The organism is Deltaproteobacteria bacterium, assembly GCA_016709225.1.
In the GTDB taxonomy this organism is placed as follows: Bacteria; Myxococcota_A; Polyangia; order Nannocystales; family Nannocystaceae; genus Xiheibacterium; species Xiheibacterium phototrophicum.
In genome coordinates this window covers 57,672-115,342 of record JADJEE010000002.1, presented here as the reverse complement: position 1 = coordinate 115,342, position 57,671 = coordinate 57,672, and the positions used below count along the sequence as shown (strand labels likewise).

Genomic DNA, 57,671 nt, shown 5'->3' with positions numbered 1-57,671 from the left:
CTGCATTTCCCACTTGTTGTCGGCGATGTCGGTGGAGGACATGTGCGCTTCTCCTGTCGGGGCTCGACCGAGCGGCGAGCCGGCCGCCGTTGCTCGTGGCCCGATGCGGGCTCACGGGGCAGCACGGCACCGTAGCATGTCGGTTCGCCGGCGGACAAGCGCGGCGGCGCCGGTGCGGGCGCATGCTCGGCGGCCGCGTATGGTCGACGGCCGCGTATGGTCGACGGCTGCGCATGCTCGACGCCTGCACATGGGTCGATGGGCGCGCGCCGGCCTGGGCACCGGGCTGGGCGCCGGCCTGGGCACCGGCCTGGGCACCGGGCCAACGTGGTGTTAGGGCGTATCGAGGCCGTAGGCCGGGAGGATCTCGCCCGCCAGCGCCTGCAGCTGGGCGAGTGCCTTCAGATAGGTGACTTGCGCACTGAGCGCTGATGCCTGCGCCTTGTCGAGCTCGTCGAGTCGCAGCAGCACGTCGTAGTTCGTCGAGCGACCGACGTCGTAGCGGGCCTGCTCGGCGGCGAGGTTGTCCTTGGCGAGGTCGACCGAGATCTGCGCGACCTCCATCACCTTGCCGGCGGTGCGCAGTCCGTTCGCCGCTCGGATCACGCCGGTCGCGACGGTCTGCTTGGCGCGTTCGAGGTTCACCTGCGCCTTCTTGATCTGCAGCTTGGCGGCCTGATGCCGGCCCTTGGCGGTCCGGTTCTGCACGTCCCAGGTCAGCGTGAGCGAACCCTGCAGGGTCCAGTCGGCGAGCAGCCGGTTCTCGTCTTGGATCACGCGCTTCTTGTTGAAGAAGTTCTGGAACGCCTCGCCCCAGCTGCCTTCTCTGCCGGGGTCGCCGGTCTGTGCGGTGGCCGAGGTATCGGTGCTGCGGCCCTGGGGGGTGAAGCTGCCCGAGAAGTCGAGCTGTGGCAGTCGTTGGTTGGCGGCGACCAGCTCGTCGATGCGGCCGCTGGCGATCTGGATCTCGAGCTGCCGCACCTGCGGGTTCTGCTTGAGCGCGCGATCGATCTCGTCGGACAGGTTGACCGTGCGCGCCTTCACGAGCGGATCGGTCGCCGGTAGCACGCCGAAGGTGCCGCTGCCGTCGAACGACTCGCCCATCAGCGTGCGCAGCGTGAGGCTGCGGTCGAGCAGCGTGTTCTCGGCGGTGAGCACGTCGCTCTCGCGGGCGGCGAGCGCCTGCTCGACGGCCTTGGCGTCGACCGGCGAGGTGCGGCCGGCGGCCACCAGCGCCTTGGTGCGCTCGAGCTGCCGGGTCGCGAGCGCCACGCTGTTGCGCTTGTTCTGCAGGTCGCGGTGGGCGAACAGCACGTCCCAGTAGGCCGAGATCAGATCGCGCACGAGGTTCTGCGCGGTGAGGATCTGCGTGGCCTGGGCGGCGTTGACCGCCAACTTGGCCTTGTTGATGTCGGCGCGGTTGACCTTGAGCCCGGCGCCCTTGAGCAAGGGCTGCGTGAGCGTCAGGGTCGGCGTGATGCGGTAGGTCGACAGCGTCGTGGTTGCCGCGTTCGCGGCCAGGAAGTTGCCGGTCTTCTGATCTTGCTGCGAGCGGTTGATGTCGATCCTGAGCGAGACCGTGCCGCCGATCTCGAGCTTGCGCTGGAACCCGAGCGTGAGCCCGAGCGAGCGGTTGCCGGTCGCGAAGGTGATCTGCGAACCGCGCTGCGGGGTCTTGGCGACAGTGCCGTTCAGCGCGGCGCTGAGGAACACGTCGTAGGCACCCAGCGCGGTCATCACGTTGGCCTCGGAGATGCCGACGTCGATGGCGTTGCTGCGCAGATCGATGTTGGTCTGCAGCGCCCGCTGCAGCACGTCCGACAGCTGCAGCGTCTCGGCCGCGAACGGCGGCTCGTAGTCCGGCGGCAGGCCGGCGTCCACGGTCGGGAGGTCGACCGCGACGGGATCGGTCGGCGCCTCGCGTTCGGTGGCAGCGGCCGTCGGAGCCGGCGGCGGGGCCAGGGCGAGCAGGGTCGTGAGCAGCAGCAAGGGGAGCCTTTGGGTCGCGGGGAGCGGGGTAGGGCGGGGCGAAGTACCGCCTGATTGGCGCGTGCGGTCAAGCGAAGCTCGTCCGCGCGGGGGTAGACGGGCCGAGGCCCCTGCAGGTTTCGTCGAGCCGCTTTGGCGGGGGCCGAGCGGCCGTGGCGGCCAGGGCCCGCCCGTCGGACGGCGTGCGCCCGGCCGCGAAGGCCGCGGGCTGGCCGAAGGGTCGGCTCGCGCGCCCGTCGCGGCCGCTGGCCATGTAAGGTTGCCCCCCCATCCGCGTTTCCTGCCGCGAGGAGACCCCCTGCGGTGCAGCAAAGGGGCGCGGTCAGAGGTCCAGCTCTCGTCCCCGACGCCGTCGGAGACCACCCCCGGCCCCGCCAGAACGCCACCCAGGTGAACGACCACGTCGATGTCGATGAGTCCGCCGAGAAGGCCCTGGTCGAGCGCGCCCAGTCCGGTGACGCCGCCGCGGTGCGAGCGCTCTACGAGCGCTACGCCGCCAGCGTCCATCGCTACGCGATCGTACCGCTCGTGCACGATCGCACGCTCGCCGAGGATCTGCTCGCCGACACCTTCGTCCGCGCGATGGAGAACATCGGCCGGTTCCGCTGGCAGGGCAAGGGCGTGTTGCCCTGGCTCATCCGCATCGCGAAGAACCTCGCGCTCGATCACCTCCGCAAGTCCGGCCGCTTCGGTGGCTGGCCCGATGGCTTCGAGCAGTTCGTCGCCGACGAAGACGGCCCCAGCGGCGAGGCGATCGCGTCCGAGCGTCAGCTCACCATCCTCATGCGCGAGCGCATCGACGTGTGCCTCGAGGCGATCAACCCGCGCTACGGGAAGGTCCTGCGCCTGCGTCTGGTCGAGGGCACACCGCGTGATCGGGCGGCGGCCGAGATGGAGGTCTCGGTCGGCACGCTCGACGTGCTGCTCTTCCGCGCGTGCAAGGCGTTCCGCCGCGTCTATGTCGAGCGCTACGGCGAGACACCGACCCTCGAGTTCTAGGCAATCATGACCACGCAATCCTCCCATCACGGCCGTGACGAACTCGCGCTCGCCCGCATCGCGGCCGAGCTCGCGGCCCTCGGCGAACCCGAGCTCGACGCCGACACGGCCGAGCTCCGCGCAGCGGAGCCCGACGCGGCGGTGTCGACGTTGTTCGCGCTGGTGCACCCCCAGACCGCTGCGGTGACCCTCGACGATCTCGGCCGTGCCCGGGCGTGGCGTCGCATTGCGGCCGCGCGTGCGCGCCGTGACGCAGCCGCGGCGGTGCCGGTGGTCCACGGCCCCGCCAAGCTGTTGAGGGCGGCGTGGATCGTGGTGGCGGCGGCGGCGGCCATCATCTTGGTGCCCGTGCTGGCGCCGCAGGCCCGCGAGCGGCCCGACGAAGCCGAGCTCGAGGGGCTCGCGGCCGCGGGTGCCCAGGCCCGTGGTGCACTCGCGCGGCTGCCCGGCGGGCAGGACCGCGAGCGCGCGCAGCAGCTCGCGCGCGAGTACAATGCGCGCATGCACGGGGGCCAGCGATGACTGCGAGCAAGCGCAGCGGCCGCTCGCGCTTCGTCGCGTGGCTGCCGTGGATGCTGTGCCTGTCGGCGACCACGTCGGTGCTGGGCTGCGATCCCGACGATGCGGCCCATGCCCGCGCGGACGAAGCCCCCGACGATCGCCTCGCGACGCACCGCGTGGCGTCCGCTGCCGCGACGCCGGAGGGCTTGGCGTACCTCGAGGCCGTCGCCGCCGTGCACGACGACGCCGACGGTCAGTCGAGCGCCGAGGGCCGCGCCGCCGCGCTGCGTCGCGGGCTGGCGTTGCCGGTGCCGGCGGGCCTCGCCGAGGCCGAGGTGTTGCGCCTCGAGCTGGCCGCGCGTCTGGCCGAGACCTTGGCGTCGCATCCCGAAGGGGTGCCCGCGGCGATCGATCTGCTCGCGCCCATGGTGGCACCCGAGCGATCGCTGCCGCTCGATCGCGCCAGCGCGCGCGCGCTGGTCACCCTGGGTGATCTGGCGGTCGCCGCCGGCGACGACGCCCTCGCCGCGGGCAGCTACGCCCGCGCGATCCGTGTGATGTCCTCTCTACGCCAGGAGCTCGAGCGATGAGGTCGCCCCGCCGACATCCCTCCCGTGCGCCGGGTACGGCAGCGATCGTCCAAGCGCTCGTGCTGCCGCTGCTCGTGCTCGCCCTCGGCTGCGGCCCCCAGGCCGGCGGTGGTGGCACCGTCACGCCCGGCGGTGCCGGTGGCGGCGTCTCGTCGGATCCCGACGGTCGCGACGAAGGCCAGAGCGCCGGCGAGCTGAAGCAGCGCCTCGACGCGTTGCTCGATCGCGAGGAGCAGCTGGCACCGCAGGCGGCGACCGACGCCGGCAAGTGCGAGGACCTCTGCGAACTCGCGACCAGCATCTGTGCGGTCGAGGAGAAGCTCTGCGATCTCGCCGACGACCACCCCGACGACGACGCCTACCAGGGTCTGTGTCGCGAGGCTCGCAACGAGTGTCGCGAGGCCCAGGACTCGTGCGTGCGCTGCGTCGAGCGGCTCGGCGCACGTAGCACGCAGCCGCAGTGACGCGGCCGCGATGGCGTCGCCGCGCAGGCGAGCGAGCTAGTGACCCGAGAGCACCGCGGCGGGTTCCATCCGCGCGGCACGGCGCGCCGGCAAGAACGCGCCGAAGATGCAGAAGCTGACCGCGAAGCCGAGCGCCGCGAGCAGCAGCCACCACGGGAAGTCGAAGTACGTCGACGGCTTGTAGGGGAAGTCGGGCACGTACTCCTGCGAGACCCAGTCGAACACCAGGCTCGACAGCCACGCCAGTGCGACGCCGGCGAGGCCCGCGAGCGCGCCCAGGGTCGCGGCCTCGCCGAGGACGATGCGCGCGACGTCGCCGCGGCTGGCCCCGACCGCGCGCATGATGCCGATCTCGTGCTGACGCTCGTACACCAGCATGAAGAACACATGCATGATGTTGACCGCTGCGATGCCGACGATCACCGCGCTGACCAGCGCGAACACCAGCGTGAAGATCGCGATCAGCAGGGCGGCCTGCTCGGCGCCGGTGTCGGCGACGTCGAGGTTGAGGTCCTGCACGCCCTTGGCGACCGCGGCCACGTCGTCCTTGCCGGGCACCATCACGATCACCGAGTGGTAGCGCTGGGCGTCTTCGGGCTTGCCGAACTCGACGTTGAAGCGCTGCACGTAGCCAATCGGCATGGTCAGGCCCAGCGCGATCGCCTTCTCGGAGAAGCCGACCAGCTGGCCGCGCTCGTGCAGGACGTGGTCCTTGTTGCTCGCGCCGACCATCGACGAGCCGATCACGATGTCGAACGAGAATCCCAGCACGCTCTCGGGCACCAGCTTGGGAAAGCCGTGGGCGCGTCGCAGGGCGCCGTTGTAGAGCTCGACGATGTGTTTCGAGGCCAGGATCGGCACGAAGTGGCGGCACACCTGGGGGGTCCCCGCGAGCGCCTTGCCGTAGTCGTCGTTGGCGTTGCGGCGCTTGTAGGGCGTGCCCGGGGGGTAGCCGCAGTAGAGCTGCTCGCTGCCGCAGTCCTCGTCCTGCTTGCACGCCACCGGTGTCGTGGGCTCACCGCCGGCCGCGTCGAAATCGCGGAACTCGAAGCCGGATCCGACGTCGTGCTGCACCAACGCAGGGTTGATGCCGTCGGCGACCAGCTCCGTGCGCAGGTCGGCGCCCAGCAGCGCCTCGCCACCGGTGGCGATCGAGGGCACCGTCAGGCGCATCTTGGGGTAGACGATCTCGACCCCCGGCAGCGCCTCGATCTGCTTCACCTTGGCGTCGTCGATGATGTCGGTGCCGAGGGTGCTGCCACCCAGCGCCAGCGGACCGACCGCGATGTCGAGGCTCTTCGGCACGACCTCGAGCTGGTCGAGTGGGAAGATCTTGCCGAGCACGACCGCGCGCACGCCCTGCGCGAGGGCGATGAAGAACGTGAAGGTGGCGATGCCGACCACGATGCCGATCGAGGCCAACAGGAAGTGGTTGCGGCTGCGTCGCAGGTTCGCGAACACCATCCGCCACAGGCGTCGCGATCTCACGGGTTGGCCTCGCGATCGTCGGCCCGGGCGGGCGCGACAGGCTCGGCCGCGGGCACGGAGGGCTCGGGCGCGGGCGCGGTGGGCTCGGCTGCCGGCGTGGTGGGCTCGGGCGCGGGCGCGGAGGGCTCGGCCGCGGTGCGGCCGTCGTCGAACAGCTGGCCGTCCTCGACCCGCAGGTGTCGCTCGGTCGCCGCCGAGATCTTCGGATCGTGGGTGACGATCACCACCGTGATGCCGGCGTCGCGGTTGAGCTTGCGGAACAACCCGACGATCTGCGTGCCCATCTTGCTGTCGAGGTTGCCGGTGGGCTCGTCGCACAGCATGAGCTTGGGGCGGTGGAACAGCGCGCGGGCGATCGCCACCCGCTGCCGCTGTCCGCCGGAGAGCATGGTCGGCTTGCTGTCGCCGCGGGTGCCGAGCTCGACCTCGTCGAGCACCTCCTGCGCGCGGCGTCGGGCCGCGTCGTCGTCGACGGTACGATCGCCCCGCGCGAACAGGGCCGGCAGTGCGACGTTCTCGACCACCGTCAGGTGCGGCAGCAGGTAGAACGACTGGAACACGAAGCCGACGAAGCGGTTGCGGTAGTCCGACAGCTCGACGTCGCTGAGGCTCCGCAGCGAGCGGCCATCGACCTCGATCTCGCCGCCGTAGTCGCGGTCGAGGCCGCCGATCGCGTGCAGCAGGGTGGTCTTGCCCGAGCCCGACGGGCCGATGATCGAGACGAACTCGCCGTCGCCGATCTCGAACTCGACGTCGCGCAGGACCTCGTTGACCAGCTTGCCGGTCTTGTAGGCCTTGCGCATGCCGCGAACGCGGATCACGTGGGCGCGACGATAGCCGCGGTCGGCGAGCGCGGTCAATGTGGCGGGCGGGCCCTGATGGGGCGGCCACGTCACGCGTGCACGGCCTGGGGCTGCTACGCTGGTGGGCGATGGCACAGACCGCGACGATGCGGCGCTTCGAGGTCGCGCTCTCCGACGCCGATCGTGGCGTCTACGAGACCCTCGATCTGCGGGTCGCGCAGCATCCCTCGGAGAGCGAGCGGTACCTCGTCGCCCGTGTGCTCGCGCGGGCGCTCGAGCACGCCGACGGGGTCGAGTTCAGCCGTGGGCTCGCGGCCGGCGAGGAGCCGGCGCTGTGGCAGCACGATCTGCGAGGCGACCTGCAGGCGTGGATCGAGATCGGCAACCCGACCACCGAACGCCTCCACCGCGCGAGCAAGACCGGCGCGCGCGTGGTCATCTACACCTGGAAGGCGCCCGAGGAGCTCGCGCGCGCCATCGCCGACGCCAAGGTCCACCGCGCCGACGCGATCGCGATCCACGTGCTGGATCCTGCGCTGCTCGACGCCGTGGTCGCGACGCTCGATCGCAACAACCACTGGGCGCTGTCGATCTCGGGTGGCAGCCTCTACCTCGACGCCGGCGGCCGCTCGTTCGAGGGCGCGCTCCGGCGCGCGCTGCCCTAGTCGGCGTTCTGACCCATCACTATCGCTGTGTCGAGGTACCAGTACCTCGACGGCGCCGTCGCACGGGTGGTGAAAGCGGCAGGCGAAGCGGTGCGTTCGGTGCCGCGGATGCTCCGTGCACCCCAGCTCCCGTTGCTCGCGCTGGCGCTCGCCGCCTGCACGGGGCTCGGCAGCCCGTTGCGGGTCCACGACGAGCCACCGCCCCGGGCGATGGATGTGCCCGTGATTCCCGAGGCCCCGTCGTCGGCCGCCGGCGAGCGACCGCAACCGGCCGTGCGCGGCCCGTCGCAGTTGGTCGCCGGTGGCTTCCACGCGTGCGTGCGCCGCGAAGATCGCCGGGTCGCGTGCTGGGGCCTGGGCGACTTCGGTCAGCTCGGTGACGGTACGACGCAGGACCGCGCAAGTCCGGTCGAGGTGGTCGACCTCGTCGACGTCGAGCAGGTCGCGCTGGGGCTCGAGCACTCGTGCGCGCGGCTCGGCTCCGGCCAGGTGCGTTGCTGGGGGGCCAATCCCTTCGGCCAGCTCGGCGACGGCACCGACGACGAACACCCGACGCCGGTCGCCGTCGCCCGCGTGGACGATGCGATCGACCTGCAGCTGGGAGACTTCGAGGCCTGCGTTCTGACGGCGCGTGGCGACGTCGCGTGCTGGGGCGGCAACCAGGGCGGCATGCCGATCGCATTCCAGCCCGACTCCGCGTGGCGGGCGACGCCGCGGATCGAGCTGCGTGACGTGGCGGGCCGCCGGCTGGCGGTGACGCAGACGTACCGCTGTCTGTACGGTGGCGGCGATCCGCAGTGCTGGGGCGACGCGGCGTTCGATCCGTGCGCGGCGCCCGGGGGCCGCGACGATCCGAGCTGCCCGATCGCCGATCTGATCGATGTCGTCGACCTCGATCTCGACGCCGCCTTCGGGTGCGCGGTGATCGAGGACGGCGCGGTGCGGTGCTGGGGCAGCAACAGCTATGGCCAGACGCCGACCGGCGGCGCTGCGTGCTACCTCGACTATCCCGAGGCCGGCTGTCCGCGGCCGCTCGACGGTGTCGAGGCCGCGGTCCAGGTCGCGGTCGGGACCTGGCACGGCTGCGCGCTCGATCGCGACGGCGCCGTGACGTGCTGGGGTGCGAACAACTTCGGTCAGCTCGGCACCACGCTGGCACGGACGCAGGAGCAGCGCTGGGCCGATCTGCACGGCCCCACCCGCATCGAGCGCTGGCACGACGTCGTCGAGATCGCGGTCGGCCGCGGGTTCACCTGCGCACACACGCGCGACGGCGCCGTCGCGTGCCTCGGTGATCTCGCCGAGGGGCGTCGCCCGCGGCCATTGCTGGCGCCGCGGCCGATCGCACCGGCGCGCGGTTGATGCGGGCGCGCGCTCACCACGACAGCCGCAGGCCGACCGACGGCAGGATCGGGAGTGACACCACCGGCACCGCCTGGCTGTAGTCGTAGGCGTCGTTGCGGAACTCGGTGTTCTGGTGGTTGTAGACGTTCTGCACGTCGGCGTAGGCGTCGAGCTCGAGCTTGCGCCACACGAAGTGCTTGTCGACCCGCAGGTCGAGCTGGTGGAAGGTCGGCACGCGCGCGGCGTTGCGGCGGCCGCCGATGGCGATGTAGTCGCCGGTCGATGCGTCGTAGACCGCGCCCACGTGCGGCGTGTACGGATTGCCCGAGACCACGCGGAAGCGGGCGCCGACCTGCCAGCGCCGCGGCAGCCGGTACACCGCGATGAGCGTGAGGATGTGGGTCTGATCGAAGTCGAAGCGAAAGAAGCCCTCCTTCGGGTCGAACTTCCGCTCGCTGCGCGACAGCGTGTAGCTGGCCCAGCCGAACAACCGCCGCGTGAGATCCTTGCGCACGAACAGCTCGCCGCCATAGACCCGCGCGAGCCCGGTGCTCGAGAAGTTCTCGGGCCCGATCGCGCCGTCCCGGCGCCGTACCAGCTCGCCGCTGGGCGCCGCGAGGTCCCAGCCGTGCTTGTGGAAGCCACCGATCTCGACGCTCCACTTCTGCGGCAGCTCGACCCGCACTGCGGCGCTCGAGTGCAGCATGCGCTCCGGTCCGAGTCGCGGGTTGCCGAAGGTCGGGTTCCACTCCTGCACGTCGGGGATCTGCGAGTAGATGCCGACCCCACCGCGGATGCTCACCCGATCGCCAGCCCGCAGCACGAAGCGAAAGCGCGGATCGACGGCGGCGCGTCGGAACTGCAGGCCGTAGTAGGTCAGCCGCACGCTCGGCACCAGGGTCAGCCACGACGCCGCGTCGAGGTACAGCGTGCCGTACAGGCCCGGCTGCGCGTAGCGATTCTTGCTGTCGAGCGCCAGCCTCGTGGCCTGATCGCCGGTGCCGTTCTGCGGGATCGCGACCGACTCGGCGTCGATCTCGAACTGCCCCGCGGTGCCCTGGGTGCCGAGCTGCAGGCGCGCGCGGGGCCCCAGTCGCCGACCGATCTCCGCGCGACCCGAGAAGGTGTGCAACCCGAGCGAGAAGCGGAAGACGTCGCCGGCGCCGGCCTTGGCGAGGTCGTAGCGGTACGACGGCGTGAGCAGGATGTCCCAGCCGCCGGTGTGGTTCTCGTACGCCAGATCGACGCGGTGGAACAGCAGCGTGGTCTCGAAGCGGTTGCGGGCGTCGGCGCTGACGTCGTTGGGGTCGGCGGTGACCAGCTTGGTGCGATCGTCGGAGCCGAACACCCGCGCGGTCAGCTTGCCGGTGCCGACTGGGTACTCGAAGATGGCCTGGTAGTCGTAGTAGCGCGGCGCGACCGTGAGGCCGATGCCGGCGTCATCCGGCAGCACCGCGGGCAGGATCGCGTCGATGTAGCTGCGCCGCGCCGACACGATGTACGAGCCCTTGCCGATCGGGCCCTCGACCATCGCGCCGGCGTCGAACAGATCGGCGTCGACGTAGCCGTGGACGCCGTCGCGGCGACCCGCGCGGGTCTTCACGTCGATGATGCCGCCGGTGGCGTCGCCGTAGCGGGCGTCGAAGTTGCCGGGCAGAAAATCGATGTTGGTGATGATGTCGGCGTTGAAGACGCTGGTGAGGCCGCCGAAGTGGAACAGCTGCGGGATCTCGTGCTCGCCGAGGAACACCGCCGAGTCGCTGGGATCGCCGCCGCGGATCACCAACAGGCCGATGCCGAACGGCGCGCGCGCGATGCCGGGGAAGTTGGTGATGGCCTTGAGCGCGTCGCCCTGCGTACCGGGCAGGTTGCCGATCTCCTGCGCCGTGATGCTGCGGCGCACCACCTCCTGCCGGGACTCGCCCTCACTGCGCACGACGGTGCGGTAGGGGTTGTCGCTGGCGCGGACCAGGTAGGCATCGAGCGCGACCTGCTCGCCGGGCGCGACCGCGACGATCGACTCGAAGCGCTCGAAGCCTGGGGCGGTCGCGACGACCCGCAGCTTGCGCGCGGGCCGGGGGAGCGGCGGGATCGCGAAGCGGCCGCGGTCGTCGCTGCGCACCTCGAGCTGCCACGGCGGCATGGGCAGCTCACCGTAGGTCTGCTTGCGCACCACGCCCGGCTCGGCGTCGTCGGGCGCGGGGATCACCAGCACCGTCGCGGCGGGCAGCGGCACGCGGGTGCCGGCCTCGTGCACGACGCCCACCAGTGGCGCGTCGGCTCCGCTCGCCGGCAGCGGTTGCGTGGGCTCGGCGGGCGGCGTCTCGTCGTCGTGCGCGTCTGGGTTCGCCGATGCGTCGTCGGGTGTGGTGGGGGGCGGAGGCGTGAACGCGATGCGCTGGTGCAGCACGATCTCGACCGGTGCACCGTCGAGGGTCGCGGCACGGTAGCGCAGGCGACCGATGGCATCGACCGCGAGGGCATCGAGGGTCGGATGCAGCGGTTGCTCGACGGCGATCGAGTGCGGCACGCCATCGATGCCGATCACGAACGTGACGCCGACCTCGCCCTGCGGCGGATCGTCGGATGCGGCGAGCTCGGCGGGGTAGGTCACCTCGACGCCCTCGACGAGCTCGGGCGGCACGAGCCCCGCGGGCAGCCCCGCGGGCGTCTCGGGGGGCAGGGCGGCCGCGATCCGGGGCGCGAGCGCGAGCGCGAGCGCGAGGGTGAGCGAGCGGCCCATCGACGCGCGTATCGTAAGCGAGCGGTGAGCAGGCCTGGGGGGCAATGTCCCGGCTACGCTTGCGCCCCAGGCTGCCGCGACAGCAGGTGGCCGCCCTCGACGATCGTCGCGCGCTCGGGCGGCACTACCCGAGTGCGATGACTGCGATGCTCGGCCTGATGGTGCTGCTCTCCTCGACCCCTGCGATGCCTGTGGCGGGGGCGGCCACAGCCCCCGCCGACGCGCCGACCGAGTCGGCGACGCGGCCGCGCTGGCGAGGACTCGGGTTGACCATCAGCGGGGCCGCGCTCGGCACCGCGTGGTTCGGGCTCGCATTGACCGCAGCACTCTCGGACGCCGACATTGCGCGCGAGCAGGCCCGCGGCGAGTCGCCGCGGACCTGCATCGAGTTCTGCATGATCGGGCCGGCGTTCCACTGGGCCGGCACACCGCTGCTCATCACCGGTGCCGCGCTCATCGGCGGCGGCGCGCACCTACGGGGGCGGTGGCTCGCGCGCGAGGGCCGGGGCATCGGCCGCTCGCTGCACCGCGGCCGCGTGCTCGCGGGCACCGGCGGTGGCCTGCTGGCCGCCGGCGTGCTGGGGCTCGCGCTCGGCGTCTCGCTGCAGGGCCACCCGAACCTGGGACCGCAAGGTGGCCTCGCCGTGCGCGAGGTCGGCTGGTGGAGCGCGACGGTGTTCGGCATCGGTGGTGCTGCACTTGCGGGCCTCGGCCACGGCATCATCCGCGGTCATCGCGAGCGCGCATCGAGGGTGCAGCTGGGCGCCGCACCGATGCTGGGCGGAGGCGTGCGGGGCCTGTCGTTGTCGGGCCGCTTCTGATGCCGACGTGAGCGTTGCGCGGCCGCGCGGTCACATGTCGACGGTGATCTTGTCGGACAGCCGCAACACGTCCTGGGTGCGCTCGAGCGCCATGCGATCGGCCTGCAGCACCTCGCTCACCGAGGCGAAGGTGCGGCCCGAGTGTGGATCGACCACCGCCGGCGAGAAGCGCAGGTAAAACGGCCAGGTGTCGACGTTGGAGGCTCGGATGTGCTCGATGTCGAAGTTGCGCGAGGGACCACCGGCGGTGCGCGTGCGCAGCTGCACCCAACGCGGGTAGGGCACGTCCTGGCCCTGGATGCCGAGCTTGCAGCCGTCGGCGAAGTTGATGTGCTCGGTGTCCTTGGTGTGAAACGGCGGCTTCGCGGGCACCGGCACCAGCGCGGTGGCGTCGGAGCCGTCGCCGGGGACCTCCACGAGGATCGGGTCGGGTCGCGAGGTCGGGGCCCCGGGGCTGGTGACGCCGACGATGTCGAAGAACAACGCGCGATCGCGGGGTCGCACGTCACCGCCGCGGGCCCCGGTCGGCACGCGGCCCCAGTGCCAGCGCGCGATCTGCTTGTAGACGAGGTCGGCGCCCCACTGGTGGTCGTGGTAGCCGCCGTGGCCGGGCACGTTGGTCTGTGCGCGGCATACGACGTGCTTCTTGCCGCCGACGCGATCGCGCTGCACGAGGCAGTGGCTGATGAACACGGTGGGGTTCGGCATCACGCAGGCCCAGTGATGGCGCACGCCGCTCTGGTCGATGAGCACCGCGTCGGTCGGCTCGAAGCCCGGCGTGTTCTGCTCGAAGGTGGCCTCGAGGTCGATCTCGAGCCCGCGCGCGATCGCGCCGACGAGGGTCTTGCCGCGGTGCTTCACCCGCAGCGTGTAGCTGCCGTTGAAGTTCTGCACGAACGAGCAGTCCCCGAAGCGCAGCTGCACCGTCGGGTCGCCCGGGCGCGACACGTGCACGCGACTGGCGATGTCGGCCCGCGGCATGCGGCTGATGAGCAGCGCCACGTTCTTGCTGGCGTGGACGTCGACCACGTAGCTGACCACGCCCGCGTAGTGCCCGGGGTTGTCGCCGTACTTGGCGAAGTAGTCGACCTTGCGGTGGTGGTGCCGCTGGTGCGCCAGCAGCCGGTGCGGGTCCATCCCGTGCGGGTAGTGGAAGCTGGTGATGACGCGGAACGGTCGGCCCTCCACGTCGACGAGCTCGACCTCGAAGTACCACCACTCGTAGTGCTGCTGCGCCGGTGACAGCACCAACGGGGTCTGGGCATGACGGTGGGCGGATGTGAGCGGGTCGATCGTCCGGATCGCCATATGACTTCGTCTTAGCAGGGTCGGGGTCGAGGCGCCCGCCGACACGCACCACGTTTCGTCCCCGCCTCCCCGTGCGCTGGGTCGCAGTCCATCGGCGACGCGGTGCGTACGCTGGTGGCCATGCTCCGGCAACACAGGCCCTGGCCGCTCGCGCTCGTGCTCGTGCTCGGCGCGGGTGCTTGCGACATCTTCGGTGCGGCGGGTGATGACGCGCCGACCGACGGCGACGTCTGTCACGCCGACGACGAGTGCAGCTCGGGCGTGTGCACCACGGCGAACCTGTGCTCGCACTCGCTGTGCAAGTGCCCCAACGGCGCGTGTGCCGAGCACGGCTCGGTGGTCGACGATTGCCGCGACGACTGGGTGTGCGTCGATCGCGAGTCGATCTTCGATCCGGTCGTCGAGTTCTTCGACGGCACCCCCGCGAAGGACCAGGGCTACTGCCAGCGACCGTGCGCCGCCGACTGCCCCGATCACTACACCTGCGAGCCCACCGACGGATTCTGCAGGCCCGACACCGAGTGGACCCGACCCGAGCCGACGATTCGGTGGCGCGGGGTCGCCAGCGGCGAGGTCACGGGCAACATGAACAGCGCGACCGTCACGGTCGAACGTGGCGCGACGCTGATGCTCGAGGGCAGCGCGAGCTCACCGGTCGATGCGGCGATCACGGGCTTCACGTGGACCACCGTCTCCGACGCCGGCGACTATGTCTCGTCCGAGGGCGAACGCATCGAGCTCCAGGTGCCCGAGCAGGGTGGCTACCGTCGTGCGGAGCTCTCCGTCAGCGACGAGCGCCTGCGCGGTGCGATCGTGACGGTGGTGTTCGAGAGCTGCGCCCCGGCCGGAGCCGCGTGCGGCTACATGGGCTCGGGCTGCTGCACCAGCTGCGACGCCGACGGCGTCTCGTGCATGTGAGTGCCGCCTTGGCGCCCCGCGAGTCTCGCCTGGTGCGGCGGTGCGATCGCCAGCCCGGCCGTCGCGGCTGCGACACCGAGTGCGGGGCCAAGGCACCGCGCGTGCCCCCCCTGCGGCGACGGCTCACCACGGCGCGGGGACCGGCACCGATTCCCAGCACGCCGCGTCGAAGCCGAGCGACGCGCACGCGAACGACTCGCTGCACGACGCGACCGGGGCGAAGGCGAACTTGCCATCGGCGCACACGACCCGCAGCACGCCCTCGTCGACGCGCTCGACGATCTTCGGCGTACAGATCACCCCACGCGACTCGAGCAGCCGCTTGCCGAGCGCGTCGTCGTCGAGCGACTCGAGCCAGCCCCAGCGGGCGTACGCGACGATCAGCACGACACCGAGCAGGGCGAGCACGCCCGTGGCGAACCGAAGACGCATCGCGTCGGTGGAACGCGCCAGTGGGGCGGGGGCATTCCGATCACGCCGCGGCGGTGGCTGAGCATGGTGAAGGCAGGCCGCCCGAACCCGCGCACGGCGCAGGGGTGAGAACGGCTCCGCAGCCTCGCCCGGCGCCGAGTTGCGCAGCAGCCGGTTGCCGCCGGGCGCGTACACGTACCGCCGCGTGAAGTTGCCGCCGGACGCGGTGTGCCGCAGCCTGCTCCGGCACCCTCGGCAGATTCCGGCGGTGGTCAGCGTGTGCGACGAGGAAGTTCCGCCGCAGGGTTCACGTCGCCACGCTCGATCGGAATCTCCACAGTTCCGTGGAAGAAACCGCGGTCATCGGGTGCAAGTGGCAGTGCGCTTCGGGCTGCTTGACCGGCGGCGGCGCCTAATCCACGACGCTGCGCTCGCCGCATCACCCGGAGCTGGGCGAGCCGTCGAGGTCCGAAGGGGGGTGATGATCACCTTCGGTATCACATCGCCTTCTTCGAAGGAGAATGCGTCCGCTACGATGACGATCTGATCTCCGCTTTGCATTTCCACGAGAAGGCGTGCCGCCGTCTCGCTCTCGTCCAGCGAAACGGTGTTGATTGAGTGACTCCTCCCCCAAGGGAAGGCCCGCGGACAGCTCAGGTCGGAGACGTTCGTGCCTAGAATGGAACCGTGACGCCGACGGTCCCCATCGAAGTAGATCAAAGAGACGCGAACCACCCCCTCGGTCCACTGAAGTTGGACCGCCTGCAGTGTGGCGTCATGAAGGGCCGAGTAGTCCATCGCGTTCTTCTCCTACGGGAGTCGCAGCGGGAGATGAGCTTCGGGGGATTCAGGCGGCACCACACGGCCATCGAGGCCGATTCGTTCGCCAGCGGGGTTGTGCATTCACATCACCACGCTCAACCGGAATGTCCACAGTTCCGTGGACGAAATCGCGGTCATCGGCTGCAAGTGCGCGCGCGCGTGGGGCTGCTGACTCGCGTGGGCATACGCGGAGGGCTGCTCACTACTTGGTCTCGGGAACAGCGTCGTTGTCGCGCTCGGCCCAAGCAAGCGCGAGCACGACGAGCGTACTCGCGGTGGAGTTGGTTTCGAGCGTGAACCGCTTCAGACCGGAGAGGTCCACGCCGAGATGGCTCCACTTGGCGCGCTGCCGCTGCAGCAGGTCGTCGTCGTCGTCGTGTTCGGTCGCTGACCTCACCGTCTCCGCGGCGACGATGCCGAAGTTCATCGTCGCGATAAGAGCGAAGCAGTCCGAGAACGCGACCGTCGAGTGGTGCCCGTCTGGCCAGAGCATCGACAGCAGGACCTCGTCGGCGACTCCCGGCCGGCGGCGGGGAATCTCAATCGAGAGAACGACTGCGTCGTGCCACGGAAGGTCTTCGAAGCGGCGTGTCATGGAGAGAATCCCGGATCCCGATCGCTAGGCCGAGGGCTGTAGTGCTGTCCTCGCCCGTCGAGGTGGTAGTGGCTGTAGTTCGGCCCTTTCGTTCCCGGCGGCGTCGGAGGATCGATCCTGATTCGTTCGACGAATTTCCCGTCGACCACCTCGCCGTAGCTGCCGGCACGATGAGGGTTTTCCACGTAGCGTGCCGGAATCTGGTACTTGCCTCCAGCAGGCAGCGCCACGCCTTGAGGAGTGACTTGAATGGGTCCCTTGGGAAGCGCGGACGCAGCTGCATCGACTCCCCCCTCTGCGGCGGCAGGCCCGGGGAGCGCTCCTTGCGTTTGGGCGGGAGACACCGGTGCCGGCTCCGGCTTCCCCGGACCACTGAGGAACCCGCCCTTGCGCAACGCCGCGCCGATGAACGCCGCAAACACCTTGTCACCGGCCGGGCCGCCCTGCTGCACGATGGGGTTGATCAGCGGGTCCGTTGGGCCGCCGGGCCCTGGCCCGGCGTCGGGGCCGTACAGCGCCCGGGTCTCGTTGACGGCCTGGAGGTACGGCGAGTAGTTGCCGTAGGCGTCGGTGTTCGCAGGGCGCCCGGGCGCCTGCCCGGTACCCTGCGCAGGGAACAAGGGCTCGCCCGCTTCCTGCTTCGCCTTGATCGCCGCGTTGCGCTGTCTTCGCTCGCGCTGACGTGGCGTCTCCCGCGGGTTCGCCAGGGACTCGTAGATGCCCTCCCTGAAGTCGCGGTTCCTTCGCTCGACCTCGGCGCGGCCCTGCTGGATCTCCGCCGGGGTGAAGTCGCGGAACTCGACCTTCCCGCGGGGACCGATCTCGATGGCCCTGTCCTGCGCCAACTCTTCGGGGCGCAGGATGCGGATTTCTTGCGGCTGTTGCGGCGGCGCCATCCCGCTCGGGTCGCTCATCGTGACCGGGTTCGACCTCGCGTACTCGTAGAGGTTGATCCCCCCGGCCATCCCGATCGGATCCGCGGCCGTCCAGCGCCCCAACCACGCCGCGTAGTACCGGGCCCCGAGGTGATACAGCCCGGTCTCCTCGTCGCGCTCCTTGCCGATGTACCGGTACCGCTTCGCGCTCACCTCGACCGCGCCGTCATTCGCCGCGTAGCTCGTGGTCCCGAACGGATGAAACTCCTCGTACGAGATCACCGCCGCATCACCATCGAGCTCGAGCGAAGCCGAGTCGAGGTGATTGCCATGCTGGAACCGCGGCACGATCACGGGCGCCGCGACGGGCTCCCCGTCGTCGACCGTCAGCGTTTCGACCAAGCACAGCCGCCGCGTCCCATCGCCGACATGCAGCGTCTGCCGCTCGAGTTCCGGCGCGACGTCGTTCGCGGCCCGTTCGCGGTACAGCTCGAACTCCCCGAGGTAGACCCGCTCGCGCACGCGCGAGCCCGAGGCGTTGCGCTGCACCTTGCGCACCCGCGCTCCGCTGGCGTCGTACACGAACCACACCTCGCCGCCACCACCCAAGTCGCAGTGCTGCAGTCGGTCGGCGTGGTCCCACGCCATCGCGGCGAGGTGCGGCATGCCGGTCATGTTGCCATGCTCGTCGTAGCTGTACGAGTGCGAGAACGGCTCCGCAGCCTCGCCCGGCGCCGAGTTGCGCAGCAGCCGGTTGCCGCCGGGCGCGTACGCATACCGCCGCGTGAAGTTGCCACCCGCCGCGGTGTGCCGCAGCTCCACGATGTTCCCCACCGCGTCCCACGCGTACGTCTCCTCGTACCTCCGCAGCGCAGCTCGTCACGCTCGTCCGTCGTCAGCGGCCCTTGGCCGGCAGGCTGCTGGCCGGCATCGACCTCTGCTTGCTTCACCCACGCACGCACGGCCGTTTGCCCGAGGTCGAGATCTGCAGCGACTTGGGCGATGCTCTTGCCGCCGGCGTTCACCAGGCGAACGACCTCGGCCTTGAACTCCGCCGTGAACGAACGGCGCTTCCGTTTCTTTGGTTCGGACACCTCGACCTCGACTCTTCTTGGCATTGTGCCCTCATCTCGGCTGTCCACCAACTCGGGTCAGGGCCACTTCACCGGGCGCCCCGGCCTGAGTCGATCAAGTCGTCCTGGGCCTGTGTCAGCAGGTTCGCGAGCCAGGCCGCGGGAACCACGGTCTCACCGTACACACGCAAGGCGAGTGCGCCCGTGGCGTCGCGCTCGATTCGCCCGCGATGCTCCTCGCCCTCCCAGAGGTCGATGCAGAGTGCGTAACCCTTATCGGGGTCGTTGGTCAGGTCTGCGGTCCAAGCCATGGTTACCTCGGCGTGTAGCGTTCCAGGAGCCCGATGAAGCGGCCATCGCCGGTGAACTGCGCGCCAGCGCCGCTTGGCAGCCTAACATCCGTGACTTGACCGTGCACCTTGTGCACTCGGTGCGTCACCGTCATGCCCGGACTCGCGAATAGGTCGTCCAGGAACTGCCGTCCGAACGCAGTGTTCTGCGCCGCGTTGCCTCCGGCGCTTGTGAAGGCACTTCCTGGGCGACTCGCGTGGCTTTGAATCGCCTGTTCACTCGGACTCGCTCCACCGCGACCGACCTGCGTTGCGCTGGAGATGAACTGCGCACGTGTGGATGCCGACAGCGCGGGAAGTTCGATTGCTCCCCCCTCTGCGGCGATGGCTGGGGGAGCAGCTCCTCGCGTCGCCGCGACGACCTCGGCCGAATGGATGTCGGACGCGCGCTTCGGGCCGCTTGACCTCGTTGCCGGATGACGGATCAGCCCCCGCGTTGGCAGGCGAGTGCCGTCCCGCACATACTTGCGACGACGACGAGGCCGACGTCGTCGTACAGCTTGCCCGAACTGCTCCGGGCCAAGGCCACCAACTTCGCCGGTGAGGGTGAGGGTGATCCGCGAAGTGCGCTACAGATGGCGTCGGCAGGCGCGGAGCGGAACAGGCCATCTGTTGCCGCGAGCATGATGGAATCAGGCACTACGGTTGCCTCGAACCCGACCGGCGATGCCCGGTTGGACCCGAGGCGCGCCTTCTGCTGCGCGGCGGTCAAGTCCCTGCGCTCGGCGCTCGATACCAGCCACGCCTCGCTGTCTCCGACACTAGCCCCGACGACGACGCCTTCGTGAATCGAGGCGACGACGGCCGTAGCCTCCCCCGCGGCGGCATCGCGAGCCAGTTGTTCGTCGAGCTGACAGAGGAAACGACACCAACTCTGCGACGTCGGCGGGGCCCCAAAGGCGTCGGCCATGGCGGCCGCGAAACTCGCGATCACGAGTTGCGCGGCCCGGGCCCCGCCGGCGATACCGCCGGCACCATCGGCTACGACGAGGGCCGTCCCTGCGTCGTTCTCAATGACGAGCACCGCATCCTCCGGGTGGGCGCGGTCGGACGCAACCAGTGACGCCGTGAACATCGAAGCGTCACCACGGAGTCGACGGATGGTCGAACCTGTCGAGTGCCAGCTGGAACTCGGCCCGTCGCGCGACGAGGTCAACGAGCACGTTTCTGAAATCGTTCGTCCGGTCGTCCGCATCGGCGAGCAGGCGTGGGAGGTACTCCACCAAGTCGAGAAGGTCGGCGAGAACCTGTCCATCAACGCCTTGGTAGGCCAGTCGCCTCAGTTCGACGAGGGCCGCGTTCATCGCTCCGAGGGCTCCTCGTTCTTGTACGCTCGGTATCACCTAACGTCTCCTACTCGATGACGACGTCCCGAATCGGGGTTCCCGCAGAGCCGCGTTGGACCTGAATCGGCGGCGGTTTCGACCCGCCAAGGGTTTGCCGTAGCGTGCTCAGCCAGCGGTCCAGGCCGGACCCGGCCGTGCTGATGGACGACTTCGGCGACAGGAGCAAGCCCGCTTCCACTTGGACCGTGCCTGTGACTCTACCGCCTTCCACGACCTGCGCCGAGATGCGTCCGGTTCCCACGCCCTGCTGCGCCGCGATCTCCGCAGCCTTGGAACGACGAACGCCATCGATGATCTGATAGCTCGGATTCCCTCCCCCCTCTGCGGCGTCGGGCGCCGGCCCGCCAGCGGGGGCGTTTGCAGATGACGCCCCTGGCGCGGTCCGGCGTACACGGCCCGCATCATTCAGCGCGCCGCTTCGGTTCTTGAGCGGCGCGCGGCTCGGCGACGGCGGCCGACTCGAAGGCGTTCTCCCGCCGGGCGCCGAGAAGCCCGTGACATTGTCGAGAAGATCGCCAGCGGAGAGACCGCGGATGCGCCGCTCCTGGTCCGACATCGGTTCGATCACGCCCGCCTGCTCGAGCGCCACGGACGCCTTCTGAAACGCTCCGTTGGCGATGAAGCCGAGCCCGTTCATCTGCGCGAGTTCAGCCCGCTGCAGTTCGCGCGGGTCGAATGCTCGATCGATTGCGTCGGTTGGCGTGCCGGTCGACATCGACCCGTGCGTTGCTTCGGCGGCAGCAGCACGCACACGCCCGCTGAGGTCCGAGCGGCGGAGTTGATCGCGCCCCTCTTGCCGCCGGGCGAGGTCCGCCAGTTCCTGCTCGAGCTCACCAGTGACGGTCGCGAGTTCGTCTCGCAGCGCATCCGCGATTGTGGGCGAACCTGCCTCGCTGATCGCCCGAGTCAGCTCGTTTTGGTGCAGAACGAGCGCACCCGCCACGCTCTCTCGCGCGGCGCCAGTCACGTCGCGGAACGTCGTTGGGCTCCCCCGGCAGTACGCATACCGGTTGTCCCCATCCGCGAGCCCTGTGGGATCCGCCGCCGTCCAGCGCCCCAGCCAGCTCGCGTAATACCGCGCCCCGAGGTGATACAGCCCGGTCTCCTCGTCGCGCTCCTTGCCGATGTACCGGTACCGCTTCGCGCTCACCTCGACCGCGCCGTCATTCGCCGCGTAGCTCGTGGTCCCGAACGGATGAAACTCCTCGTACGAGATCACCGCCGCATCACCGTCGAGCTCGAGCGAAGCCGAGTCGAGGTGATTGCCATGCTGGAACCGCGGCACGCTCACGGGCGCCGCGACGGGCTCCCCGTCGTCGACCGTCAGCGTTTCGACCAAGCACAGCCGCCGCGTCCCATCGCCGACATGCAGCGTCTGCCGCTCGAGCTCCGGCGCGACGTCGTTCGCCGCCCGTTCGCGGTACAGCTCGAACTCCCCGAGGTACACCCGCTCGCGCACGCGCGAGCCCGAGGCGTTGCGCTGCACCTTGCGCACCCGCGCACCGCTAGCGTCGTACACGAACCACACCTCGCCGCCACCACCCAAGTCGCAGTGCTGCAGTCGGTCGGCGTGGTCCCACGCCATCGCTGCGAGGTGCGGCATGCCGGTCATGTTGCCATGCTCGTCGTAGCTGTACGAGTGCGAGAACGGCTCCGCAGCCTCGCCCGGCGCCGAGTTGCGCAGCAGCCGGTTGCCGCCGGGCGCGTACGCATACCGCCGCGTGAAGTTGCCACCCGCCGCGGTGTGCCGCAGCTCCACGATGTTCCCCACCGCGTCCCACGCGTACGTCTCCTCGTACCTCCGCAGCGCCGCGGGGTCGTCCGCGTGCGGCTGCAGGCTGAAGGCCACCTCCGCATCCACCGGTTGCGACAGCGATCGCAGCTCCCGACCGCTCGCCGAGCTCAGCCGGTACAGCGCGTCGTACTCGAACCGCTGGTCCGCGCTCACCACGTCGTTGTCGAAGAACACCCGCGGCTGCGCGCCGTCGCGGATCTCCACGATGTTGCCGACCGGGTCGTAGGTGTAGCGCAGGTCCTGCAGCACGGCGTCGTCGGACGCCCGTACCAAGCGCATGCGCGAGAGCCGGAAGGTGTCGGGCTCGTAGGCGTAGCTCGCCGTGGTGCCGTTGCCGTGCACGCACCGCAGCCGCTGACCGCGGGCGTCGTAGTCGACCGCCGTCACGATCGCGCTCGGCTCCGCCGCGCCCCGCACGCGCACGTCGACCGCCTCGAGTAGACCCGCTTCGTTGAACCGCGTGCGCGTCTCGGAGCCGTCGGGCGTCGTCCGCGAGACCAAGCGCCTGAGCGCGTCGTACTGCATCGTGGCCACGAACGAGGTCGGCTCGAGCGACGCGTCGGCGATCGCCGCGATCGCATCCGGATCGCTCGCGCCACCCAAGCCGCTCCAGTCCTGGGTGCCCTCGACGGCGCGATTCAATCGTACCGCTTGCTGCAGCAGGTTCCCCGCGAAGTCATGCCGCACATTCGTGTGCTCGCCGGCGCCGTCGTACACGCGAAACACGCGTCCGCGCAGGTTGTCGGCGACCGCGGTCGCGACCTCCTCGCCCCAGACGGTGCGCGTCACCAGCATCTCGACCCCGCCCGGCGGTGTGACGAACACGTGCGTCCCCCGCCGCAACGCGTCGACCACGACGCGCGATGCGAAGCCGCGCGCGTTCCAGCTGCGCACCACACCACCGGCAGCATCGAACAAGATCCGACGCCACCCGGCGTCTGCAGAGTCGGTTCGCAGCACCTGACGCAGCATGCCGAAGGTCCGCGACTCGGCGAGGTTGCCCCGGGCATCGATCACCCGCAGCACGTTGCCGACGACGTCGAGCTCGACGCGCGTCTCGAGCTGCCCGAGCACCCCGGCGTCCTCGATGGTCCGCACGGCGCGGCCGAGCGCGTCGGCGTGGGTCATCGTGGGCGTGTCCGCGTGGGCCGTGGCGAGCGCCGCAGCGCGACGCTGGGCCAGCTCGTCGGGCGTCGCGCCCGGCAGGGCGATGCGCGCCGCATGCCACGCCGACGCCAGCACGGTGTCGTTACCGTCGTAGCTGCGCTCGAGCCAAGGCGTGCGCTCGACCCGGGCATGCGTCCCGTCGGGGAAGTCGGTTCGCTCGACGCGTCCGAGCGGGTCGTAGTGCAGCACCGCCGTCACGCCGCGCTCGCGCAGCTCGGCCTCCGACTCATACGCAAGTGTCGCGGAAAAGTACGGCTCGTACTGCCGCACCGGGTTGCCCTTGTTGTCGAAGACGGTGCGGCCACTGCCGATCCATCGCGGCGAGGCGAACGCGTCGACGGTCGCGCCATCGACCACGACGAGCGCACCATCGGCGTCGCGTTGCGGCGCGAGGCCAGGCTCGGCGCTGGCCTTCTCGAGCAGCACGCGGCCCGAGCCATCGCTGTACACGCGTCGCTCGAGCCACCGCGTGGTCGGATCGCCGTGGCGCTCCCGCGCCGACGCGTGGGTGAAGTTGGGCTCGCCGCGATCCCGCCACGCGAAGAGGTCGTAGGCGAAGCGCGTGGTGGGATCGTCGGGCGTGTCGCCCTCGCCGAGGCCGGCCTTGCCCATGACGGCGGTCCACACCACCATCCCGCGCGCATCGAAGCCAGCCGCGCTGCGGTTGCCGTTGGCGTCCGTCAGCATCGTCGGTGCGAGCACGCGGTAGTCGTGCGTTGCGGTGACGACGTTGCCGAGCGCGTCGGTGAACGCGATCGGAAAGAGCGCGTGGTCGTCGTAGACGATCGTCGTCGGTGGGTCACCGAATGGACTGAAGACCGCTTCGGTGAGGAAGAACTGCGTGGCGTCGTAGCGCGCACGGGCCGAACGGGCCCACCACAGGCCGTCGTCGGCGACGTAGCCCGCGCCCGCGAGCAAGCCGTCGTCCACGTCGGCGCCGTACATTGCCGTGCGCTGGCCGTCGCTGAAGGCTGCGGCGTGGACCTCCCGGACCAATGCGAGCGGCCCGCAGTCGCCGAGCCCACGCGGTGCCTCGCCGTCGTCCTGCGCGTAGAAGGTCCGCTGCGCGCCCAGCAGTCGCAGGTGCGCTGCGCCGTCGACCGGATCGGCGGCCTCGGGCGCGTCGCGCTGCGCCGCGTCGACGACGCTCCGCAGGGTCGCGAGCTGCACGGGCGCGCCATCGTCGTCGGCCCCGAGCAGCTCGTAGCTGCGCGACTCGACCGGCACGCTCGCGCGATAGGCATCCGGTTCACCGGCGACATCGAAAGCAGCGAACGACGACTCGCGGATCACGACCGCGCGTCGCAGCTGCTCGGGCAGGGTCCCGACCACGCCGCGGCGGGGATAGCCGACGTCGGCGGCGCGCAGGACGTCGCCGTATGCGTCGACGTCGAGCACGAGCGCGTGGGAGATCCGTGGGTCGTCGACGTCGCGCTCGTAGTGGTACGACAGCCGCTCGCGCTCGTGCACGAACACGACCGCGTGCTTGCGCTCGCCACGGGCCTGTACGACGCGTACGGCATGGTTCGCCTCGGTGACCGTGTACGGCAGCCCTTCGCGGTCGCTGCCGTCCTGCGCGTAGATCTCCTCGTGCAGCAAGCGGCCGCGGAGCGCCCGCGCGGCCTCGCGGGCGTCGTCGAGGTCGAGGCCGGCGGGCATGACCGTGTCGGGCAGCGTCCACGCGGCCGGGTCCCCCGCGAAGTACTCGCGCGCGAGCTGCTCTGCCAGCGACACGCCGCCTGGATACGCCCCGGTGTGGAACCAGCTGCGCGTGTGGACGGGCGGCTGGTGCAGCGCCGACTCGACGATGTCGAAGAGCGCGAGCTCGAAGAGCGCGTCATCGCCGTCGGCATCGAACGCCTCGGTGTCCCAGCGATCGACGGCCGCGAACCCCCGCATCTCGCGCTCGACGCCGTCGTAGTACCCGTGGTGGTACGCAAAGCGCTGCACGAAGCGACGCCCGGCCACGAGATCGGCGGTCTCGATGCGCGTGACGACCTGCACGGGGAAGGGCAGGCGGGTCACCCACGGCCGCCCCGCGGCGCGATCGCGGAGGTACTGTGCGGTGCTGGGCTCGTAGGCGAGACGCGTCACGAGGCCGACGCCGTTGTCGACCTCGACCAGCAAGTGCGGCTTCTCGAGCGCGAGCTCGACGTAGCGCACCGGCAGCGGCTTGGCCCAGTCGGCGGCCTCGGACCACACCAGGCAGCTGGTGCCGGTGCCGCGCACGTCGATCAGCTCGACCGCGGTGGTGACTGCGACGCCGGGGAACGCGGTGATGCGCTGCGGCGGCGACCAGCCGTTGCCCGAGCGGTTGAACCACACCCGCGCGCCACGCTCGTCGAGGACGACGAGATCCGTGGTGCCGCTGCCGTCGATGTCGCCGAGTCGCACGCGCCGCGCGTCGAACTCGTCGTCGGCGGCGAAGAACGGATCGCCATCCATCGTCACCCGCCGGCCGAAGCGACCGAGGCCGAGGTTCGGCCAGTAGTGCACCGCGGCGTGTTCGATGCGCACGATGTCCTGCAGCCCGTCGCCGGTCATGTCGGCGAGCACGATGCGACCCGCCGCGTCGTCGAACACCACCGCTGGGCCCGCGCGTTCGTCCCCCGGCTTGGGCAGGTGCACCGGCGCTCCCCAGCCCTCGGCACCCCGCGATGGCACCCACACGAAGTGGTCCGCCTCGGTGAGCAGGAGGTCCGGCAGCCCGTCACCGTCGAGGTCGAGCTGGCGCAGCTGCGGATCGCTCCATGGGATCGTCGGCACCGCGGTGAACGAGCGCCACGGTCCCCACTCGCCGCTGGCGGTACGGGCGTGGTAGCCCTCGTCCATCACCGTGAGCTCGAGTCGACCGTCGCCATCGAGATCGACGAGCTGCGCGTCCTGGCCGAGCCGCGCCGCCGATACCTGCGACGCGACCGGGGCGAGCGCACCGTAGCGCCCGTCGCCCAGCGGCGGCATGTAGCAGAGCACGTCGCCGCGCTGCGCGACGATCCCGGGCAGCCCCTCGCCGTCGAGATCGACGAAGCGGTACTCGTCGCCGTCGATGCCCAGCGGGAGCTGGGCGAGCGCGTCGGGGTCGAGCGTGTGGGTCTGCGCGCCGATGCGCGCCTCGGAGTAGCGCAGGCGCATCGCGGGGAACTCGGCGATCTCGTAGCCGCCCTCGGGGTGGCGCACGTGGCTGCGCCGGGTCGCGCGGCGCAGCGTCGCGAGGTGGGCGACATCGTCGTAGTCGAGCGCGAGCGACGAGACCAACGTCGGCGTGTCCCCGAGCTCGGCGAAACGATGGAAGACGAGCACGCGATCGCATCGACGCCGCGTTCGCACGTCGAAGCCCGCGCGCATCGACGAGAAGGGGTCGCTCCGCAGCGCCCACGGGCGGGCCTCGTCGGGGGTGGCCAAGAAGCGGCCCGTTGCGCCATCGACCTCGCCGTGCTCGCCGAAGTCGAAGACGATCTCGAACGCGAAGTCGTCGGCGATGGCGGGACGCCGATTGCCGTAGCGGACGCGCTTGAGGTAGCGCTGCGTGGTCGCGCCGCGGTTGCGCTCGGCGGTGCTCGGGCCGAGCACCGGCAGGTCGTCGGACTTGTACGAGAACGCGGTGACGTTGCCGCTGCCGTCGCGGGTCTCGTCGAGGTACCACGTGAAGACCCGCGCGGGATCCTCGGGATCGAACAGGCGCGAGTTCGATGAGAGGTTGGAACGGCCACCGCAGTGGCCAGCGCTGCCCCCCCGTGTGAATCGGCGCCGCAAAGGTTCCCGCCACGACAGTTGCAGTCCGTAGATCGGGCCGAACCGCCGCGAAATGGGCTGCGGCCCACGTTCCACGGCGTCATTGCGAGGCGCGAGCGTGAGCTGCGGCCCCTCGCACGACGGCCACGATGCTGGCACGCATCGTGCTGATGCTGGCCGCCGAGATGGCGCACCGCATCACGCACGCATCCTTGATCTCGCTCGTCGCCCTCGGGCCCACCGTCGCCGCGTGCGGTGGTGGTGCGGCGAAGGGCACGCTCGGCGTCGACGTCTCCTACGACGATCGCAGCGCGCAGGTGCAGGCGGTGCTGACACGCGCGCTCGCGCAGGACGAGAGCCTCCACCTGCGGGTGCGCCAGGGCTTCGTGGGCGAGCTCGATTGCAGCCGCGACGCCGCTGCGATCGCGCGCATCGACGACGCGCCGGTGCGAGGGCTCGAGCGTCCGACCTATGCCGGCCCGAGCGTGGAGCCGAGCGCGTTCGAGCCGGTCTACGACCAGTCGTGGGTCACCGGCGAGCCGACCCCCGAGATGCTGGCGCGCATCGCCGACGGCGAGGCCATCATCGACGTGTGCGTGATGCGGGACGGCGAGGTGGTGGCGCAGGCCGAGCTCGCGCTGGCGCGCGCGCTCGATCGCGCCGGTGCCGATGGCAAGTTCGACGGCGGCATGGAGGAGCGCATCGCGAGCACCGAGGCCTACGCCGACCTGTGCGTCGCGGAGCTCGGCGACATCCCGTTCTTCCCCAAGCTCGGCGATGGCGACTACGGCACCTTCGACTGTCGCACCGCGACGCCGCTGCCGACCACGGTCACCGACATGGCCGGCAACGTGACGCACCCCGACAAGGAGGTCTCGCAGTGCGACGAGCCGCAGTACATCTACGATCTCTGCGAGCCCAACGCGGTCGATGGCGAGACCAACGGCCCGCGGGTCACCAGCGCCGACAACGACGAAGGCACGCACTGGGTGCTGCTGTGCCGCAAGGCCCAGGAGGAAGAGGGCAAGTACAACGACATCGCGATGATCGGGCACAACCCCTACACCGGGAAGACCTGCTTCTTCCAGAACGCGCTGTACTCCCGCACCGACGGCACCGCGGTGCCGCATCCTGCCGATCGTTCGGCCTCCGACGACTCGCCGGCGACCTCGCCGACGCTGTGGTCGGGCATCCACGGCGGGCTCGGCTCGGGCATCCAGTGCGCCGACTGCCACGACGCCGACCCGTTCATCCACTCGCCGTGGATCGACGGCGCGAAGCGGGCTGACGGCACGCCGGTGGTGCCGAAGATGGGCGAGCACGAGGACTTCGTGCTCGGCTTCAACGACGCGCCCTACAGCATCGTCAACACGCAGGGCCAGGGCTGGCACATGCACGAGCAGCTCGTCAGCGAGGAGGCCAGCGCGTGCACGAGCTGCCACCGCTTCGGCGCCGGACGCTGGATGGACAGCTGGATCGATCGCCTCGACGGCAGCTCGCCGGCGTGGACCGCGACGGTGACCGAGTCGCACCGCGACTTCGCCGGCACCTTCTGGATGCCGCCGGACAACGAGGGCCTGTCGGAGGCGACCTGGGCCGAGTCGGAGTACGCGCGCGCGATCGCCTTCATCAAGGAATGCGCGCGCAACCACGACGCGTGCGCGTGGGCGCCGGTGCCGACCGCCGAGACCGCAATCGACGAGGGCCTGCCGGTGGTCGAGCTCGAAGGCGAAGCGCTGGCCCGCTCGGCGCTCGCGACCCTCGGCGCCGACATCCACGACGTCAGCTGCCCCGAGGGCGAGTGCGCGACGCGGCGCTGCGCCGAGTGCCACGCCGTCTCGCGCACCTCACTGGGGACCTGGCACAACCTCACCGATCACGCGCTCGACATCTGCGGCCTCGGTCGCGATCCCGCCGAGATGACGCCGGCGCAGGCCAAGGCCAGCATCGACTGTCTGCGGGTCGACCCCAAGGACGACAGCTCGGTGTTCGCGACCGAGCGACTCGGCATCACCGCCACCGGCGTGCAGTACGGTGGCTTCCGCACGCTGTTCCAGGTCGCCTACGGCGAGGCCTGGACGCAGCCCTACGCGCAGTTCAAGCGCCGCGTCTCCATGCCCAAGGGCAACCATCCCAAGCTCGGGCTCGACGAGTATGCGGTGCTGCGCAAGTGGTTCGAGCAGGACCTGGTCGGGCTCGACGAGGTGCTCGACGAGGCGCCGCCGCCGGCCAGCTGCACCGACCACCTCGACACCGCCGGGCTCGCGCAGCACCTCGAGACCATGCGCTTCGAGGGCTGGGGCGCGGCCAACCAGGACGCCGGCGTGCGCATGTTCGGCTGCCCGACCGAGGGCGACATGCGCGGGTGCTTCACCGACGGCAGCTTCGCTGATCGCACCGCGAGCTGGGGTGGCGAGGTCGGCACCGTGCGCGAGCTGGTGACGTTCGACTTCGCGACCAGCTTCTGGACCCGCAGCTCCGCCGACGGGCGCTTCGTCGGCAACGGCGGCGGGCCCGAGGGCGCGACCATCACCGACCTCGCGAGCGGCAAGAACATCGCGGTCGACGCGTTGTATGACCCGGGCTTCTTCCCCGACAACAGCGGCTTCGTGTTCCAGGGCGCACCCGGGGGCACCGGCATGTGTGCGCAGAGCGTGCTCGACGCGGGCGATACCCTCATCGGATTCGACGAGCCGCAGTGCCGCACGGCCGGTGGCATCAACCTCTACCAGCACGTCGCGCGCGGGCTCGACGGCGGCGACTACTTCGTCATCAACAGCCAGTTCACCTCGGATCCCGGCACCGGCACCACCGACCCTGCGGCCAACTTCAACGCCAGCTCGACCATGAAGATCACGCCGATGGTCTTCACGGGCACGCAGTACGAGCCCCACGCGGCGGTGGTGGTCGGCTCGCCCTACGAGGGCGACTCGGTGCTGTCGCCGTCGTCACAGCTGGTCGCCAGTCGCCTGGCCGGGCCCGGCGGCGCCAGCCTCGGCTATGTGCTGCGCCGCGTGAACGCGGTGCCCTCCGGCGACAGCTACGTCATCGACATCAACCACGAGCTCGCGACGATCTGCACGCCGGGCGCCAAGCCGAACTTCTCGTTCGACGAGCGCTTCATGGTGCTGCACCACTACGAAGACGGCGTGGCGAACCTGTTCCTCGTCGACCTCGCGGACGGTGCCCGCTATCGCATCACCGACATGAAGGACGGTGCGCGGGCGCTCTTCCCCCACTTCGTGTCGAGCGGCTGGATCTACTTCCTGGTGCGGGGCCCGAACGGCGAGCGCATGCTCGCGGCCTCCGACGCGGCGCTGCAGGTGGCGGGCTGATGCTGACCGCGCGTACGCAGGTCCCGCGCCGACGGTGGTCGCTGGCGGCATTGCTGGTGGCGTCGCTCGCTGCGGCATGTGCCGAGCCCGCGCCGGCGAGCGAGCCCGAGGCGTTCCCGCAGGGCATCGCCGGTGGCAAGACCGACCTGCTCGGCCGCAAGCTCGCGGGGGTCGCCGATCCGTACGTCGCCGACCGCGGTCTGCGGGAGCGCGAGCCGCAGCTGCGCGCCGACATGCGAGCGCGTCGCGAGGCCGCGTGGGCGACGGTGTTCAAGGTGCTCGAGCCGGTGCCCTTGCTCGGGCTCGCGCCGGGCGGGGCAGGGCACGACGCGCTCGCCCTGCCCGACGATGTGCCGCTGGTGCCGCGCTTCCACACCTGGTACGGCGTCGACGACTTCAAGCGCATGTTCCAGGCGCTCTACGACGATCTCGGCCCCGCTGGCCGACGCGTTCGCGAGCCCTTCGCGCCCGATGCCATCGCGGCGGCGTTCGAGGCCAACGCCGACGCGATCGAGCGTGCGAGCAGCTGGCCGCTCGAGCGCTACATCCGCGAGGTGCAGAAGCTGGGCACGTGCCCGTCCGAGCTGTCGGCGGCCGAGTGCGACGCGCTGCTGCAGCGCAACCTCGCCGGCGCGAGCTCCGGCATCGCGCGCATTCTCTACGGCCCCGCGACGCTCGAGCACGCGCTCGCCAACTACGGCACCATGATGGATTGCCTCGGCGAGCTCGACACCCTCGGGTTGGACGCGGTGCCCGAGCGCGACGACGACTTCACGCGCTGCTTCGACGACGAGTTCCCCGTCGATGCGATCCTCGTGAAGGCACAGTGGGAGCGGGCGGACTTCGGTCGCGACCTGCCGGTGTTCGACACCGACCGCGACGCGCTGACCCAGCGCCTCGCGCCCGGCGGCGACGCGGCGTGGGGCGAGCAGGGCGACCGCCGCGCGAACCCTGGCCCCGACGACATCTACACCATCGCGTTGCGCAACGGCTCGGTCTATCGGCTCGCGGGCCTGCACATCATGACCAAGGAGCTCCGCCACTGGCAGTGGACCACGCTGTGGTGGAGCGATCGACCCGACGAGGACTTCGGTGCCGATCGTCCGGCGGCGATCCGCGAGGGGCTGGCGCCGGCGTTTCGCCACTACAAGATGTGCACCACCGCGTTCTACACCGAGGACGATCCCGATCCGGCCGCGCGCTACCCCGAGCTGCCGTCGCTCGCGGCCGCACTCGCGGCCACCGGCGACGGTGCGCCGACGTGGTGCAGCAACCCGTACCTCGAGCACGGCCGCGGCAACGCCGGCACCAACTGCATCGGCTGTCATCAGCACGGCGGCGCCCAGGTGGCGCTCGACCTCGATGGTGACCAGGCGCTCGACGCCATCGATCTCGAGCGCTTGGTGGCCGACGACGCGCATTTTCCCGATCACGGTCGTCGGCAGCAGCGCGAGGTGTTCCCGGCCGACTACCTGTGGTCGTTCCATCGCGTCGACGACCTCGTGGGCGTGGTCGCGGCCGAGGTCGCCTTCCGCGATCAGGGCGATCGCCAGGCCGTGCACCCGCGGGTGCAGGCCATCGTCGCGCTGCCCCGCGACGCGGCCGCGGGCGCGACCACCTTTGCGCAGCGGTGCGCGCGGTGCCACGGCGCGGATGGTGATGGCTCCGGCTTCGCGCCGTCGCTGTTCGAGCGGCTACCGCGGTTCGACGACGAAGCGATCGTGCAGACGCTGCTGCAGGGCAAGGGCGGCATGCCGGCGTGGGGCGAGACGCTCGATGATCACCAGCTCGCCGATCTGCTCGGTTCGCTGCGCGATCGCTTCGGCGCGCCGCAGTGATCGCGCAGCGCCGTCACGGCCACTGGCAGCTGGGCTGGTTGCCGACACCGTCGGTGCAGACCATCCCCGGCAGGCACAGCATCGGGCTGTCACACTCGAGCACGCAGTGCTTCGACGGGATGTTGCGGCACGCGGGCTCGCCCGAAGCGCCTGCGTCGGGGCAGTCCTGGTCCTCCATGCAGGGCTGGCGGCACTGATCGGCGACGCAGTCGAGGCCTAGCGCGCACTCGGTGTCGTTGGTGCACGGCTGATAGTCACCGCCCGACTCGTCGCCGCCGGTGGAGCCCATGCTCGCGGCGGTGGTGGTGGCATCGCCCGTGGCCGTACCGACGCCGGTGCTGCCCTCGACGCTGCTGCCGGATCCGCTGGAGACGTCACCGCCGCTGTCGTCGAGCGTCGCCGTCGTCGTCGCAACGTCGCCTTCGGTGGTGCCCGGCTCGGTCGTGCTCGCACCCGTGGTCGTGCTCGCACCCGTACCCGTGGCGTCGCCCTCGCTGGCGACGGTGGTGCCGTCGCCCGGATCGGCGGTGGTGTCGGCGGTGACGTTCGCGGTGGTGTCGGCGTTGCCCTCGTCGGTACAGGTGCCCGCCAGATGATCGCCCGCGAGCGCGCCGTAGCGCCGGCCGCTGGCGCAGGTGTCATCGGGGAAGGCACAGAACCCGGTCGGCTCGCAGCTGCCGTGCACGCCCGCGTTCTCGCAGGCGGCGTCGTCGTGACAGGCGAAGCTGCGGCCCGCCGTGCATGCGGTGGCGACACCGAGGCCCGTACCCACGAGGACTGCCAGCATGCATCGCACGCATCCACGGTAGCGATCGAGAGTCGCGGCGTCGAGCCACCACGCGACGGATCGAGCGCGCAAAACTCGATCGGCTCTCGTCGCTTCGTCCTGTCCGTGGTGGAGGCTACGCGCGAGACGAGCTCGCGCAGACTCACGTCGATCAGTCCTGCAATTCGAACACGTACTCGTAACGCAGCTCGTAGTCCGCTGGCTGTCCGTCGGTGCCGACCGCCGGCGCGAACTTCGATTGCTTGAGCGCCTTCTTCGCGATGTCGTCGCAGCCCGAGCCCATCGGCTTGGTGACCTTGGCGGAGCGCACCTTGCCGTCGCGCGTCACCTGCACGAGCAGCACGACCGTGCCCGAGACCTGGCGCTGCGCGACCGCGGGGCACTCGAGCTCGGGCACCTTGATGACGCGCGGCTGCTGACGGATGAACAGATCATTCTTCGGCTGCCACGGTGGACCGGCGGCGTTGCCCGTGCCCTTGCCGGAGCTGCCGGTGCCGCCGCTGCCGGGCTTGGTGCCGTTGCCACCGGGGGTGCCGTTGCCACTGCCCGAGGTTCCGCCGCCGGTGCCGGGCTTCACGGTCACGGGGCCGTTGCCGCCCGGGGTCAGCGGCAGATCGAGCTCGAGGCGTGCCGGCTTGGGGGGGCCCGACGGCGGTGGCGTCTCCGGGGTCGGCGGCGGCGTGGGCTCGGGCTTGGCCTTGGGCTTGGGCTTCGGCTTCACCTCGGGCGGCGGCGTCACCTCGGGCTCCAGCGGCTTTACCTCGGGCTCCGGTGGTGGCTCGGGCTCGGGCTCGACCTCGGGCTTCGGTGGCTCGGGCTCGGGCTCCGGTGGCAGCTCCGCGACCTCGAACTCGACCAGGTCGAGCTGCTCGGGCTCGTCGGGCTCGATGCTCGCGGCGAGGAAGAACGCGGCGACGTGCAGCAGCAGCGCCAGCGGCACGCCGATCAGGGGATCGAGCCCGCGGGCCCGCGACTCGATCGTCGCCCTCGCGACGGGGTGCATCAGCCGCCGGCCTTCTCGGGCTTCTTCGTCGCGATCGCGTATTTCTTGATGCCGGCATCGCGCATCAGATCGATGAGGTGGACCAGCTGCCCGACCTGGGCCGCCTCGTCGCACTGCACGATGCCTTGCAGGCCGCGGTCCTCGACCAGCTTGTCGGTGAGCTTGTCGATGATCTGCGCGTCGGTGCTGAGGGTGGTGCCGTCGACCTGCACGGTGCCATCGGCGGCGCAGACGATCATCACGCTGCTGTCGTCGAGCTTGGCCCCGGTCGAGGCCTCCGGCTTGTCGACCTGCACGCCCTCGGCGTTACTGATGATGCTGGTCGTCACCATGAAGATGATGAGCAGCACCAGGGTCACGTCGACCAGCGGCGTGACGTTGATGCCCGTGATCTCGTCGTCGTCGTCGATCGATCCGCCGGCCATGTCGAGCTCACGCCTCCGACTTCGCGGCGCCGTCGGGCGCGACCATGAGACCGAGCGCGCCCTGGGCCATCGCCTCGGCCTCGCCGAGCGTGCGCTTCACCCGGCGCTGGAAGATGTTGTAGGCCACCACCGCCGGGATCGCGACCAACAGGCCGACCGCGGTCGCGACCAAGGCCTCGGAGATGCCGGCCATCACCGCCGTGCTGCTCTCGCCGCCGGCCTTGAGCCCGGCGGTCGCGAGGTCCTGGAAGGCGCGGATGATGCCGAGCACGGTGCCGAACAGGCCGATGAACGGCGCGTTCGCCCCGAGCGTGCCGAGGTAGCTGAGGTTGCGCTCGAGCCGGAGCTTCTCCTCGGAGCGCACGCCGTTCATGGCGGCCTCCATCGCGGCGTGTCCGCGGGGCTTGTTCTCGAGCATCTCGGCGACCATGCGCGCGCCGCTGCCGGCGACGCCGGTGACGAGCTTGCGCGCCTTCGCCAAGTCGTGGTCGGCGAGCGCCGTCAGCAGGCCGCGGCGGATGCCCGCGTCGGCGCCGGTGATCTGCCGGAAGAAGATGAAGCGCTCGAGCATGATGTACACGCTCACCACGCTCAGGCCGACGAGCAGCCACAGCACCCAGTTGGCGCCCACGAGGGCGAACTGTAGAAATTTCTCTGTGAGATCCATGCCAGGCCGCTGCCGGGGAAGTTAGCCGAAAGCCCGCGAAGCGACCAGCCCAGCGCCTTGGTTTTCGCGCCGCCGTCGCCGCGCAGGTGGCCCTGTGCCGGCTGTGTGTTGGCCGTGTGTTGGCCGTGTGTTGGCCGTGTGTTGGCCGTGCACCAGGGGCGTCGTGGTCCGAGGTTGGTCCGAGCGCGGGTCGAGCGGGCGACGCGTGCGTGGCCCTGGCGGCGATGCTCGCGGCGTCGAACGCCTGGCGGCGGCCGTCAGCTCGGGGGATCGGCGGTCATGCCGAGGTACACGCGGCAGCTGCGGTTGTCGGGGTCGTGGTCCAGCACGAATTGCCACTCCGCGCGCGCTTCGGCGATCCGCTTGGCGCGCCACAGCGTGATGCCGAGCTGGACGCGGGCCTGGATGTAGTCCGGCGCGCTCTCGCGGATCGCAATGAGCTCGTCGAGCGCCTCGTCGATCCGACCTGCGTCGCGCAGCACGGTCGCGAGCTTGGTGCGGATGTCGACGAAGGTCGGGCACAGCATGAGCGCCTTGCGGTACTCCTTCACCGCGTGCTCGAGCAGCCCGACGCCGACGTAGGCGTCGGCGATGTCGCGGTGCATGTTCGCGATCTTGCCGCGCGCGTAGGCGTCGAGCTTGTCGAGGCTGCCGGCATCGGCGGTGCCGTAGACCTGCGCGTAGACCCGACGCCCGTCGTCGTAGCGACCGAGCTCGTTGTAGCAGACCGAGAGGTTGAGCGCGGCCTCGGTGTAGCGGGGGTTCAGCGCCAGTGCGCGCTCGAACGCCGCGCACGCCTCCGAGGCCTTGCCGGCCTCGTACAGGATCACGCCCATCATGTTGTGCACGTCGGCGTAGTCGTCGTGCACGCGCAGCACCGCCTCGAGGTGCTCGCGGGCCTTGGCGTACTCGCCTGTGAGGTAGTACTCGCGGCCCACGACCAGGTGATGCTTGATGAGCGGATCCATGGCGACCTCTTTGAACCTTAGTGCTTCTTGGCCGACAGCGGGCGCGTTAGATGGCGCGACCGCCCGATGCCGTCGTGCCCGCCGCCGACGCCGACTTGCCACTGGGTGCGCCGGGTGGGGTCGCGGGGGCCTCGGGCGATTCCGACTCGGCCTCGGGCGACTCGGCCTCGGGCGACTCGGCCTCGGGCGACTCGGCCTCGGGCGACTCGGCCTCGGGCGTGCCGCCCGCCTCGGGCGAGGCGCCGCCCTCGGGCTGCGCACCGCCGCCTTGGCCGAACGGCGAGCTCGGCGGTGGCGCGATGGTGCCCTCGGGGCGCTGCGGTGGGGCCCGCTCGGGTCGCACCGGGTTCTCGAGGTTCTTGGGCTTGGGCGGGCTCTTGGGCTTGGGCGGCGAGCGATCGGGCCGCTTGCGCGAGGGATCGGCGGGGCCAAAGGTGTCGCGGATGTATCGCAGGTAGATGCGCGCCTGCTTGCCGTGGTGGTGCTTGGGGTGCTGCGATTGCAGCTCGGTGAAGGTCGAGCGCGCCAGCTCGATCTCGTCCATGCGCAGGTAGGTGACGCCGAGCAGGAACAGCACCTCGGCGTCGAGGCCGATGCCGGGGTAGGTGGCGTGGGCGGCCTCGAGTCGACCGATTGCGGCCTCGGGCTTGTCCCGCGACAGGTAGAAGTTGGCGACGTAGAGCTCGTGCTGCAGCAGGCGCCGTCGCACCTCGTCGCGGAGCTTGACCGCGTACGGCTCGGTGACGGTGCCGCCGTAGTGATCGAAGTAGTACTCGAGCTCGATCAGCGCCTCCTCGAGCTGCGACTGATCGCGCATGTAGTCGGGCGGCAGCAGGAAGAACTTCTGCGGCGCGTTCATGAACGCCGAGGCCGCGGCCATGAACGAGGCCCAGCCGTTGCGCACGTGCTCGTGGGTCGGATGCAGCTTGGCGAACTGCTTGAACGCATCCATCGCGGTGGTGTGGTTGCTCTGCTCGAACTCGGCCCGCGCGATGAGCAGCTCGGCCTCGACCGCATAGCGCGAGAACGGGAACCGGATGCGCACGAAGTCGGCGTACTGGATCGCCTCTTCCCAGTCGCGGTCGAGGAACTCGTTCTGCGCGAGCGCGAAATTCTCCTCGGCGGTCTGGGCGTAGTCGGCGGCGAGGTCGGGGCCGGTCTTGCAGCCGACCGGTGCGACCGCGCCCATGCACAGGGCCACCAGCGCGCAGCGTGCCCACGCCGGGGGGCGCGCCCAACGCGGGCGGCGACGGCTCGCGGCGTTGGATTGCGTCGGCATGCGTGCGGGCGGGACGGTACGGCGCGCGCTCGGGGGGTGTCAACGACGGCGGGCCGGGCTCGTGCGCGCGCGCGTCGTCGTGGTGCCGACGCGAAATCGACGACCGAGGGAGCAACCTCGCCGGCTCGCGCGTCCGTGCCATCGGTGCCCGCACGTCGTGCGGGCGCGCGCGATGCCCCGCGGCCCGCACGGCACCTTTGGGGGACGATCCCCAGCGCTCGTGCGCGCGCGCGCGACGGGCAGGCCCGCCGTTCTCGTCGATTTCGGGGGCTGCACCCCGGCTTCGCGGTACCTTCCCCACCCGAGCGGCGATCGATGGCCGCTCGCGAGCGATCGCTGCGATGTCGCACCGTCCCCAACGCCTCGGACCCGTCGCCGCGATGTCGCTCGTGGCCGGCTCGATGCTGGGCATCGGGATTTTCATCGCGCCGCCAGTGGTGGCCTCCCACGTCGATCGGCCCGCTGCGTTCCTGTTGGTGTGGCTGCTCGGCGGGATCTCGGCCCTGTGCGGCGCGCTGTCGGTCGCCGAGCTGGGCGCCATGATGCCGCGGGCCGGCGGCGACTATCCCTACCTGCGCCGCGCGTACGGCCCGGGCCTCGCCTTCGCCGCGGGCTGGCTGCAGCTGCTGGCGGTGTTTCCCGGCTCGCTGGCCGCGATGGCGGTCGGCACGGCGACCTTCCAGCTGCCGCAGATCCTCGGCAGTCACTTCGAGCTGCCCGCGCAGCTCGGCCTCGACCCCACGCTGTTCTGGGCCACCACGCTCGTGCTCGGCCTGACCGTCGTCAATCACATCGGCGTGGTGGTGTCGGGCCGGCTGCAGATCGTCGTCACGATCGCGCCGGTGTTGTTGTTGTTGCTCGGCACCGTGTTCGTGATGCTGCACCAGGGCACCCACGCCGGTGCGCTCGCCACCGCCGAGCCTGGCCTGCGCGTGCCCCCCGTGGCCGCGCTCGCGGCCGCGTTCCTGCCGGTCTACTTCGCGTTCTCGGGCTGGAACGCGGCGATCTTCGTCGGCGCCGAGATCGACGCGCCGTCGCGCAACGTACCGCGCGCGCTGGTCGGCGGCACGATGGCGGTGACGGTCCTCTACGTCGCGCTGTGCCTGGGCTTCCTCGCGGTGTTCACGATGTCGGCGCTGGCCAACACCGGTGAGGCCGGTACCGCGGCGGCCGCGGTCATCTTTGGCGAGTGGGGGCGCTGGGGCGTGACCATCGCGATCTTGCTGGCGATGCTCGGGTCGCTCAACGGCACCGTGCTGACCGGCTCGCGCATCGCCTACGCGATGGCGAAGGATGGCCACTGCATCGCAGCCGCCGGCACCTGCAGCCCGCGCCATGGCACCCCTGCGGTCGCGCTGTGGATGCAAGCCGGCTGGACGCTCCTGCTCATCTACACCCACGGCTTCGAGGCGCTGATCGGCTACGCCTCGGCGGCGATGCTCATCACCGGCACACTCACGGTCGCCGCGGTCTTCGTGCTGCGGGTCAAGCTGCCCGGCATGCCGCGGCCCTACCGGACCTGGGGCTATCCGATCGCGCCGGCGATCTACATCCTGCTCAGCCTGGTGGTGCTGGTGGTGCTGGCACGCAAGCTCGATCCCTCGGTGTTCGCGGGCGCGGGCTGGTTCGCGCTCGCCTACCTCTTCCACCGTTTCGTCATGCGTCCGCGCGAAGCCGCCAGCTCGAGCCGCAGCGAGCCGCGCGGCGAGCTCGATGCCCACAGTGTGGGCGTCGGCGACCCCTGAAGCATCGCGTGGGTCGCTTGCGGCCGATGCCCGCCGCAGGCGAAGATGGGGCCATGCGACTTGCGTGGGCGGCTTGGGGTTTGGGTACGGCGCTGGGCTTGGGCGGTGCGTGGGCCTGTGGTGACACCGGCGCCGACGAGTGCCCGATCGGCAGTCACGGCTGCGCCTGCACCGTGGGCGGTGCCTGCGATGTCGGCCTGTCGTGCTTGGCGGGAAGCTGCGAGGTCCTGCCGGGCGGCACCGACGGCACGAGCGCGTCGGACAGCGACACCGGCATGAGCGCGGGCAGCGGGAGCTCGGCGACCGCGGCGAGCACGATCACCGGCATGACCGAGTCGGACACCAGCGCCGGCGACAGCAGTGGCGGCGGTGGTCCCAAGCTCGACGTCGGCGGTGGTGAGACCGGCCCCATCAGCGGCTGCGGCAAGATCGACATGCTGTTCGTGCTCGACAGCTCGGGCTCGATGATCGAGGAGCGCCAGGCGCTGGCGGCCACCAACGCGGTGACCGGCATCATCACCACGCTCGAGGGCTTGAACGGTGGCGGCATCGACTACCGCATCGGCGTGACCGACGACGACGACAACGGCTTCCACGTGCCACCGGGCTGGGCCGGCCCCAACCCGTGGTTCGACAGCACCGAGCTCGACGACATGGCGATGGCGTTGGCGGTCAACGGCGCCGTGGGGGCCGTCGGCGGTGAGCCCCCGATCGGTTGCGAGCACGTGCTGACCAGCGGCACCGATCTCCTGCTCGGCGACGCCACCGGCTTCGTTCGCGACGACGCGCTGCTGGTGCTGCTCATGCTCACCGACGTCGACGACTACGGCGACTACGATCAGCAGGGCGGCAACACCTGCGGCCTCGGCTGCGCGACCCCACCGAAGTACACCCCGCCGGAGGCGGAGGATCTGCTGTCCTCTCAGGTCAAGGGCGGTCAGGTCGGCGCGGTCGCGGCGATCGTCATCGCCGGTGATCCCGGCGTCGCCGCGGGCATGAACTTCTGCGGTCAGCCCGGCAGCTGCGGCTGCAACGGCATCGACTGCGGGGTCTTCCACGCCACCAAGTTGTTCGCGTTCGCCGATCTGCTGGACACCAACGGCTACGCCGCCGACCTGTGCCTGGTCGGCAACGCGGTGCCGGCGACCGTCGAGGCCGCGCTGACCGACAGCATCGATGCCGCGTGCATGAACTTCGAGCCCGCCGGTTGACCTCCGTGCAACGGCGCGCGACGGGCAGCCGACCCGAGCGCGCACATGCAACACCACGCACGTCTCGTCCACCCCCGTTGCCTCGCCCTGCTCGCGCTCGCGGGCGCCTGCCAGGAGATCGATGGCCCGGCGGCGGACGCATCCGACAGCTCGGGGGCCGACACCGAAGGCGCCGATGATCCATCGGCCACCAGCGGCGGAGCGGCCGGCTCCGAAGCCGGCGACGAGCCCGGCACGACCGCCGGTGCCGACAGCAGCGGCGGCGAGACCGACACCGACGGCAGCGTCTGCGGCAACGGCACCATCGATCTCGGCGAGGTCTGCGACGATGCCATCAACGACGGCAGCTACGGCGGCTGCATGCCGGGGTGCCAGGAAATTGCCGCGCGCTGCGGCGATGGTCACGTCGACGCCGAAGAGGCCTGCGACGCCGGCGAGGCCAACGGTGTCTACGGCTTCTGTGCCAGCGACTGCAGCGGCATCGGTGAACACTGCGGCGATGGCACCGCGCAGGACGGCGAGGGATGTGACGACGGCAACCGCACCGACGCCGATGGCTGCAACGTCGATTGTCGGCCCTCGGGCGAGCTGCGGTGGTCGTACTCGCTGGCCACCGACGACGGCGAGTTCTCGGACACGACGGCGATCGCGGTCGCCGTCGACGGCAGCTCGGTGGTCGTGGGGCGACGCGGCGGTGCCACCGAGGATCGCGGCCACATCACGCTGCTCGACGCCAGCGGCTCGCCGTGGTGGGACGACGTGCTCGACTACGGCGACGTCTACACTTCGCCCAACGGCGTCGCGATCCAGGGCGACGGCGGCATCCTCGTGGTCGGCGAGGGCGATGGCGGTGGCTGGCGTCGTCGCTACACCCCCGGCGGGGTCTCGACCGACAGCGAGACCACGCAGAACGTGTGGTGGCGAGCGGTCGACTGCACCGGCGGTCTCGGCTGCGCGGTGGTCGGGTGGGTCGGGTACACCACCGCCATCGAGGTGCTCGACGACGACGGCGTGCCGCTGTGGTCCGGCAGCTCGACCTATCAGGCGACCGACGTGACGGTGTGGCCCGACGGCGACGTCGCCATGGCGGGGGTCCGCACCGCCGATCACGGCTTCGCGCGCCGACTCGCCAGCGGCGGCGCGCAGCAGTGGGCGCTCGCGCCCGACGAGGCCCTGCGCTACACCGCGATCGCGGCCACGCCCAGCGGCACCTCGATCGAGCTCACCGCCGATGACACCGGCACGACGCTGTGGGAACGCGATGCGACGGGCGGCGCGCTGTGGCACTCCGTGCCCACCGCGCACGTCTGGCACGACCTCGCCATCGATGCGCTCGGCGACATCGTTGCGGTCGGCACCGTGGCCGACGACGACGGCACCCCGCACGCGGTCGTCCGCAAGTTCAGCCCCGAAGGCGGCACCCGCTGGACCACCGTCGTCGACGATCTCGACGTCGACCTCACGCACGTCGAGGTCGCGGAGGGCACCGGCCTCATCGTCGCCGCCGGTCGCACCCGCGATGCGGATCCCTACGCGGGTGTCGTGGTCGCGTTCGCACCGTGACCACAGACGCCCGCGCGGGCTGCCGTCGGTGCCCGCTACTGCGCGTTGGCGCCGCCCAGCTCGACGTAGCCGATGTCCGCGTTGACGCCGTACAGCGCCAACCACACCGCCTCCGGCCGGCCGTAGGGGGCGACGTCGATGACCAAGCCGTCGAGGCTCACCGGCGTGTCGCCCATGTACGCCGGATGCTCGCTCAAGGTGCCGAGGTTGGTCTCGACCGCGACGTTCACTGGCGTCCAAAGCCGGACGCTCTGGCCGATCACGCCGTCGATGCGGGCATCGAAGGTCCAGTCGAGCCAGCCATCCTCGCTGGTGAGGTGCACGACGACGTCCATGATCACGCCGTCGTCGCACGGGGCACTGAGGAAGGCGCAGCCGTCGTCGCCACCGGGGCCCTGGCGCACGACGCCGCCTTCGTAGCTGACGTCGAGGTGCAAGATGGTCTCGGGCGCGCCCTCGTGGGCGATCCAGACGAAGCCGGGAAAATCGAGACCGGCGAAGACGGCCACGGCCTCGGCGGGGGTGAAGCCGCGCTCGAGCGGGGTCTCGAAGTCGATCACGACATTCTCGGGGCAGCTGCACTCGAACGGATCACCGCTGCTGCTGCCTGCGCCGCTGCTGCTCCCGGCGGTGTCGCCCGTCGTGCTCGCGTCGGCGCTGTCGCTGGGGTCGATCGTGGTGCCCGCGCTGGTGCTCGCGCTGGTGCTGGCCGTGGTGCTGGCCTGGCTGTCGCCGCCGCTGCCGTCGGCGGTGCCGTCCGTGTCGGCCACCACGACGGATGGTCCGCAGGCGCACAGGCAGGCGCACACGAACATCGATACCCCACGACGACCCACCATGCCCGTAGGATAGCGCATTGCAGGGTGCGCTGGCGCCCCATTCTTCGAGCCGACGACGGCAATGGGTCGCGCTCCGCTCGAGCCGACGCGCCTGGGCAACGCGAGACCGATCACCGTCGCGACCGCGCCGGCAATGCCGAAGGTCCAGCCCACCGTGCAGCAGCGTGACCTCCGAGGTGCCGGCGGGAAAAGCGACCGGTGCGAGACGCGTCGTCCCTCGCGCAGCACGGCGAGCACGTCGGTGTCATCGATCGCGATCGTCGTGCCGCACGTCGGTGGCGCGCGCGAGCGCAGGTGCAGCTCGCGCGGCGACGTGGCGCGCGATCGCGGCGTCCGGCCTCGCCACCGCGACCGATCGACGTGGACGCGCCGTGACACCAAGCCGGCGGGCGACCCAGAGGTTGCCTCGCGTGCCGCCACGCGCGTACCCTGCTCGCCGCGATGCGCGGAGGTCGACGAGGCGCGGACCACTCCGCAGGTACGCGTGCGCACGCAAGTACGCGGCCGGCTCCGCCGGCGCCGACCATGGCGCCCAGCGGCGCTGCCGCGGAGGTGGCGGTCGCCGATCGTGAGCTTCGCGAGCGTAGCGAGCGGCTGCGGCTGCTCGCGCAGGCGCGTGACGAGCACACGGCATCGTTGCTGCCGAGCTCGGAGATCACGTTCGGGGTCTCGCTCGCGATCGACGAGGCGCGTGGTCGCGTCGAGCCCGAGCTGTGGCGTCACCCGGTGGTGCGGATCGCCGCGCTGCGCGTCGGTCTCGATGCGCGTGGGCGCGTCCAGCACGTGCGGCCCGCTCACCTCGATGCGATGACGGCGAGCCCCGGACTGCTGCCGCCCGAGGTCGGGCTCGAGGTGCTCGCGCTATGGCACGGCGCGCGCGCGCTCGAGCGCCGCGTGTTCGGACCGCCGCGCGAGACCGAGGCCGTGTTGCTGCCGCCGGTGCCGGGCTCGGGCACGCTGCTGTCGACGCTCTTCGAGGTGGCGCGCTGCCATGTCAACGACATCGGCGGCCCCCGGCTGATGCGCGGACCGGCTCGCACGGGGCATCCGCAGTGGCGCCTGGCGAGCAACGGGCGCCAAGACCTGGTGTTGGCGCCGCTGCCCGGCGAGCCGCCGTGGGCGGTGTTGCCGGTGGTGCCGCTGCACTACGTCAACACGCAGACCGGGACCTTCGGGCTGCTGCGCTCGGAGATCGGCGACGAGGTGGCGCTCGAGCTCACCACGGCGTTGTCGGTGCCCGCGTCGCTGTCGAGCGCAGTGCCCGACGAGGTCCGGGCGTCGTTGACGAGTGCTGGCTTGCCGCTGCCGCTGCCGCTGCGCCGTGGCGCACCCGAGGCGATCGTCCCGATCGCGAGTGTGCGGCTGACGGGCCGCGACGCCTTCGGCGGGCGCGTGCCGCAGGTGGAGCTATGGTTCGCCTACGGTGGTGTCCGCGTGCGACCGGGCGAGCCCGGCGACGAGGTCATGCATCTGGTCGGCGACACGCTGCACCCGAGCCCGCGCGCCCACGCCTTCGAGCGGGCCGCGATCGCCCGTCTGCGCGAGCTGGGCGCGCCAGAGCGCGTCGATGCCACCGCCACCGTCGCCGACCAGGAGGCGTGGATCGCCTTCGCGCGCGATGCCGTGCCGCGCCTGCGGGCGGAGGGCTTCGACGTCACCGTCGAAGACAGCTTCGAGTGGACCGCGGTCGAGATCGACGGCTGGTACGGCGCGACCGAAGACGCCGACGCCGGCGAGTGGTTCCTCGAGCTCGGCGTGCTGGTCGGCGGCGAGCGCATCAACATCCTGCCCGCGGTCGTCGAGGCGATCCGCGACGGGCGGATCACCCGCGAGCGACTGCAGGTCGAGCACGCCACGGTGCTGCTACCGCTGGCGGATGGCCGCCGCGTGCGGGTCGAGGGCGCGCGCTTGCAGGCGATCGTCGACGTGTTGGTCGAGCTGCACGACCACGACCGATCGCCGCGCGACAAGCTGCGGCTTTCGAGCCTGGACGCCGCGCGCCTCGATGCCCTGACGGACGTGGCCTGGGAGCTGTCGCCGCGGGTCCAGCAAGCGGTCGCGCGGCTGCGGGAGGGGCCGGTTTCGGTGGCGCTGCCGACGGCGCTGCGCGCCGAGCTGCGCGAGTACCAGCGACACGGCTTCGAGTGGCTGCAGTGGCTGCGCGAGGCCGGCCTCGGCGGGATCCTGGCCGACGACATGGGCCTGGGCAAGACCGTACAGGCCCTGACCCACCTGCTCGCCGAGCACGAGGCCGGGCGCATGAAGGCGCCGGCGCTGGTCGTGGTGCCCCGCAGTGTGCTGCGCAACTGGGCCCGTGAGGCCGAGCGCTTCACGCCGGGACTGCGCGTGCTGGTCTACCACGGCCGTGATCGCCATGCCGCGCTGGCCAACGGCGAGCACCAGTTGGTGGTGACCACCTACGCGTTGTTGCAGCGCGACGAGGTGCTGCAGCAGCAGCGCTGGCACACGGTCGTGCTCGACGAGGCGCAGGCGATCAAGAACCCCACCACCAAGGTCGCGCTGGCGGCGATGAAGCTGAACGCGCAGCAGCGGCTGGCCATGACCGGTACGCCGATGGAGAACCACCTCGGCGAGCTGTGGTCGCTGACGAGCTTCGTGAACCCCGGCTTGCTCGGCAACCGCCGACAATTCACGCAGTGGTATCGCACCCCGATCGAGCGCGATGGCGAGGTCGGACGCTTCGACGCACTGTGCCGTCGCATCGCGCCGTTCATGCTGCGCCGAACGAAGACGCAGGTGCTGACCGAGCTGCCGCCCAAGACCGAGGTCGTGATGTACGCCGCGCTCGACGATCGCGAGCGTGATCTCTACGAGTCCGTGCGGCTGACGATGGAGGAGCGCGTGCGCAAGGAGCTGGTCGCCCGCGGGCTGGCCAAGAGCCAGATCGTCGTGCTCGACGCGCTGCTCAAGCTGCGACAGGTGTGCTGCCACGCGCCGCTGACCAAGCTCGCGGCGGCGCGGGCCATCACCCGCGGCAGCAAGCTGACGCTGCTGCTCGACCTACTCGAGCAGCTCGCCGCCGAGGGCCGTCGGACCCTGGTGTTCAGCCAGTTCACGAGCATGCTCGAGGTCATCGGCAAGGAGCTCCACGCCCTCGAAATCCGCTGGAGCACGATCACCGGGCGCACCAGCGATCGTCAGCGCGTGGTCGACGAGTTCCAGCAGGGCAACGTGGCGGTGATGCTGGTCTCGCTCAAGGCCGGCGGCACCGGCCTGAACCTCACCGCAGCCGACACCGTGATCCACTACGACCCGTGGTGGAATCCGGCGGTCGAGGCCCAGGCCAGCGATCGCGCGCACCGCATCGGGCAGGACAAGCCGGTCACGGTCTATCGCCTCATCTGCGAAGGCACCGTCGAGGAGCGCATGGTCGCGCTGCAGGAGCGCAAGGCCGCGCTCGGTCGCGGCATCCAGGAGAGCGCGCAGCGACGCACGCAAGGTGGCCATCGCCTCGACGAACGCGACATCGCGGCCCTGCTCGCGCCGTTGGGTGAGCTCGACCTGCCCGAGTAGCGCCGCGGATCCGCGCTACCCGATCGGCGTCAGCGTGCAGTCGTCCTCGCAGCCGCTGCCGTTCACGCCGTTGGCCTCGCCGGCGTCGCACTCCTCGTGCTCCTCCTCGCGCACGCCATCGCCACACTTGGGGCCCAGGGTGCAGTCGGCGTTGCAGCCGTCGTAGCTGCCGACGTTGAGCGCACCCAGGTCGCATTCCTCGTGCGCGGGATCGAGGACGCCGTCGCCGCAGTAGGGCCCGACGCCGAGGCAGTCGGCGTTGCACATGCCGAAGCCGCCGGTGTTGTTCTCGGTGCCGTCGTCGCAGACCTCGTAGGGCGTGACGACGCCGTCGCCGCAGACCCAGTCGCAGCTCGATGTCTGCGTCACGAAGCCCGACAGCGTGAGCCGGAAGTTCGACGCGGTCGTGTGGCGCTCGGCGTGGAACACCGCGACCTCGTAGACCTTGCCGACCTCGAGCTCGTCGACGCAGGCCTGCACGATGGCCTGCTGCGTGACGTTGGGCTCGACCGCGGGATCGGCCAGGCTCATGGTCGCGCCGACCGCCCCGTGCAGGCCGCCGATGTCGAGGCATAGGTGCCCGTCGACGAACACCCACACGTCGTCGTCACCGCGGAAGGCCAGCTCCTCGGTGCCGGAGAACTCGAACCAGTAGCGGATCTCGGAGGTGAAGTTGAAGTTGTGGCCTTCGTAGAGGATCTCTGGATCGGTCGACGCGGGGTCGGCCCAGCCGCGATCGTCGATCGGGAAGAACGCATTGGAGTCGAACTCGTAGGCGCCCGCGGGTGTCTGCGGCAGGTCGAGCCAGTCGACCACCGCGAGGTTGGTGCCGGGGGTGTCGCGGTACCACTCGAAGAACGACTCGGCGGTGTGGTACGAGGCGTTGTTCGGCACGAACGCTGGGTTGGCGACCGGGCGGCCGTCGTCGGCGAGCAGCAGGTCGACCATGTCGAACGTGATGCCGGAGCCGCTGCCGTTGTTGAAGTCGATGTGGCGTGGATCGGCGGGGTGATTCCAGCCGCGGACGTCGCGGAACAGGATCGGCAGGTGCAGCGTGTCGGGCAGTGCGACGTCCTGCAGCTCGCACGCGAAGCCGGGCTCGACCTCGCAGGTCTCGGAGCAACCATCGCCGGCGAAGTTGTTGCCGTCGTCGCACTCCTCGGTGGTGCCGGGGAGGATGATGCCGTCGCCGCAGATGGCCTCGCAGTCGCCGTGGGCGCAGCTGGGCTCGTTGGTGCACACGGGGCTGCAGCCGTCGTACGGCAGCAGGTTGCCGTCGTCGCAGTGCTCGAGGCCCTGGGCCTGGCCATCGCCGCACTCGGTCGGCAGACACGCGGTGTTCGGCGTCGGGCAGTAGAAGCCGGCTTCGAGCTTGCAGGCGTCGTTGCAGCCGTCGCCCGGTTCGGCGTTGCCGTCGTCGCAGACCTCGAAGCCCGCGAGGATGCCGTCGCCACACATCGCGGCCTGGCACTTGGTGCCGGGCAGCACGCAGCTGTAACCGTCCTCGAGACCACACTGCGCGTCGCAGCCGTCACCAGGTGCGTCGTTGCCGTCGTCGCACAGCTCGGGCGAGTCGACCTTGCCGTCGCCACAGATGATCGGCACGCACGGCAGGCCCGGCACGAGACAGCGAAAGCCGTCCTCGGCGCTGCAGCTCGCATCGCAACCATCGCCCGCGTCGAGGTTGCCGTCGTCGCACGCCTCGGTGGCCCCACGCGCACCGTCTCCGCAGACGTCACCGCCTTCGGTCTCCTCCTCGTCGGTGGTGGAGCTGGTGCCGGTCTCACCGCTGCCGCTGCCGCTGTCGCTGCCGCTGACCGAGATGCCGATGCCGCCCGACGCGTCGGTGTCGGCCTCGGGACTGACCGCCGCGGTGCAGGCCGCGTTGGCGACCGAGGCGACCAGGACTCCTCGAACAGCGACTCTGAAAGCTGGCATTCAGATTACATATAAATCACCATTAGAAAGAGGCACGGGGCTGGGCGAGATTTCGCCCCGCGTGGCCGGAATGCCGTTCGTCAGGCCATGCCGGCGCGTCGGGGCGAGAACCGTGCGCATGCCACGCCCGGGACCGACGCCAGGCCAGCCCGGCCGGCGGTCGGCCCGCGGCGGTCGGGGGTCGTCCGGCGCGGGTGGCCGCGGCGTCGCCGTCAGCAGCCGAGTGCGTCGCAGATGTCCTGCGGCGCACCGAGGGCCTCGCACTGCATCTGCGCGGTCTCGCAGAGACCATCGAGCTGATCCTGCACACAGCCGTCGATGCCGTCGAGGCAGGTGGGGTCGGTCGGATCGGCGTCGATGCAATCGGTCACGTCGTCGAAGCACGCGGTATCGATGCCGGGGATCTCGGGCAGGTCGGGGAGGTCTTCGGGATCGGGGATCTCGATCTCGGGCTCGGCGGCCGCGAGGCAAGCCTCGACCTCGCCCGCGCAGGCTTCGATCGCATCGAGGTCGGCGGCGTTCTGCACACACTGCGTGAGCGCATCGACGCAATCACCGAAGGCGTCTTGGGTGGCGTCGTACTGCTGCACCAACGCCTGGCCGGCGCGGGCGCGGGCGTCGTCGTGATCGTCGCGACCCTGCACGCAGCCTGGGATCGCGAGCGCGAGCGCGGCGACGACGATGGGCGTCCGCAGGACGCAGGGGAGGCGCTCGACGGTGACGGTGACGGGTTGGATGGCGGGCCGAATGATGGATTGGATGCGCATGGTGCCTCTGCTCGCGAACGTTGCTCGTCGCTGGCAACGGGACATTGGTGCGACCGTGGCGGTCATCGTGACGAAAAGTGATCGCGTGCTATCGTGGGTCGCAGGTGATCGTCCGCGTTCGCGTTGCCGAAGCCCTCGCTGCTGCGCTGCGGCTGCACGCGCCGGCGGAAGGTGACGCGGAGCACGGTGGCGCGGCGACGCTGCAGTGGACGGCGCCCGCGGTGTGCCCCGACGAGGCGGCGGTGCGCTCCCGCGTCGAGCAGATCATCGGTCGCCCGCTGCGAGAGGGTGACGAAGCGGTGCGCGTGGTTGCACGCGTGACCGACGACGAACCACCGCAGCTGCAGCTGTCGATCACCAGCGACAGCGGCAGCCGCGAGCGCGTGATCGACGGCCGCGATTGCGCGGAGCTGGCCGAGGTCACGGCGGTGTTGGTGGCGGTGGCGGTGGATCCCTCGGCGAGTCCGTTGCCACCTGCGTCCGCGCCCGCGCCCGCGCCCGCGCCCGCGCCCGCGGCGACCCCTTCGACCGCCGCGACCCCGCGGCCCGAGCCGCGTGCCCAGCGGTCCACGCGGGTACGGCCGGCCGCGTCGGGTGGCGTCGCGGCGAGGCCCGCCGCGACGATCCACGTCGCACCCGGCGTGGGGCTCGGCGCGGTGCCGGGTCCGACTGCAGTGCTGGCGGTCGGCGCCGGCGTGCGGTGGCTGCACGCGCGGATCGACCTCGCGTTCGAGCAGTGGTTCGCACGGCCGGCGACACTCGGCGAGGGCGACGCGGGCGTGGACGTGCGCGCGTTCCGGGTCGGCGTCCGCGGCTGCTACGTGCCCACCGCGGGTCGCGTGGTCGAGCTGCCGCTGTGCGCGGGGCTCTTCGGCGGCGCGATGCGGGGCGACGGCCGCGGTGTGCCGCGCACGAACGCGCAGCGGATCGCGTGGGGCGGCGCACAGCTCGAAGCAGGCCTGATGTTCGCACCGCTGCGCGACCGCCGTTGGTTCGCCGTGGGTCCGATGCTGCGCCTGCAGGCGCCGTTCGTGCGTCCGGCGTTCAGCCTCGATGGCCTCGGTGTGGCGCACCGCACGGGGGTGTTGGGGTTCGTGGGTGCAATCCAGGTCGAGTTGCGTTTTCCTTGACGGGTTGGTGGCTCGGTCGGCCAACACCCAAGACATCGAAGGCCCGACGTTGACCCCCCACGTACCCCCGCTCGAGCTCGTGAGCGACGCTGCCGGCCAGCCCCGGTGGACGTTGACGGCGGTCTACCGCGAGTACCAGGGCTTCGTGTGGCGCTCGCTCTACCACCTGGGCTTGCCGCGGGCGCAGGTCGACGACGCGGTGCAGGACGTCTTCATCGTCGTGCACCGGCGGCTGCCGGAGTTCGACGGCCGCACCACCGTGCGCAACTGGCTGTACGGCATCGCGCGACGGGTCGCGAGCCAGTACCGTCGCGGTGCCGAGCGCAGCGCCCAGCGATTGCGGGTGGTGCCGAGCGCCGAGACGGCGGCGTCGGTCCAGGACGCCGGCACGCCCGAGCGCTTCGAGGCCGCCCAGCTGGTGCGGCAGTTCCTCGACGAGCTCGACGAGGACAAGCGCGAGGTGTTCCTGCTCGCGGAGCTCGAGGGCATGAGCGCGGGCGAGGTCGCCGACGCGCTCGAGCTCAACGTCAACACCGTGTACGCGCGCCTGCGGGCGGCGCGACTCAAGTTCGAGAAGGCCGTCGCGCGCCACGAGGCGCGCTCGCGTCGCGAGGTGCGGACATGAGCCGCGCACCCGAGCCCAGCCCCGCCGCCAAGGCGCTGCTCGCCGGCTATGGCGCGCACGTCGACTCGCTGCAGGTCAGCGGCGACGCCGAGCTGCGGCTACAGTCGATCCTCCGGCGCATCGATCGCGGCGAGGCGCCGCTGCCGTTGCTCGACGCGCCATCGGCCGCGCGCCCGCGGCGGGTGATGGTGCTGGCGATTGCGGCCGTGGGCACGGTCGCCGCCATCGCGGCCGCGGTGGCGCTGTGGCTGCCGCGCGCAGGCCTGTGGGATGCGACCGCGGCCACGGCGGTCGATCCTCAGGCGGCGTACCAGCACGGCGATGGCGGAGACGACGGTGCGCTCGAAGAGCACGCCGGCCGCCAAGCGACGCACGACGCAGCGGCAGCGACGGGCCCGCGCGTGCCCGCGATCGCGTCGCCAGCCGTCGAGGCGTCGGCGTCCACGGCGTCGGCCGTCGTCGCGGTGCCGAGCGCAACGCCGAGCGTTGCCGAGGCGACGCCGCTGCCGCGGACCCGCGCGCGCCCGCGTGGCGCTGCGGCCCGCGTCAGCACGCCGACTGCGACGGACGCCGCCGACCTGCTCGCGCAGGTGCGGGTGCTCGCGCAAGCTCGCACCGCGCTGCGCGATGGTGACGCTGCGGGGGCGCTCGCGCGACTCGAGGCCGATCGCCGCGCACACCCGAGCAGCGAGTATGGCGAGGAGCGCGACCTGTTGGTGGCGTCGGCGCTGTGCGAGCTGGGGCGTCACGGCGACGCTCGGGCGGCGGCCTCGCGTTTCCGTCGCGAGCACCCGGGCTCACCGCTCGCGGCGCGACTGCCGAGCTGCCCCGACGAGCAGCCGTGAGATCGTGCGCGGCGCTGGTCGGCCTGTTGCTCGCCCCGACGGCGTGTGTCGTCACGGCATCGGTCGGCAGCGACGGCGGCACGCGTGGCGACGGCAGCGGTGATGCCGGTGGCACCGTCGCGGGCAGCGACGGCGGCAGCGGGACGGCGGCGGTCACCGGCGACGAGGGCAGCGGTTCGAGCGGTACGCCCGGCAGCGACGGCGGCTCGAGCAGCGATGGCGGCGGCACCGATCTGCTGCAGGCGTGCATGTCGATCGGCATGGGCGGGCCGGTCGATGCGTGCGTGCCCGCGGCCGACGACACCGTGTGTGTCGGCTGCGTGAAGCTCAGTTGCTGTGCCGCGCTGACGGCCTGCGACTCGTTCGCGACCTGCGTGTGCCTGCTGGCCTGCGCCGCCGGGGGCCTGGGGCCCGCGACCTGTGCCGACACCTGCGGCGACCCGGGCTCGGGCTGCGATCTCGGCGGCTGCGGCGAGGCCGAGTGCGAACAGGCGTGCGGCGGCTAGCTCTGGATCAGCTGACCCGGTGCCACGTCTGGGTGCGGTAGAACGGACCCACGGAGCCGCGAACCTTGAGGTCGCCGTCGTCCTCGATCCACAGCTTGCAGTTGTAGGTCTTGCCCTTCTTGGGGTCGAAGATCTTGCCGCCGGACCACTCGTCGTCGTCCTGCTCGAGGCCCCACATGATCACCATGCCGACGATCGGTGCGTCCTTGTCCTCGCCCTCGCACGCGGTGCAGACCGCATCGGGGTTCTGGAACAGCTTGGTCACGCGGCCGTAGAGCTTGCCGTCGCGCTCGTAGATCTTGACCAACGACTTGGCCTCGCCGGTGTCGTCGTCGATGGTCTTCCACACGCCCACGGGCGTGTCGGAGGCCTCGAGGTCGCCGCTGGCGCCCGCGAGCAGACCGAACATGCCCAGGGCCAGGGCGAAGCCGCGCAGTTTGGTGACCAGGTTGGGCTGCTGCATCGTCTTGGTCGCTCCCCGTGCATGGTGAGGCGAGTCGGGCCGTGGTTCACCAACTTCTGCACACGCGGTGCGGATTGGGCGAATCGCCCACGTTCGTACGCAATTCGATCGCGCGGCCGTGGGTCCGATCGGCCGCTGGCTCGCCGTCAGCGGCGCAGCTTGGTGGTGACCGCCAGCCCGAACGGCGCCGCGTGCAGATAGAGCCCGGGCAGCCACAACGGCAGGCCGAAGACGTCCGGGTGGATGTACGAGAAGGCGCCGGTCGCGGAGATCGTCGCCTCGACCACGAGCCCGCACGCCGCCAGCGCGAGCGCGAACCACCAGGTCGGGCGATGTTGCGTGCGAACCAGGAACGCGATCACGTACGCGACCAGCAGCCCGATGGGGTGGGCCTGCCACTGGCCGCTGGCCCAGTACGCGGCCACGAACCAGCTGCCGGCGTCGAGCAGCTCGTGCTCGCGCATGGTCGGCGAGGCGTCGACCCACATGCGCGCGCCGGTGATGGTCGCGACCGTCGCGGCGCCGAACAGCGGCACCACCCACCACGCCTGATCGAACCACAGCGGCGTCGGGTAGTAGAGCACGCCCATGCGCACGTGGATCTGATCGAGCGCGGCGCCGCCGATGCCACCGAGCACGAAGGCGAGGGTGAGGCGTAGCGGCGTCCAGAGTCGGGAGTCGGTCGGGTTCAAGGGGCGCCTTCGTCGCGCGGCACCGGCAAGTGGACGTTGGTGCGCATCGTCGACGGCGATAGGGTACGCCCTCGCGTTGGGCGTCGACCAGGGGTGACGCGTCACATGAAGTTGCGGGTGTGCAGCTCGCTGAGCGCTGCGGCGGCCGCGGGCGCGAAGCCCAGCCGGGTGAGCCGACGCTGTCGGCCACGGTCCATGTCGTGCACGAGCGCCTGCACCTCGGCGTGTCCGCGCGCGATCGCCTGGGGGGTGAGCGAGCCGGCGGCGAGCACCACCAGCGCCTCGAACACGTCGGCGTTCAGGCCCGCGGTGTGGGCGAGTGCGTCGTGGCGGCGGTGCACCGCGGCGGCGAGGCGATCGGCCAGGGTGGGATCGGCGGCGAGGTGGCGCTGCAGATGCGCGAGCCCGAACGCGACGTGGCGGGCCTCGTCCTGCGCCGCCAGCTTGGCGATCGTGCGTGTGATCGGGTCGGGGCCGTGGGCCTCGAGGAACCACAGCAGCGAGAGGAACGAGCCCTCACCCAGCACCGCCAGCAGGAACGAGGCGATCGCGAAGTCGGGCTCCTCCACCAACGTGCGCAGCGAGGCCTGCCCACCGGCGCTGGAGCTGCCGAGCGCGCCGTGGCGCAGCGCCGCGCGCCGCGTGAAGACCTCGATGTGACGGGCCTCGTCGGCGCACTGCACCGCGAGCACCTGCAACACCTCGCGGAAGTGGGGGTGGATCTGCGCGAGGAACCGCGCCGGCACCAACAGCGCCGCGGTCTCGTTCTCGATGAGGTACGTCATGACCTGCACGACCGCGTCCTCGATCGCGTCGTCGTGCACCAGCGCTGTGTCCCACGGGATCGCGCGCGCGGGGTCCCACTGCGCGGCGGCGGCCTGGGCGTACAGGCCCGGCGCCTCGTCGGCCCACACCTCCTCGCGCCGCGCCCACGGGAAGTGCAGCGGTGCGCAGCCGGCCTCGACGCGCGCGCCGCGGGCCGCCAGGCCCCACGACGGCGAGGCCTGCTCGGCGATCGCACCGTCGCGACGCGGATCGACGCCGCCGGTGTCCAGCGCGTCGCGCCACCGCGCCGCGAACACGCTGCCCTTGCGCAGCTCGAAGCCGGCCGCGTCGCTGCCCAGCAACGTGTGGCCGAGCGCGCGGCACCACGGACGCGCCTGCAGCCCGAGGTCGGCCCGCGTGCCGACCACCCGCACGTGGGCGTCGACCGGCAGCGCTCGCAGTCGCCACGCCAGCAGCACCTCGCCGCCGTCGTCGAGCCCGAGTGGGCCGAGCTCGACGAGTGTGGCTTCGCTGCGGCCGGCGTCGCGCTCGCTCATCGGCCGCCGGCGACCTCGTCGAGGAACGGCTGCAGCACGCCGAACGCCGCGCACGCGCGCTCGAGCTGGGCGTAGCCGCTGGTGCGACCGGGCAGCCACGCCTTCAGGCCCTCGAGGTCCATCAGCGTGCGCACCGCTGCGTCGCCGTAGTCCATCGCCAGCAGCAGCTCGACGAAGCGGCGCTGCTGCGGCGCGTCGGCGACATCGGCGAACACGCTGAAGTTACAGTGGTCGTAGGGCGCCGTCGTCGCGAGCACCTTGGTGCCGCCGGTCGGCAGCACGCCCTCACGGGCGAACAGCAGGTGGTTGCCGTCGATCATGCACGCGGCCGCGACCTCGCCGGCCATCAGCGCGCGCGCGGCATCCCGCTCGCCGCCGATGTGATCGCCGTGCTTGCCGACCAGCTCGTCGAAGCGGCGCACCTCGAGGTCGCGCCCGGGCTCGAGCCCGTGCTCGCGCAGCAGCGCCAGCGGGATGAGCGTGGCCTGCGGCGAGTCCGCGGCCCCGACCGCGACGGTCTTGCCGCGCAGCTGCTCGACGGTGTCGACGCCACCACCCTCGCGCACGACCACGAACGAGGTGAGATCGCGATCGCTGTCGCGCATGCACACCGCCCGCACCTCGCGACCGCGCTGCTTGGCCGCGGCCTCGAACTGCAGCCACGCCAGCGGGCTGTTCCACGCCACGTCGATTGCACCCTCGAGGTGCGCGGCGACCTGGCGCTCGTAGTTGGTGAACATCACGACGTCGAACTCGAAGTCGTGGGCGCGGAAGAACTCGCGGAAGCCCTCCCAGATGGTGACCACCTTGGGGTCGTAGGCGACGGCGCCGAGCAACAGTGTCTTGCGTGTCATGACGAACGTGGCTCCGATCCTTGGGTCGCGCGGGGTCAGGCCAGCGGCATCCCGCACAGGGCGCGGCCCATGAACTCGTAGAGGGTGTCGGTGGTGGGCGCCATCACGCTGGCGGCCCGTGCGTCGCGGAAGTAGCGGTCGACGCCGATCTCCTTGCGGAACGCCGCGCCGCCGCAGACTCGCATCGCGAGGTCGAGCACGGAGGTCGCGGTCTCGCCGGCGGCGGCCTTCGACTGCAGCACGCGCAGGCTCGCATCGGCGCGGCCCTCGGCGAGCGCCGCTGCGGTGTCGGCCAGCAGCGTCGCGACACCGTCGGCGGCGAGCTTCATGCGCGCGAGGTAGGCCCGGGTGACCGGGTTGTCGGCCAGGCTCGCGCCGGTGTGCTCGAACTTGGTCGCCGTGCAGTGGGCGATCGATCGTCCGATCGCCGCGTTCATCAGGCCCAGCGAGCACGACGCGTTCAGGACCTGGAAGGTCGGTAGCACCACGCCCATCATCACGTCGAAGCCGGCCCCGTCGGCGCCCAGTCGCGCCGACGCCGGCAGCGACGCGCCGGTGGCGGTGACCGGACACGAGTCGTTGCCGCGCAGGCCCAGGCCATCGAAGCCGCCCGACACCACCACGCCCGGGGTCGTGCGCGGCACCAGCCAGATCGTGCTGGGACCGTCGGCGGCGACTGGCCTCGAGGACCAGACGTAGGTGTCGGCGTGGTGGGCCGAGGTCACCCAGCTCTTCTTGGCGTCGAGGCGCACGCCACCGTCGGCCGCGGTTGCGGTGCTGGTCGGGGCCCAGAACATGCTGCGCGAGCCGACCTCGGAGAACGCGAGCGTGGTGAGCTCCGCGCCGCTGGCGACCGCGCGGCGGCGCTCGACACTGCCGTGGGCCTCGATCACCGCGGTGCCGCACAGGTGCATCGCATAGATCATCGCGGTCGAGCCGCAGGCCCGCGCGACGCGCTCGACCGCGCGCGAGGCCACGCCGAGGCCGAGCGCGAGTCCGCCGACCGATGCGTCGCTCAGGATGCCGAGCGCGCCGAGCTTTGCGAGTGCGTCGATCGACGCGCGGGGGAACTCGCCCTCGGCGTCGACGCGGGCGGCGGCGGGCGCGATCACGTCGTTGGCGACACGATCGATTTCGGCGAGCAGATCGGAGGCGTGGGTAGGCATCGTCGGTGTTCCTTGGGGGTGAGGCGCTGGAGGCAACGCGCGCCGAAGGGCTGCCCGCCCTGCGCGTCGTGCCGCGGGCGGGTCTCGCACGGTCGGGCACCCGGCCGCGCGGTGTGTCGCGGCGTGGCGTGCAGGGTGTCGCGCGGTTCGACCGCAACGGCCGCCGAAGTCTACCCCACGGGCGTCGCCGCCGGTCAAGGCGAGGGCGCCCGTGCTACCTTCAGCGGCGTCGATGCGCTCGATCGTGGCCCCGCACGCCTGCGTGCTCCTCCTGGCGGCCGCCGCGATCGCCTGCGGCGAGTCGTCCAACACCGTGTGCAGCACCATCGGCCCCCGCGGCGGCGTGCTGCAGTCGATCGACAGCGTGCTGACGATCGCAATCCAACCCGACGCGCTCGACGACGACACCAAGTTCTGCGTCGGCCCGTCGACGCTGCCGCCGGCGGTCGACGGTCCGACCTATCTCGTGTCGCCCAACCCGCGGCTGCGCTTCGATGCGCTGGTCAGCTACCGCCACGAGCTGCCCGACGATCTCGACGAGCTCAACGTCGGTCGCATCCGCGCGATCGACTTCGAGAAGGGCAAGGGCGTGTGGCTGTCGCTCGGCGACTGCCGCATCGAGCCCGAGGCGTTTCAGGTGCGCTGTCTCGATCGCGACATCTCGAAGTTCTACGGCCTGCTGGAGGACCTGCGTGGCACCGGCACCGCCAGCGTTGCCGACACCAGCGGCGGCGAGGGCAGCGGCACCACCACCGAGGACCCGACCACCGACTCCGCCGAGGACTCGAGCACCGGCGATCCGCCGATCGACTACCCGCCGGAGTGCGACAGCCTCTTCCGCGGGCCCTACGAGCTGGTCCACGCGGGCACGTTCTTCCAGCCGGTCGGCGCGATGCCCCAGGGCGGCGCCGAAGACCTCGCACCCGACGGCAACGGTGGCTTCGTCGCGCGCGACGGCACCGGGTTGTCGCGGCTCGACGTCACCGGCGCAACCCTCGGCACACCCGACGATCCCGGCTTCACGGTGTTGCCGCTGACCGACGCCGCGAGCTTCGCCAACTCGTCGACGCTCGGCATGCGCTACCTCGCCAACGGCGACCTCGTGATGATGCAGCGCGAGGGAAACTCGCTGCAGATCATGCACCCCGACGGTAGCCTCGAGACGCCGCTGCCGGGGCTCTCGTTCCCCAACGGGGTCTACACCGACACCATGGGCCGGGTGTGGTTCACCGAGTTCCTCGGTGCCCGGGTCTCGCGCTTCGATCCCGCCAGCGGCACCGCGACGATGGTCGCCGACGTGCCCGAGGGCAACGGCGTGCTGTTCGATCCCCTGCGGGGGCTGTTGTTCTACGTCAGCTACACCGACAGCA

Annotated in this window: 46 protein-coding genes and 1 pseudogene (2 of these 47 cut by a window edge); 19 read left to right on the top strand and 28 right to left on the bottom strand. The window is 71.1% G+C overall.

The genetic code is table 11. The features are described 5' to 3' along the window. Nucleotides 1-42: the 5' portion of a hypothetical protein gene (locus tag IPH07_14685; protein MBK6918638.1), read on the bottom strand. It extends 195 nt beyond the left edge of the window; the window shows 42 of its 237 coding nt (coding positions 1-42); it begins with the start codon at nucleotides 40-42; its stop codon lies beyond the left edge, outside the window. Between the two features lie 291 nt (nucleotides 43-333). Continuing rightward, nucleotides 334-1,989, bottom strand: coding sequence for a TolC family protein (locus tag IPH07_14680; protein MBK6918637.1), 1,656 nt, complete (start codon nucleotides 1,987-1,989; stop codon nucleotides 334-336). A gap of 390 nt (nucleotides 1,990-2,379) precedes the next feature. On the opposite strand from IPH07_14680, the gene IPH07_14675 reads away from it, so the two are divergent. The 4 genes from IPH07_14675 to IPH07_14660 are packed head-to-tail and all read left to right on the top strand — an operon-like array spanning nucleotide 2,380 to nucleotide 4,543. Continuing rightward, entirely contained in the window at nucleotides 2,380-2,988 is a 609-nt protein-coding gene (locus IPH07_14675) for an RNA polymerase sigma factor (GenBank protein MBK6918636.1), read from the top strand. A gap of 6 nt (nucleotides 2,989-2,994) precedes the next feature. Then, on the top strand, nucleotides 2,995-3,510 hold the full coding sequence (locus IPH07_14670) for a hypothetical protein (GenBank protein MBK6918635.1): 516 nt from the start codon (nucleotides 2,995-2,997) through the stop codon (nucleotides 3,508-3,510). Continuing rightward, nucleotides 3,507-4,079 carry a hypothetical protein gene (locus tag IPH07_14665; GenBank protein MBK6918634.1) on the top strand — a complete coding sequence of 191 codons (573 nt, stop codon included), beginning with the start codon at nucleotides 3,507-3,509 and terminating at the stop codon, nucleotides 4,077-4,079. Before IPH07_14670 ends, IPH07_14665 begins: the two co-directional genes overlap by 4 nt. After that, nucleotides 4,076-4,543 (top strand): hypothetical protein, encoded by a 468-nt coding sequence (locus IPH07_14660; protein MBK6918633.1) that lies wholly within the window; start codon nucleotides 4,076-4,078, stop codon nucleotides 4,541-4,543. The genes IPH07_14665 and IPH07_14660 overlap by 4 nt, the downstream gene beginning before the upstream one ends. Before the next feature lie 36 nt (nucleotides 4,544-4,579). Here the strand turns inward: IPH07_14660 and IPH07_14655 are convergent, their stop codons facing one another. Together IPH07_14655 and IPH07_14650 are read right to left on the bottom strand one after the other, a co-directional pair. Next, nucleotides 4,580-6,031, bottom strand: coding sequence for an ABC transporter permease (locus IPH07_14655; GenBank protein ID MBK6918632.1), 1,452 nt, complete (start codon nucleotides 6,029-6,031; stop codon nucleotides 4,580-4,582). Nucleotides 6,032-6,177: 146 nt separating this feature from the next. Beyond that, nucleotides 6,178-6,834: pseudogene (locus tag IPH07_14650) on the bottom strand (ABC transporter ATP-binding protein). 128 nt (nucleotides 6,835-6,962) lie between these two features. On the opposite strand from IPH07_14650, the gene IPH07_14645 reads away from it, so the two are divergent. Continuing rightward, on the top strand, nucleotides 6,963-7,499 hold the full coding sequence (locus IPH07_14645; GenBank protein ID MBK6918631.1) for a YaeQ family protein: 537 nt from the start codon (nucleotides 6,963-6,965) through the stop codon (nucleotides 7,497-7,499). Between the two features lie 108 nt (nucleotides 7,500-7,607). Continuing rightward, complete coding sequence (locus IPH07_14640; protein MBK6918630.1) at nucleotides 7,608-8,861, top strand: hypothetical protein; 1,254 nt, start codon at nucleotides 7,608-7,610, stop codon at nucleotides 8,859-8,861. A gap of 13 nt (nucleotides 8,862-8,874) precedes the next feature. On the opposite strand, the gene IPH07_14635 is transcribed toward IPH07_14640, so the two are convergent. Next, a complete protein-coding gene (locus tag IPH07_14635) occupies nucleotides 8,875-11,586 on the bottom strand; it encodes an energy transducer TonB (protein ID MBK6918629.1) in 2,712 nt (903 codons plus the stop codon). Nucleotides 11,587-11,723: 137 nt separating this feature from the next. Here IPH07_14635 and IPH07_14630 point away from each other — a divergent pair, with 137 nt between their 5' ends. Beyond that, nucleotides 11,724-12,407: a hypothetical protein gene (locus IPH07_14630; GenBank protein ID MBK6918628.1), complete on the top strand. Its 684-nt coding sequence runs from the start codon at nucleotides 11,724-11,726 to the stop codon at nucleotides 12,405-12,407. Between the two features lie 30 nt (nucleotides 12,408-12,437). On the opposite strand, the gene IPH07_14625 is transcribed toward IPH07_14630, so the two are convergent. After that, on the bottom strand, nucleotides 12,438-13,715 hold the full coding sequence (locus tag IPH07_14625; GenBank protein MBK6918627.1) for a hypothetical protein: 1,278 nt from the start codon (nucleotides 13,713-13,715) through the stop codon (nucleotides 12,438-12,440). Nucleotides 13,716-13,835: 120 nt separating this feature from the next. Between IPH07_14625 and IPH07_14620 the strand changes: the two genes are divergently transcribed. After that, nucleotides 13,836-14,633 carry a hypothetical protein gene (locus IPH07_14620; GenBank protein MBK6918626.1) on the top strand — a complete coding sequence of 266 codons (798 nt, stop codon included), beginning with the start codon at nucleotides 13,836-13,838 and terminating at the stop codon, nucleotides 14,631-14,633. Nucleotides 14,634-14,756: 123 nt separating this feature from the next. Here the strand turns inward: IPH07_14620 and IPH07_14615 are convergent, their stop codons facing one another. From IPH07_14615 to IPH07_14580, 8 genes are all read right to left on the bottom strand, one after another. Next, complete coding sequence (locus tag IPH07_14615; protein ID MBK6918625.1) at nucleotides 14,757-15,065, bottom strand: hypothetical protein; 309 nt, start codon at nucleotides 15,063-15,065, stop codon at nucleotides 14,757-14,759. A gap of 1,003 nt (nucleotides 15,066-16,068) precedes the next feature. Beyond that, complete coding sequence (locus IPH07_14610; protein ID MBK6918624.1) at nucleotides 16,069-16,461, bottom strand: hypothetical protein; 393 nt, start codon at nucleotides 16,459-16,461, stop codon at nucleotides 16,069-16,071. Next, the gene (locus IPH07_14605) at nucleotides 16,458-18,011 is read right to left on the bottom strand and encodes an RHS repeat-associated core domain-containing protein (GenBank protein ID MBK6918623.1); all 1,554 of its coding nucleotides are present in this window, start codon (nucleotides 18,009-18,011) and stop codon (nucleotides 16,458-16,460) included. The genes IPH07_14610 and IPH07_14605 overlap by 4 nt, the downstream gene beginning before the upstream one ends. After that, nucleotides 18,008-18,454 carry a transposase gene (locus IPH07_14600; GenBank protein ID MBK6918622.1) on the bottom strand — a complete coding sequence of 149 codons (447 nt, stop codon included), beginning with the start codon at nucleotides 18,452-18,454 and terminating at the stop codon, nucleotides 18,008-18,010. The genes IPH07_14605 and IPH07_14600 overlap by 4 nt, the downstream gene beginning before the upstream one ends. 44 nt (nucleotides 18,455-18,498) lie before the next feature. Further along, nucleotides 18,499-18,720 (bottom strand): hypothetical protein, encoded by a 222-nt coding sequence (locus IPH07_14595; GenBank protein MBK6918621.1) that lies wholly within the window; start codon nucleotides 18,718-18,720, stop codon nucleotides 18,499-18,501. A gap of 463 nt (nucleotides 18,721-19,183) precedes the next feature. After that, nucleotides 19,184-19,834, bottom strand: coding sequence for a SpoIIE family protein phosphatase (locus IPH07_14590; GenBank protein ID MBK6918620.1), 651 nt, complete (start codon nucleotides 19,832-19,834; stop codon nucleotides 19,184-19,186). Nucleotides 19,835-19,841: 7 nt separating this feature from the next. Then, nucleotides 19,842-20,063 (bottom strand): hypothetical protein, encoded by a 222-nt coding sequence (locus IPH07_14585; protein MBK6918619.1) that lies wholly within the window; start codon nucleotides 20,061-20,063, stop codon nucleotides 19,842-19,844. Between the two features lie 49 nt (nucleotides 20,064-20,112). Next, nucleotides 20,113-26,820, bottom strand: coding sequence for a toxin (locus IPH07_14580; protein MBK6918618.1), 6,708 nt, complete (start codon nucleotides 26,818-26,820; stop codon nucleotides 20,113-20,115). A 128-nt stretch (nucleotides 26,821-26,948) separates the two neighbouring features. On the opposite strand from IPH07_14580, the gene IPH07_14575 reads away from it, so the two are divergent. Then, nucleotides 26,949-30,134, top strand: coding sequence for a hypothetical protein (locus tag IPH07_14575; protein ID MBK6918617.1), 3,186 nt, complete (start codon nucleotides 26,949-26,951; stop codon nucleotides 30,132-30,134). After that, nucleotides 30,134-31,972, top strand: a complete 1,839-nt coding sequence (locus IPH07_14570; protein ID MBK6918616.1) for a c-type cytochrome — start codon at nucleotides 30,134-30,136, stop codon at nucleotides 31,970-31,972. Before IPH07_14575 ends, IPH07_14570 begins: the two co-directional genes overlap by 1 nt. A gap of 13 nt (nucleotides 31,973-31,985) precedes the next feature. Here IPH07_14570 and IPH07_14565 read toward each other — a convergent pair whose 3' ends face one another. The 6 genes from IPH07_14565 to bamD form a co-directional block, all read right to left on the bottom strand. Further along, nucleotides 31,986-32,759, bottom strand: a complete 774-nt coding sequence (locus IPH07_14565; protein ID MBK6918615.1) for a hypothetical protein — start codon at nucleotides 32,757-32,759, stop codon at nucleotides 31,986-31,988. 151 nt (nucleotides 32,760-32,910) lie between these two features. Then, nucleotides 32,911-33,762 (bottom strand): TonB family protein, encoded by an 852-nt coding sequence (locus IPH07_14560; protein MBK6918614.1) that lies wholly within the window; start codon nucleotides 33,760-33,762, stop codon nucleotides 32,911-32,913. Further along, nucleotides 33,762-34,187, bottom strand: coding sequence for a biopolymer transporter ExbD (locus tag IPH07_14555; protein ID MBK6918613.1), 426 nt, complete (start codon nucleotides 34,185-34,187; stop codon nucleotides 33,762-33,764). Before IPH07_14555 ends, IPH07_14560 begins: the two co-directional genes overlap by 1 nt. Before the next feature lie 7 nt (nucleotides 34,188-34,194). Continuing rightward, nucleotides 34,195-34,854 (bottom strand): MotA/TolQ/ExbB proton channel family protein, encoded by a 660-nt coding sequence (locus IPH07_14550; protein ID MBK6918612.1) that lies wholly within the window; start codon nucleotides 34,852-34,854, stop codon nucleotides 34,195-34,197. A 257-nt stretch (nucleotides 34,855-35,111) separates the two neighbouring features. Further along, on the bottom strand, nucleotides 35,112-35,822 hold the full coding sequence (locus IPH07_14545; GenBank protein ID MBK6918611.1) for a tetratricopeptide repeat protein: 711 nt from the start codon (nucleotides 35,820-35,822) through the stop codon (nucleotides 35,112-35,114). A 46-nt stretch (nucleotides 35,823-35,868) separates the two neighbouring features. Then, entirely contained in the window at nucleotides 35,869-37,023 is a 1,155-nt protein-coding gene (bamD, locus tag IPH07_14540; protein MBK6918610.1) for an outer membrane protein assembly factor BamD, read from the bottom strand. A 419-nt stretch (nucleotides 37,024-37,442) separates the two neighbouring features. Between bamD and IPH07_14535 the strand changes: the two genes are divergently transcribed. From IPH07_14535 to IPH07_14525, 3 genes are read left to right on the top strand one after another with little or no spacing between them, the layout of a single operon-like run. Continuing rightward, nucleotides 37,443-38,846, top strand: a complete 1,404-nt coding sequence (locus IPH07_14535; protein MBK6918609.1) for an amino acid permease — start codon at nucleotides 37,443-37,445, stop codon at nucleotides 38,844-38,846. Between the two features lie 53 nt (nucleotides 38,847-38,899). Next, nucleotides 38,900-40,057 (top strand): VWA domain-containing protein, encoded by a 1,158-nt coding sequence (locus tag IPH07_14530; GenBank protein ID MBK6918608.1) that lies wholly within the window; start codon nucleotides 38,900-38,902, stop codon nucleotides 40,055-40,057. Nucleotides 40,058-40,102: 45 nt separating this feature from the next. Beyond that, nucleotides 40,103-41,620, top strand: a complete 1,518-nt coding sequence (locus tag IPH07_14525) for a hypothetical protein (GenBank protein MBK6918607.1) — start codon at nucleotides 40,103-40,105, stop codon at nucleotides 41,618-41,620. Between the two features lie 35 nt (nucleotides 41,621-41,655). On the opposite strand, the gene IPH07_14520 is transcribed toward IPH07_14525, so the two are convergent. After that, complete coding sequence (locus tag IPH07_14520; protein MBK6918606.1) at nucleotides 41,656-42,390, bottom strand: hypothetical protein; 735 nt, start codon at nucleotides 42,388-42,390, stop codon at nucleotides 41,656-41,658. Between the two features lie 594 nt (nucleotides 42,391-42,984). On the opposite strand from IPH07_14520, the gene IPH07_14515 reads away from it, so the two are divergent. Beyond that, nucleotides 42,985-45,993: a DEAD/DEAH box helicase gene (locus IPH07_14515; protein ID MBK6918605.1), complete on the top strand. Its 3,009-nt coding sequence runs from the start codon at nucleotides 42,985-42,987 to the stop codon at nucleotides 45,991-45,993. Nucleotides 45,994-46,008: 15 nt separating this feature from the next. On the opposite strand, the gene IPH07_14510 is transcribed toward IPH07_14515, so the two are convergent. Together IPH07_14510 and IPH07_14505 are read right to left on the bottom strand one after the other, a co-directional pair. Further along, entirely contained in the window at nucleotides 46,009-47,931 is a 1,923-nt protein-coding gene (locus tag IPH07_14510; protein ID MBK6918604.1) for a DUF4215 domain-containing protein, read from the bottom strand. A 212-nt stretch (nucleotides 47,932-48,143) separates the two neighbouring features. Beyond that, nucleotides 48,144-48,698, bottom strand: a complete 555-nt coding sequence (locus IPH07_14505) for a hypothetical protein (GenBank protein ID MBK6918603.1) — start codon at nucleotides 48,696-48,698, stop codon at nucleotides 48,144-48,146. Between the two features lie 104 nt (nucleotides 48,699-48,802). Between IPH07_14505 and IPH07_14500 the strand changes: the two genes are divergently transcribed. The 4 genes from IPH07_14500 to IPH07_14485 are packed head-to-tail and all read left to right on the top strand — an operon-like array spanning nucleotide 48,803 to nucleotide 51,804. Beyond that, nucleotides 48,803-49,828: a hypothetical protein gene (locus IPH07_14500; GenBank protein ID MBK6918602.1), complete on the top strand. Its 1,026-nt coding sequence runs from the start codon at nucleotides 48,803-48,805 to the stop codon at nucleotides 49,826-49,828. A gap of 49 nt (nucleotides 49,829-49,877) precedes the next feature. Beyond that, nucleotides 49,878-50,453, top strand: a complete 576-nt coding sequence (locus IPH07_14495) for a sigma-70 family RNA polymerase sigma factor (protein ID MBK6918601.1) — start codon at nucleotides 49,878-49,880, stop codon at nucleotides 50,451-50,453. After that, nucleotides 50,450-51,298, top strand: a complete 849-nt coding sequence (locus IPH07_14490) for a hypothetical protein (GenBank protein ID MBK6918600.1) — start codon at nucleotides 50,450-50,452, stop codon at nucleotides 51,296-51,298. Before IPH07_14495 ends, IPH07_14490 begins: the two co-directional genes overlap by 4 nt. After that, nucleotides 51,295-51,804 (top strand): hypothetical protein, encoded by a 510-nt coding sequence (locus IPH07_14485; protein ID MBK6918599.1) that lies wholly within the window; start codon nucleotides 51,295-51,297, stop codon nucleotides 51,802-51,804. The genes IPH07_14490 and IPH07_14485 overlap by 4 nt, the downstream gene beginning before the upstream one ends. A gap of 7 nt (nucleotides 51,805-51,811) precedes the next feature. Here IPH07_14485 and IPH07_14480 read toward each other — a convergent pair whose 3' ends face one another. From IPH07_14480 to IPH07_14460, 5 genes are all read right to left on the bottom strand, one after another. Next, complete coding sequence (locus IPH07_14480; protein MBK6918598.1) at nucleotides 51,812-52,213, bottom strand: DUF2147 domain-containing protein; 402 nt, start codon at nucleotides 52,211-52,213, stop codon at nucleotides 51,812-51,814. A 200-nt stretch (nucleotides 52,214-52,413) separates the two neighbouring features. After that, nucleotides 52,414-52,959 (bottom strand): DUF2878 family protein, encoded by a 546-nt coding sequence (locus IPH07_14475; GenBank protein MBK6918597.1) that lies wholly within the window; start codon nucleotides 52,957-52,959, stop codon nucleotides 52,414-52,416. A gap of 101 nt (nucleotides 52,960-53,060) precedes the next feature. Further along, on the bottom strand, nucleotides 53,061-54,281 hold the full coding sequence (locus IPH07_14470; protein ID MBK6918596.1) for a ferritin-like domain-containing protein: 1,221 nt from the start codon (nucleotides 54,279-54,281) through the stop codon (nucleotides 53,061-53,063). Then, nucleotides 54,278-55,135: a PhnD/SsuA/transferrin family substrate-binding protein gene (locus tag IPH07_14465; GenBank protein MBK6918595.1), complete on the bottom strand. Its 858-nt coding sequence runs from the start codon at nucleotides 55,133-55,135 to the stop codon at nucleotides 54,278-54,280. Before IPH07_14465 ends, IPH07_14470 begins: the two co-directional genes overlap by 4 nt. 35 nt (nucleotides 55,136-55,170) lie before the next feature. Continuing rightward, complete coding sequence (locus tag IPH07_14460; GenBank protein MBK6918594.1) at nucleotides 55,171-56,301, bottom strand: acyl-CoA/acyl-ACP dehydrogenase; 1,131 nt, start codon at nucleotides 56,299-56,301, stop codon at nucleotides 55,171-55,173. Nucleotides 56,302-56,533: 232 nt separating this feature from the next. On the opposite strand from IPH07_14460, the gene IPH07_14455 reads away from it, so the two are divergent. Then, nucleotides 56,534-57,671, top strand: partial view of a hypothetical protein gene (locus IPH07_14455; protein ID MBK6918593.1) — the 5' portion only. It continues 383 nt past the right edge of the window; the window shows 1,138 of its 1,521 coding nt (coding positions 1-1,138); the start codon lies at nucleotides 56,534-56,536; its stop codon lies beyond the right edge, outside the window.

Excerpts from the sequence above, each read along its gene's own strand:
- IPH07_14670 (MBK6918635.1), top strand. The coding sequence starts at position 2,995 with ATGACCACGCAATCCTCCCATCACGGCCGTGACGAACTCGCGCTCGCC.
- IPH07_14665 (MBK6918634.1), top strand. The coding sequence starts at position 3,507 with ATGACTGCGAGCAAGCGCAGCGGCCGCTCGCGCTTCGTCGCGTGGCTG.
- IPH07_14660 (MBK6918633.1), top strand. The coding sequence starts at position 4,076 with ATGAGGTCGCCCCGCCGACATCCCTCCCGTGCGCCGGGTACGGCAGCG.
- IPH07_14645 (MBK6918631.1), top strand. The coding sequence starts at position 6,963 with ATGGCACAGACCGCGACGATGCGGCGCTTCGAGGTCGCGCTCTCCGAC.
- IPH07_14640 (MBK6918630.1), top strand. The coding sequence starts at position 7,608 with ATGCTCCGTGCACCCCAGCTCCCGTTGCTCGCGCTGGCGCTCGCCGCC.
- IPH07_14635 (MBK6918629.1), bottom strand. The coding sequence starts at position 11,586 with ATGGGCCGCTCGCTCACCCTCGCGCTCGCGCTCGCGCTCGCGCCCCGG.
- IPH07_14630 (MBK6918628.1), top strand. The coding sequence starts at position 11,724 with ATGACTGCGATGCTCGGCCTGATGGTGCTGCTCTCCTCGACCCCTGCG.
- IPH07_14625 (MBK6918627.1), bottom strand. The coding sequence starts at position 13,715 with ATGGCGATCCGGACGATCGACCCGCTCACATCCGCCCACCGTCATGCC.
- IPH07_14620 (MBK6918626.1), top strand. The coding sequence starts at position 13,836 with ATGCTCCGGCAACACAGGCCCTGGCCGCTCGCGCTCGTGCTCGTGCTC.
- IPH07_14615 (MBK6918625.1), bottom strand. The coding sequence starts at position 15,065 with ATGCGTCTTCGGTTCGCCACGGGCGTGCTCGCCCTGCTCGGTGTCGTG.
- IPH07_14610 (MBK6918624.1), bottom strand. The coding sequence starts at position 16,461 with ATGACACGCCGCTTCGAAGACCTTCCGTGGCACGACGCAGTCGTTCTC.
- IPH07_14605 (MBK6918623.1), bottom strand. The coding sequence starts at position 18,011 with ATGACCGGCATGCCGCACCTCGCCGCGATGGCGTGGGACCACGCCGAC.
- IPH07_14600 (MBK6918622.1), bottom strand. The coding sequence starts at position 18,454 with ATGCCAAGAAGAGTCGAGGTCGAGGTGTCCGAACCAAAGAAACGGAAG.
- IPH07_14595 (MBK6918621.1), bottom strand. The coding sequence starts at position 18,720 with ATGGCTTGGACCGCAGACCTGACCAACGACCCCGATAAGGGTTACGCA.
- IPH07_14590 (MBK6918620.1), bottom strand. The coding sequence starts at position 19,834 with ATGTTCACGGCGTCACTGGTTGCGTCCGACCGCGCCCACCCGGAGGAT.
- IPH07_14585 (MBK6918619.1), bottom strand. The coding sequence starts at position 20,063 with ATGAACGCGGCCCTCGTCGAACTGAGGCGACTGGCCTACCAAGGCGTT.
- IPH07_14575 (MBK6918617.1), top strand. The coding sequence starts at position 26,949 with ATGCTGGCACGCATCGTGCTGATGCTGGCCGCCGAGATGGCGCACCGC.
- IPH07_14570 (MBK6918616.1), top strand. The coding sequence starts at position 30,134 with ATGCTGACCGCGCGTACGCAGGTCCCGCGCCGACGGTGGTCGCTGGCG.
- IPH07_14565 (MBK6918615.1), bottom strand. The coding sequence starts at position 32,759 with ATGCTGGCAGTCCTCGTGGGTACGGGCCTCGGTGTCGCCACCGCATGC.
- IPH07_14560 (MBK6918614.1), bottom strand. The coding sequence starts at position 33,762 with ATGCACCCCGTCGCGAGGGCGACGATCGAGTCGCGGGCCCGCGGGCTC.
- IPH07_14555 (MBK6918613.1), bottom strand. The coding sequence starts at position 34,187 with ATGGCCGGCGGATCGATCGACGACGACGACGAGATCACGGGCATCAAC.
- IPH07_14550 (MBK6918612.1), bottom strand. The coding sequence starts at position 34,854 with ATGGATCTCACAGAGAAATTTCTACAGTTCGCCCTCGTGGGCGCCAAC.
- IPH07_14545 (MBK6918611.1), bottom strand. The coding sequence starts at position 35,822 with ATGGATCCGCTCATCAAGCATCACCTGGTCGTGGGCCGCGAGTACTAC.
- IPH07_14535 (MBK6918609.1), top strand. The coding sequence starts at position 37,443 with ATGTCGCACCGTCCCCAACGCCTCGGACCCGTCGCCGCGATGTCGCTC.
- IPH07_14530 (MBK6918608.1), top strand. The coding sequence starts at position 38,900 with ATGCGACTTGCGTGGGCGGCTTGGGGTTTGGGTACGGCGCTGGGCTTG.
- IPH07_14525 (MBK6918607.1), top strand. The coding sequence starts at position 40,103 with ATGCAACACCACGCACGTCTCGTCCACCCCCGTTGCCTCGCCCTGCTC.
- IPH07_14515 (MBK6918605.1), top strand. The coding sequence starts at position 42,985 with ATGGCGCCCAGCGGCGCTGCCGCGGAGGTGGCGGTCGCCGATCGTGAG.
- IPH07_14510 (MBK6918604.1), bottom strand. The coding sequence starts at position 47,931 with ATGCCAGCTTTCAGAGTCGCTGTTCGAGGAGTCCTGGTCGCCTCGGTC.
- IPH07_14505 (MBK6918603.1), bottom strand. The coding sequence starts at position 48,698 with ATGCGCATCCAATCCATCATTCGGCCCGCCATCCAACCCGTCACCGTC.
- IPH07_14490 (MBK6918600.1), top strand. The coding sequence starts at position 50,450 with ATGAGCCGCGCACCCGAGCCCAGCCCCGCCGCCAAGGCGCTGCTCGCC.
- IPH07_14480 (MBK6918598.1), bottom strand. The coding sequence starts at position 52,213 with ATGTTCGGTCTGCTCGCGGGCGCCAGCGGCGACCTCGAGGCCTCCGAC.
- IPH07_14470 (MBK6918596.1), bottom strand. The coding sequence starts at position 54,281 with ATGAGCGAGCGCGACGCCGGCCGCAGCGAAGCCACACTCGTCGAGCTC.
- IPH07_14465 (MBK6918595.1), bottom strand. The coding sequence starts at position 55,135 with ATGACACGCAAGACACTGTTGCTCGGCGCCGTCGCCTACGACCCCAAG.
- IPH07_14460 (MBK6918594.1), bottom strand. The coding sequence starts at position 56,301 with ATGCCTACCCACGCCTCCGATCTGCTCGCCGAAATCGATCGTGTCGCC.